The organism is Propionicimonas paludicola (assembly GCF_002563675.1).
In the GTDB taxonomy this organism is placed as follows: Bacteria; Actinomycetota; Actinomycetes; order Propionibacteriales; family Propionibacteriaceae; genus Propionicimonas; species Propionicimonas paludicola.
This window is the reverse complement of the sequence record NZ_PDJC01000001.1, coordinates 1542173-1598445: the sequence shown is the minus strand read 5'-3', so window position 1 is coordinate 1598445 and position 56273 is coordinate 1542173. Positions and strand designations below refer to the sequence as shown.

54 protein-coding genes (1 of these 54 cut by a window edge) are annotated in these 56273 nt (G+C 68.2%); 34 read left to right on the top strand and 20 right to left on the bottom strand.

Features of this window, described 5'->3' with window-relative positions; genetic code table 11:
* Positions 1–37 precede the first annotated feature (37 nt).
* From gap to ATK74_RS07320, 5 genes are all read left to right on the top strand, one after another.
* A complete protein-coding gene (gene gap / locus ATK74_RS07340) occupies positions 38–1042 on the top strand; it encodes a type I glyceraldehyde-3-phosphate dehydrogenase (protein WP_098460424.1) in 1005 nt (334 codons plus the stop codon).
* A gap of 89 nt (positions 1043–1131) precedes the next feature.
* The gene (locus ATK74_RS07335; protein ID WP_098460423.1) at positions 1132–2340 is read left to right on the top strand and encodes a phosphoglycerate kinase; all 1209 of its coding nucleotides are present in this window, start codon (positions 1132–1134) and stop codon (positions 2338–2340) included.
* 1 nt (position 2341) lies between these two features.
* Complete coding sequence (gene tpiA, locus ATK74_RS07330; protein WP_098460422.1) at positions 2342–3124, top strand: triose-phosphate isomerase; 783 nt, start codon at positions 2342–2344, stop codon at positions 3122–3124.
* Between the two features lie 274 nt (positions 3125–3398).
* The gene (secG, locus tag ATK74_RS07325) at positions 3399–3662 is read left to right on the top strand and encodes a preprotein translocase subunit SecG (RefSeq protein ID WP_098462107.1); all 264 of its coding nucleotides are present in this window, start codon (positions 3399–3401) and stop codon (positions 3660–3662) included.
* Positions 3663–3689: 27 nt separating this feature from the next.
* Positions 3690–4046 (top strand): RNA polymerase-binding protein RbpA, encoded by a 357-nt coding sequence (locus ATK74_RS07320; protein WP_098460421.1) that lies wholly within the window; start codon positions 3690–3692, stop codon positions 4044–4046.
* Between the two features lie 10 nt (positions 4047–4056).
* Here the strand turns inward: ATK74_RS07320 and pgl are convergent, their stop codons facing one another.
* Together pgl and ATK74_RS07310 are read right to left on the bottom strand one after the other, a co-directional pair.
* Positions 4057–4791 (bottom strand): 6-phosphogluconolactonase, encoded by a 735-nt coding sequence (pgl, locus tag ATK74_RS07315; protein ID WP_098460420.1) that lies wholly within the window; start codon positions 4789–4791, stop codon positions 4057–4059.
* A 203-nt stretch (positions 4792–4994) separates the two neighbouring features.
* Complete coding sequence (locus ATK74_RS07310; RefSeq protein WP_098462105.1) at positions 4995–7424, bottom strand: sodium-translocating pyrophosphatase; 2430 nt, start codon at positions 7422–7424, stop codon at positions 4995–4997.
* Positions 7425–7726: 302 nt separating this feature from the next.
* Between ATK74_RS07310 and ATK74_RS07305 the strand changes: the two genes are divergently transcribed.
* The 10 genes from ATK74_RS07305 to ATK74_RS07260 all read left to right on the top strand — a co-directional run bounded on the left by ATK74_RS07305 (position 7727) and on the right by ATK74_RS07260 (position 16058).
* Positions 7727–8446: a helix-turn-helix transcriptional regulator gene (locus ATK74_RS07305; RefSeq protein WP_098460419.1), complete on the top strand. Its 720-nt coding sequence runs from the start codon at positions 7727–7729 to the stop codon at positions 8444–8446.
* Positions 8443–9885, top strand: coding sequence for a Fe-S cluster assembly protein SufB (gene sufB, locus ATK74_RS07300; protein WP_098460418.1), 1443 nt, complete (start codon positions 8443–8445; stop codon positions 9883–9885). The genes ATK74_RS07305 and sufB overlap by 4 nt, the downstream gene beginning before the upstream one ends.
* 25 nt (positions 9886–9910) lie before the next feature.
* On the top strand, positions 9911–11092 hold the full coding sequence (gene sufD, locus ATK74_RS07295; protein WP_098460417.1) for a Fe-S cluster assembly protein SufD: 1182 nt from the start codon (positions 9911–9913) through the stop codon (positions 11090–11092).
* Positions 11089–11424, top strand: a complete 336-nt coding sequence (locus ATK74_RS07290; RefSeq protein ID WP_098460416.1) for a non-heme iron oxygenase ferredoxin subunit — start codon at positions 11089–11091, stop codon at positions 11422–11424. Before sufD ends, ATK74_RS07290 begins: the two co-directional genes overlap by 4 nt.
* Positions 11425–12192: a Fe-S cluster assembly ATPase SufC gene (gene sufC / locus ATK74_RS07285; RefSeq protein ID WP_098460415.1), complete on the top strand. Its 768-nt coding sequence runs from the start codon at positions 11425–11427 to the stop codon at positions 12190–12192.
* Positions 12185–13483, top strand: a complete 1299-nt coding sequence (locus ATK74_RS07280) for a cysteine desulfurase (protein WP_098460414.1) — start codon at positions 12185–12187, stop codon at positions 13481–13483. Before sufC ends, ATK74_RS07280 begins: the two co-directional genes overlap by 8 nt.
* Entirely contained in the window at positions 13480–13938 is a 459-nt protein-coding gene (gene sufU, locus ATK74_RS07275; protein WP_098460413.1) for a Fe-S cluster assembly sulfur transfer protein SufU, read from the top strand. Before ATK74_RS07280 ends, sufU begins: the two co-directional genes overlap by 4 nt.
* Before the next feature lie 2 nt (positions 13939–13940).
* A complete protein-coding gene (locus tag ATK74_RS07270; RefSeq protein ID WP_098460412.1) occupies positions 13941–14315 on the top strand; it encodes a metal-sulfur cluster assembly factor in 375 nt (124 codons plus the stop codon).
* Positions 14316–14797: 482 nt separating this feature from the next.
* Positions 14798–15769 carry an SPFH domain-containing protein gene (locus tag ATK74_RS07265; RefSeq protein ID WP_098460411.1) on the top strand — a complete coding sequence of 324 codons (972 nt, stop codon included), beginning with the start codon at positions 14798–14800 and terminating at the stop codon, positions 15767–15769.
* 4 nt (positions 15770–15773) lie between these two features.
* A complete protein-coding gene (locus tag ATK74_RS07260) occupies positions 15774–16058 on the top strand; it encodes a type II toxin-antitoxin system antitoxin (protein WP_098460410.1) in 285 nt (94 codons plus the stop codon).
* Here the strand turns inward: ATK74_RS07260 and ctlX are convergent.
* Positions 16014–16940, bottom strand: a complete 927-nt coding sequence (gene ctlX, locus ATK74_RS07255) for a citrulline utilization hydrolase CtlX (RefSeq protein ID WP_098460409.1) — start codon at positions 16938–16940, stop codon at positions 16014–16016. The two genes, ATK74_RS07260 and ctlX, sit on opposite strands and share 45 nt — an antisense overlap.
* A 111-nt stretch (positions 16941–17051) precedes the next feature.
* Between ctlX and ATK74_RS07250 the strand changes: the two genes are divergently transcribed.
* Positions 17052–18650: an ABC-F family ATP-binding cassette domain-containing protein gene (locus ATK74_RS07250; RefSeq protein WP_098462104.1), complete on the top strand. Its 1599-nt coding sequence runs from the start codon at positions 17052–17054 to the stop codon at positions 18648–18650.
* A 75-nt stretch (positions 18651–18725) separates the two neighbouring features.
* On the opposite strand, the gene ATK74_RS07245 is transcribed toward ATK74_RS07250, so the two are convergent.
* Together ATK74_RS07245 and ATK74_RS07240 are read right to left on the bottom strand one after the other, a co-directional pair.
* Positions 18726–19547: a putative RNA methyltransferase gene (locus ATK74_RS07245; protein ID WP_098460408.1), complete on the bottom strand. Its 822-nt coding sequence runs from the start codon at positions 19545–19547 to the stop codon at positions 18726–18728.
* Between the two features lie 7 nt (positions 19548–19554).
* Complete coding sequence (locus ATK74_RS07240) at positions 19555–20319, bottom strand: META domain-containing protein (RefSeq protein ID WP_169923773.1); 765 nt, start codon at positions 20317–20319, stop codon at positions 19555–19557.
* 231 nt (positions 20320–20550) lie between these two features.
* Between ATK74_RS07240 and fabG the strand changes: the two genes are divergently transcribed.
* The 6 genes from fabG to ATK74_RS07210 are packed head-to-tail and all read left to right on the top strand — an operon-like array spanning position 20551 to position 25645.
* Positions 20551–21273, top strand: a complete 723-nt coding sequence (gene fabG / locus ATK74_RS07235) for a 3-oxoacyl-ACP reductase FabG (RefSeq protein WP_245840811.1) — start codon at positions 20551–20553, stop codon at positions 21271–21273.
* Between the two features lie 15 nt (positions 21274–21288).
* Positions 21289–22059, top strand: a complete 771-nt coding sequence (gene fabI, locus ATK74_RS07230) for an enoyl-ACP reductase FabI (RefSeq protein WP_098460406.1) — start codon at positions 21289–21291, stop codon at positions 22057–22059.
* A gap of 19 nt (positions 22060–22078) precedes the next feature.
* Positions 22079–22864 carry an ABC transporter ATP-binding protein gene (locus ATK74_RS07225; protein ID WP_098460405.1) on the top strand — a complete coding sequence of 262 codons (786 nt, stop codon included), beginning with the start codon at positions 22079–22081 and terminating at the stop codon, positions 22862–22864.
* A 51-nt stretch (positions 22865–22915) separates the two neighbouring features.
* A complete protein-coding gene (locus tag ATK74_RS07220; protein WP_098460404.1) occupies positions 22916–23377 on the top strand; it encodes an NfeD family protein in 462 nt (153 codons plus the stop codon).
* 29 nt (positions 23378–23406) lie between these two features.
* The gene (locus tag ATK74_RS07215; RefSeq protein WP_098460403.1) at positions 23407–24576 is read left to right on the top strand and encodes an SPFH domain-containing protein; all 1170 of its coding nucleotides are present in this window, start codon (positions 23407–23409) and stop codon (positions 24574–24576) included.
* Positions 24548–25645 carry an endonuclease/exonuclease/phosphatase family protein gene (locus ATK74_RS07210; protein ID WP_169923772.1) on the top strand — a complete coding sequence of 366 codons (1098 nt, stop codon included), beginning with the start codon at positions 24548–24550 and terminating at the stop codon, positions 25643–25645. The genes ATK74_RS07215 and ATK74_RS07210 overlap by 29 nt, the downstream gene beginning before the upstream one ends.
* Before the next feature lie 45 nt (positions 25646–25690).
* Here the strand turns inward: ATK74_RS07210 and ATK74_RS07205 are convergent, their stop codons facing one another.
* Complete coding sequence (locus ATK74_RS07205) at positions 25691–27139, bottom strand: tryptophanase (protein WP_098460401.1); 1449 nt, start codon at positions 27137–27139, stop codon at positions 25691–25693.
* A 110-nt stretch (positions 27140–27249) separates the two neighbouring features.
* On the opposite strand from ATK74_RS07205, the gene ATK74_RS07200 reads away from it, so the two are divergent.
* From ATK74_RS07200 to ATK74_RS07190, 3 genes are read left to right on the top strand one after another with little or no spacing between them, the layout of a single operon-like run.
* Entirely contained in the window at positions 27250–27705 is a 456-nt protein-coding gene (locus ATK74_RS07200) for a MarR family transcriptional regulator (protein ID WP_098460400.1), read from the top strand.
* On the top strand, positions 27702–28016 hold the full coding sequence (locus tag ATK74_RS07195) for a carboxymuconolactone decarboxylase family protein (RefSeq protein ID WP_098460399.1): 315 nt from the start codon (positions 27702–27704) through the stop codon (positions 28014–28016). The genes ATK74_RS07200 and ATK74_RS07195 overlap by 4 nt, the downstream gene beginning before the upstream one ends.
* A complete protein-coding gene (locus ATK74_RS07190; protein ID WP_098460398.1) occupies positions 28013–28717 on the top strand; it encodes a PBS lyase heat domain-containing protein repeat-containing protein in 705 nt (234 codons plus the stop codon). The genes ATK74_RS07195 and ATK74_RS07190 overlap by 4 nt, the downstream gene beginning before the upstream one ends.
* On the opposite strand, the gene ATK74_RS07185 is transcribed toward ATK74_RS07190, so the two are convergent.
* The gene (locus ATK74_RS07185) at positions 28706–29215 is read right to left on the bottom strand and encodes a MarR family winged helix-turn-helix transcriptional regulator (protein ID WP_098460397.1); all 510 of its coding nucleotides are present in this window, start codon (positions 29213–29215) and stop codon (positions 28706–28708) included. The two genes, ATK74_RS07190 and ATK74_RS07185, sit on opposite strands and share 12 nt — an antisense overlap.
* Before the next feature lie 39 nt (positions 29216–29254).
* Here ATK74_RS07185 and ATK74_RS07180 point away from each other — a divergent pair, with 39 nt between their 5' ends.
* Complete coding sequence (locus ATK74_RS07180) at positions 29255–30118, top strand: EamA family transporter (protein ID WP_098460396.1); 864 nt, start codon at positions 29255–29257, stop codon at positions 30116–30118.
* On the opposite strand, the gene ATK74_RS07175 is transcribed toward ATK74_RS07180, so the two are convergent.
* Complete coding sequence (locus ATK74_RS07175) at positions 30115–30594, bottom strand: DUF2505 domain-containing protein (protein WP_098460395.1); 480 nt, start codon at positions 30592–30594, stop codon at positions 30115–30117. The genes ATK74_RS07180 and ATK74_RS07175 overlap by 4 nt on opposite strands.
* 49 nt (positions 30595–30643) lie before the next feature.
* On the opposite strand from ATK74_RS07175, the gene ATK74_RS07170 reads away from it, so the two are divergent.
* The 7 genes from ATK74_RS07170 to ATK74_RS07140 all read left to right on the top strand — a co-directional run bounded on the left by ATK74_RS07170 (position 30644) and on the right by ATK74_RS07140 (position 41220).
* Entirely contained in the window at positions 30644–35341 is a 4698-nt protein-coding gene (locus ATK74_RS07170) for an NAD-glutamate dehydrogenase (protein ID WP_143483589.1), read from the top strand.
* A gap of 29 nt (positions 35342–35370) precedes the next feature.
* On the top strand, positions 35371–36219 hold the full coding sequence (locus tag ATK74_RS07165) for a PHP domain-containing protein (protein WP_245841015.1): 849 nt from the start codon (positions 35371–35373) through the stop codon (positions 36217–36219).
* 195 nt (positions 36220–36414) lie between these two features.
* Positions 36415–37521, top strand: coding sequence for a tryptophan--tRNA ligase (trpS, locus tag ATK74_RS07160; protein WP_425440115.1), 1107 nt, complete (start codon positions 36415–36417; stop codon positions 37519–37521).
* Between the two features lie 354 nt (positions 37522–37875).
* Positions 37876–38538, top strand: coding sequence for a TetR/AcrR family transcriptional regulator C-terminal domain-containing protein (locus tag ATK74_RS07155; RefSeq protein ID WP_098460391.1), 663 nt, complete (start codon positions 37876–37878; stop codon positions 38536–38538).
* 31 nt (positions 38539–38569) lie between these two features.
* A complete protein-coding gene (locus ATK74_RS07150) occupies positions 38570–39853 on the top strand; it encodes an MFS transporter (protein ID WP_098460390.1) in 1284 nt (427 codons plus the stop codon).
* A gap of 63 nt (positions 39854–39916) precedes the next feature.
* Positions 39917–40351, top strand: coding sequence for a hypothetical protein (locus ATK74_RS07145; RefSeq protein ID WP_211283307.1), 435 nt, complete (start codon positions 39917–39919; stop codon positions 40349–40351).
* Between the two features lie 11 nt (positions 40352–40362).
* Positions 40363–41220, top strand: coding sequence for a hypothetical protein (locus ATK74_RS07140; protein WP_098460388.1), 858 nt, complete (start codon positions 40363–40365; stop codon positions 41218–41220).
* Here ATK74_RS07140 and ATK74_RS07135 read toward each other — a convergent pair.
* The 12 genes from ATK74_RS07135 to ATK74_RS07080 all read right to left on the bottom strand — a co-directional run bounded on the left by ATK74_RS07135 (position 41207) and on the right by ATK74_RS07080 (position 54929).
* Positions 41207–42754: a DEAD/DEAH box helicase gene (locus ATK74_RS07135; RefSeq protein ID WP_425440114.1), complete on the bottom strand. Its 1548-nt coding sequence runs from the start codon at positions 42752–42754 to the stop codon at positions 41207–41209. The two genes, ATK74_RS07140 and ATK74_RS07135, sit on opposite strands and share 14 nt — an antisense overlap.
* 126 nt (positions 42755–42880) lie before the next feature.
* Positions 42881–43105: a DUF3107 domain-containing protein gene (locus ATK74_RS07130; protein ID WP_098460387.1), complete on the bottom strand. Its 225-nt coding sequence runs from the start codon at positions 43103–43105 to the stop codon at positions 42881–42883.
* Between the two features lie 83 nt (positions 43106–43188).
* Positions 43189–43665 (bottom strand): glutathione peroxidase, encoded by a 477-nt coding sequence (locus ATK74_RS07125; protein ID WP_098460386.1) that lies wholly within the window; start codon positions 43663–43665, stop codon positions 43189–43191.
* Positions 43666–43735: 70 nt separating this feature from the next.
* Positions 43736–44575 carry a double zinc ribbon and FHA domain-containing protein gene (locus ATK74_RS07120; RefSeq protein ID WP_098460385.1) on the bottom strand — a complete coding sequence of 280 codons (840 nt, stop codon included), beginning with the start codon at positions 44573–44575 and terminating at the stop codon, positions 43736–43738.
* Between the two features lies 1 nt (position 44576).
* The gene (locus ATK74_RS07115; protein WP_098460384.1) at positions 44577–45857 is read right to left on the bottom strand and encodes a vWA domain-containing protein; all 1281 of its coding nucleotides are present in this window, start codon (positions 45855–45857) and stop codon (positions 44577–44579) included.
* Positions 45850–46977: a protein phosphatase 2C domain-containing protein gene (locus tag ATK74_RS07110; RefSeq protein WP_098460383.1), complete on the bottom strand. Its 1128-nt coding sequence runs from the start codon at positions 46975–46977 to the stop codon at positions 45850–45852. The genes ATK74_RS07115 and ATK74_RS07110 overlap by 8 nt, the downstream gene beginning before the upstream one ends.
* Positions 46974–49271 (bottom strand): serine/threonine-protein kinase, encoded by a 2298-nt coding sequence (locus ATK74_RS07105; protein ID WP_098460382.1) that lies wholly within the window; start codon positions 49269–49271, stop codon positions 46974–46976. Before ATK74_RS07105 ends, ATK74_RS07110 begins: the two co-directional genes overlap by 4 nt.
* Positions 49268–50395, bottom strand: coding sequence for a hypothetical protein (locus tag ATK74_RS07100; RefSeq protein WP_143483588.1), 1128 nt, complete (start codon positions 50393–50395; stop codon positions 49268–49270). The genes ATK74_RS07105 and ATK74_RS07100 overlap by 4 nt, the downstream gene beginning before the upstream one ends.
* Positions 50392–51597 carry a hypothetical protein gene (locus ATK74_RS07095; RefSeq protein ID WP_098460380.1) on the bottom strand — a complete coding sequence of 402 codons (1206 nt, stop codon included), beginning with the start codon at positions 51595–51597 and terminating at the stop codon, positions 50392–50394. Before ATK74_RS07095 ends, ATK74_RS07100 begins: the two co-directional genes overlap by 4 nt.
* 2 nt (positions 51598–51599) lie before the next feature.
* Positions 51600–53186, bottom strand: a complete 1587-nt coding sequence (locus ATK74_RS07090) for an AAA family ATPase (protein ID WP_098460379.1) — start codon at positions 53184–53186, stop codon at positions 51600–51602.
* Positions 53183–53695, bottom strand: a complete 513-nt coding sequence (locus ATK74_RS07085; RefSeq protein ID WP_098460378.1) for a GPW/gp25 family protein — start codon at positions 53693–53695, stop codon at positions 53183–53185. The genes ATK74_RS07090 and ATK74_RS07085 overlap by 4 nt, the downstream gene beginning before the upstream one ends.
* Before the next feature lies 1 nt (position 53696).
* Entirely contained in the window at positions 53697–54929 is a 1233-nt protein-coding gene (locus ATK74_RS07080; RefSeq protein WP_098460377.1) for a toxic anion resistance protein, read from the bottom strand.
* Positions 54930–55083: 154 nt separating this feature from the next.
* Here ATK74_RS07080 and ATK74_RS07075 point away from each other — a divergent pair, with 154 nt between their 5' ends.
* On the top strand, positions 55084–56273 hold the start of the coding sequence (locus ATK74_RS07075; RefSeq protein ID WP_098460376.1) for an ATP-dependent helicase. 1870 nt of this gene lie beyond the right edge of the window; 1190 of the gene's 3060 nt are visible here — the first part of the coding sequence; its start codon is at positions 55084–55086; its stop codon lies beyond the right edge, outside the window.

The following is a 56273-nucleotide window of genomic DNA, read 5'->3' as shown; positions in this document are numbered from 1 at the left end:
GGCGGCCAAGTCAGTTCCCAAAGGAGACTCTCAAGACATGACCGTCAAGGTTGGTATCAACGGCTTCGGCCGCATTGGTCGTAACTACTTCCGCGCGTTGGTCGCCGCCGGCGCCGACGTGGAAGTTGTCGCCGTCAACGATCTCACCGACAACAAGACCCTCGCCCAGCTGCTGAAGTACGACTCGATCCTGGGTCGCTTCCCCGGTGAGGTCACCGCTGACGAGACCGCGCTGTACGTCAACGGCAAGGAGATCAAGGCTTTCGCTGAGCGCGATCCGGCCAACCTGCCCTGGGGTGACCTGGGCGTTGACATCGTGATCGAGTCCACCGGCTTCTTCACCGACGCCACCAAGGCCAAGGCGCACATCACCGCCGGCGCCAAGAAGGTGCTCATCTCCGCTCCGGCGAAGAACGAGGACATCACCATCGTGATGGGTGTGAACGACGGACTCTATGATCCGGCCGCTCACCACATCATCTCCAACGCTTCCTGCACCACCAACTGCCTGGCCCCGCTGGCCAAGGCGCTGAATGACGGCATCGGCATCGTCAAGGGCCTGATGACCACCATCCACGCCTACACCCAGGACCAGAACCTGCAGGACGCCCCGCACTCCGATCTGCGTCGCGCCCGCGCTGCCGCCCTGAACATCGTCCCGACCACCACCGGTGCGGCCAAGGCCGTGGCCCTGGTGCTGCCGGAGCTGAAGGGCAAGCTGGACGGCTACGCACTGCGCGTGCCGACCCCGACCGGCTCGGTGACCGACCTCACCTTCGAGGCCTCTCGTGAGACCACCGTCGAGGAGATCAACGCGATCGTCAAGGCCGCTGCCGAGGGCCCGCTCAAGGGCATCCTGGAGTACAGCACCGACCCGATCGTCAGCAAGGACATCGAGACCTACCCGCTGTCCAGCATCTTCGACGCTCCGCTGACCAAGGTCATCGGCAACCAGGTCAAGGTCGTGTCCTGGTACGACAACGAGTGGGGCTACTCCAACCGGCTGGTCGACCTGACCGTGCTGGTCGGCTCGAAGCTCTGACCGACGACAACCCAACACGATCGGGCCGGCTCGCGTATCTGCGCGGGTCGGCCCGATGTGTGCCCACACTGAAACAGAAAGGCTGACCAGTGAAGTCAGTTGATGACCTCGGAGATCTGAGGGGCAAGCGGGTTCTGATCCGCTGCGATTTCAACGTCCCGCTCGATGGGCAGACGATTACCGATGACGGTCGGATCAAGGCCGCATTGCCCACCCTGACGAAGCTGCTCAGCGGCGGTGCCAAGGTGGTCGTGATGGCGCACCTGGGCCGTCCGAAGGGCGAAGCCAACCCCAAGTACTCGCTGGCCCCGGTGGCCAAGCGGCTGGGTGAACTGCTCGGCGCAGAGGTGAAGCTGGCCACCGACGTGGTTGGCGAGAGCGCGCAGGCGACCGTGGCGGCCCTGGCCGACGGCGAGATCGCGCTGCTGGAGAACGTCCGCTACGAGCCCGCCGAGGAGTCCAAGGTGGACGCCGAGCGCGAGGAGCTCGCGGCCAAGTACGCCGCTCTCGGCGACGTGTTCGTGTCCGACGGCTTCGGTGTCGTCCACCGCAAGCAGGCGTCGGTCTACGACGTCGCCAAGCTGCTCCCGAACGGCGCCGGCTACCTGGTGGCCAAGGAGGTCGAGGTTCTCAAGCGGCTCACCGAGCACCCGGCCAGCCCGTACGTGGTCGTGCTCGGCGGCGCCAAGGTGGCCGACAAGCTCGCCGTGATCGACAACCTGCTCAAGGTCGCCGACACCCTGATCATCGGTGGCGGCATGGCCTACACCTTCCTCAAGGCCAAGGGCTATGAGGTCGGTATCTCGCTGCTGGATCCGGAGAAGATCGACGTCTGCGCCGGATACCTGGAGCAGGCTGCCGCGGCCGGCAAGAAGATCCTGCTGCCGGTCGACACCCGCGTGGTCGCCGAGCTCGACTTCGGCAACCGCACCTCCAGCGAGGTCACCATCGTGCCGTCGGATCAGATCCCGGCCGACCAGGAGGGTGCCGACATCGGCCCGAAGACCGAGGCGCTGTTCGCCGAGGCCATCCTGGGAGCCTCCACGATCTTCTGGAACGGCCCGATGGGCGTTGCGGAGATCCCAGCCCTGGCCAGCGGCACCGAAGCTGTGGCGAAGGCCCTGGCGTCGTCGTCCGGCTTCTCCGTGGTCGGTGGCGGCGACTCTGCCGCGGCCGTGCGCAACCTCGGCTTCGCCGACGAGGCCTTCGGCCACATCTCGACCGGTGGCGGTGCGTCGCTGGAGTACTTGGAGGGCAAGGTCCTGCCCGGAATCGCTGTTCTTGAGGAAGGTAACTGATATGGCACGCCTGCCGCTGATGGCCGGTAACTGGAAGATGAACCTGAACCACGTCGAGGCCACTGGCCTGGTGGAGAAGCTCGCTTTCACCCTGAAGGATTTCCACTACGACCCGGCCAAGTCCGAGGCTGCGGTGATCGTCCCGTTCACCGATCTGCGCTCGGTGCAGACCGTGATCGAGGGCGACAACCTGCCGCTGAAGTGGGGCGCCCAGGACGTGTCCGTGCATGCCTCCGGTGCCTACACCGGCGAGGTCTCGGCCGACATGCTGGCCAAGCTCAAGTGCGCCTACGTGGTCGTCGGCCACTCCGAGCGTCGTGAGTACCACGGTGAGACCGATGCCCTGATCGGCGAGAAGGCCAAGGTGGTCTTCGCGGCCGGGATGACCCCGATCATCTGCTGTGGTGAGGTGCTGGAGATCCGCAAAGCCGGCACTCACGTCTCGCACGTGCTGTCTCAGGTGAAGGAGTGCCTGGCTCCGCTGACCGCCGAGCAGGTGGCGGCCTCGGTGATCGCCTACGAGCCGGTCTGGGCGATCGGCACCGGCGAGGTGGCGACCCCGGAGGACGCTCAGGAGGTCTGTGGCGCGATCCGCGGCTACGTGGCTGAGGCCTTCGGCGCTCCGACGGCCGAGGCCGTCCGGATCCAGTACGGCGGCTCGGTCAAGGCCAACAACGTGGTCGAGATCATGGCCCAGCCCGATGTGGACGGCGCTCTGGTCGGCGGTGCGAGCCTGAATGCCGACGAGTTCGCCAAGATCATCATGTTTTATTCGGCCAGCTGACGCTGACCTCGTCAAGATCGACTCCGCTTGATCCGCTCGCGCGGATCGCGCGGGCCGATCTACTCCCGCCGGTGTGACCCGTTGGGAACTGGACGTCGCTGCTGCTCCTTCGGTCTCGGTGAAAGCCGAGCCGGGGGAGCAGTGGCAATTCCGGGGCCGACTGGGGGTGTCGACCTGACCGAAGGCTGCGCCGTTTAGTTACCTCGGGTGCTGGTGAGTTAAGATTCCACCCGTGATTGCACTCTCCATCCCGCTCGAGCCGTCGACCGGGCAGATGACTTGGCCCATCCTGACGCTGTCGATCGTTTTGATCCTGACCAGCATCGTTTTGGCCTTGTTCATCTTGCTGCACAAGAGCCGTGGCGGCGGGATGTCCGATCTGTTCGGCGGTGGCATGTCCACCGGCATGGGAGGCACCTCGGTCGCCGAGCGGAATCTCGATCGACTCACGGTGATTATCGGCGTGATCTGGGTTGCCAGCGTCATCGGGCTGCTCGTCCTGTACCGGTTCTTCGGCAGTTTTGGGGCTCTTTCCTGAGACCTTGTTCTAGCAAGGAGCATGTGAGTGGTTGGTGGTAGCGCGATCCGGGGTAGCCGGGTTGGGGCCGGCCCAATGGGCGAGGCCGAACGCGGGGACGCAGCGCCGAGGCTTTACGTCTCCTATTTCTGCGCGAACGCGCATGAGACCAGGCCGGCCTTCGCGGCCGACGCCGTCGTTCCCGACACCTGGGACTGCCCGCGGTGTGGGCTTCCGGCCAATCTCGATTCGGAGAACCCGCCGCCCCCGCCCAAGATTCAGCCGTACAAGACCCACTTGGCCTATGTGAAGGAGCGTCGTAGCGACGCCGAGGCCGTGGCCATCCTTGCGGAAGCCCTGGATTCGCTGCGCGCCCGTCGGGCAGCCGGCGAAGTCATCTACTGATCGGCAGCAGCTAGGCCGAGCACTCGTAGTAGGGGAGCTTGGCCGCTGCAGCCTCGTCGACCAGCCACAGCGTGCGGCGACGTCCGCTGACCCGTCCGGCAGGAAGCGCTGAGTCCCCTGCGACGGCCCTGGAGACCACTTCTGCCTTCTCCTGGCCACTGGCCAGGAGCCAGACCTCTCGAGACCGGTTGATCGTCTCTATGGTCAAGCTGATCCGTTCTGGCGGCCCCTTGGGGGCGTCGGTGACCCCGATCACCGACTGGGTGCTGGGCTCTGCAGAGGGATGCCCGGGGAAGATGGCGGCCACCTCTCCGTCCACACCGACGCCGAGGATGCACAGGTCGAACCGGGTCTCACCCAGTTCCTTGGCGTAGGTGGCTGCGGACGCGGCCGCGTCGACCTGACCGTCCGCGCTGGGCATCGGATGGGTGCGGGCCGGATCCACCAGGAAGTGCCGGGCCAGCAGGGCCAGCGTGGGGCCGGCATTGCGATCGGTGCCGTCGGTCGGGACGAACCGCTCATCGCCCCACCACAGCTCCAGCCGGGACGGATCCAGGGCGGAGCCGGGGACGAGCTCGCCGAGCTCGGCGTAGGTGGCCAGGGCGGCTCTGCCGCCGGTGAGGCACAACTGGGCCACCCGCCCATCGGCCTGGAGTTCGATCAGAGAGGCCAACAGCCGGGCGGCGGCGCGTCGGGCCAGCTCCGGCTGATTGCAGTAGCGGATCAGCTGGCAGGGTTCGCTCATCGGGTTCTTCCCAGCCGGATCGATTCCAGCGGATCGTAGGACCTCAGAAATGCCATAGCGACCAGCCTAGACGCAAATCCAGTGGTCGCGCCGAGTGTCACATCGGGTTGTTGCCCGTGCCACTCGGATGGCCCAGAAACGGCTGGTGGCCCGACCCCGAAGGGACCGGGCCACCAGCTGCATTTCGTGAGCAGCTAGGCCACTCAGGCCTCGACCTCTGCGAAGTCGGCGGCGGTCAGCATCGGCTGATCGATCCGCATGCTGTAGAACGAACGCCACACCATGACCATGCTGGCCAGTCCGAAGACCACGGCCAGGATCGCGTTGATCACCGGGTTGGCGATGATCAACGAGAGCTCGATCGCCAGCATGCCGAACAGCGTGGTGAACTTGATGACCGGGTTCAGGGCCACCGAGGAGGTGTCCTTGAACGGGTCGCCGACGGTGTCGCCCACGATGGACGCATCGTGCAGTTCGGTGCCCTTGGCCTTCAGATCGACCTCGACGATCTTCTTCGCGTTGTCCCAAGCGCCACCAGCGTTGGCCATGAAGATGGCCTGGTAGAGCCCGAAGATGGCGATCGAGATCAGGTAGCCGATGAAGAAGTACGGCTCCACGAAGGCGAACGCCAAGGTGGCGAAGAAGATGCCCAGGAAGATGTTGAACATGCCCTTCTGGGCGTACTGCGTGCAGATCTCGACGACCTTACGGGAGTCGGCCACAGAGGCCTTCTCGGAGTCCTCAAGGTTGATGTTGGCCTTGATGAACTCCACGGCCCGGAAGGCGCCGGTGGTGACGGCCTGCATCGAAGCACCGGTGAACCAGTAGATGATCGCACCGCCGGTGATCAGACCGAGCAGGAACGGCACGTGCAGCAGCGACAGGTTCGACAGCAACTCGGGCTGCAGGCCATTGGTCAGGCCCATGATGATCGAGAAGACCATCGTGGTGGCACCCACGGCCGCGGTACCGATCAGCACCGGCTTAGCGGTCGCCTTGAAGGTGTTGCCCGCGCCGTCGTTCATCTCCAGCAGGTACTTGGCCCGCTCGAAGTTGGGCGTGATGGCGTAGTCGCGCTTGAGCTCGTCCTCGATGCCGGGGACGGCCTCGATCCGCGACAGCTCGTAGACCGACTGTGCGTTGTCGGTGACCGGGCCGTAGGAGTCGACCGCGATGGTCACCGGGCCCATGCCCAGGAAGCCGAAGGCAACCAGACCCAGGGCGAAGACGCCCGGAGCCAGCATGATGTCGCCGGAGATCTGGGTGGACACCGCGTAGGCGCCGCCCATCAGGCCGACGATGGCGATACCCAGCCAGTAGGCCGAGAAGTTGCCCGCGACCAGACCGGACAGGATGTCCAGGGACGGCCCGCCCTCCTTGGCCGACTTCACAACCTCTTCCACGTGCTTGGCCTTGACGCCGGTGAAGACCTTCACCAGTTCGGGGATGATCGCGCCGGCCAGGGTGCCGAAGCTGATGATCAGGGACAGCTGCCACCACAGGTTGGGCTGGCCGGGAACATCGGAGAGCATCAGCGAGGAGATGAGGAAGGTGAGCACGATCGAGACGATCGAGGTGATCCAGACCAGCGAGGTCAGCGGGGTCTCGAACTCCATCTCGTCGGCGTCGGCGTACTTCGCCTTGGCCCACAGGCTGTTGCCGAAGTAGGACAGCGCCGAAGCGATCAGCATGATGGCGCGGATGAAGAAGATCCAGACCAGGAAGTGCGCCTGAAGGTCAGCCTGAACACCCAGCAGGATGAAGGTGATCAGAGCCACACCGGTGACGCCGTAGGTCTCGAAGCCGTCAGCCGACGGGCCAACCGAGTCGCCGGCGTTGTCGCCGGTGCAGTCGGCGATGGTGCCGGGGTTGCGGGGGTCGTCCTCACCGATCTTGAAGACGATCTTCATCAGGTCGGAGCCGATGTCGGCGATCTTGGTGAAGATGCCGCCGGCGATCCGCAGTGCGGAGGCGCCCAGCGACTCACCGATCGCGAAGCCCAGGAAGCAGGCGGTGGCGATGTCGGCCGGCAGGAACATCATGATCGAGAGCATCAGGATGAGCTCGGTGGAGATCAGCACCATGCCCACGCTCATGCCCGAGCGCATCGGGATGTTGTAGACGTTGTACGGCTTGCCCTCGAGCGCGGCGAACGAGGTCCGCGAGTTGGCGAAGGTGTTCAGCCGGATGCCGTACCAGGCGATGCCGTAGGAGCCGGCCATGCCGATGATCGCAAACAGCAGCACGATCACCACGCGACCCCAGCCACCCGTGGTGTTCAGGAAGCCGAAGTAGACGAAGATCACCGAGCCGATGAAGGCGAACAGCAGCAGCAGGAACTTGCCCTGCTGGAGCAGGTAGGCCTTGCAGGTCTCGTAGATCAGCTCCGAGACGTCCTTCATGGACTGGTGAACCGGCAGGTTCTTCAGCTTCATGTAGCTGACCAGACCGAAGGTGAAGCCGCCGATGCAGATCAGCATGCCGATCAGGAGCAGCCACCAACCGCTGATCCCGCCCAGGCCGGCGAAGGTGACGGCGTGCAGGTCAGGGAGCGGAAGATCGAACTCGCTCTTATGGGAGCCGGTGTGGCCGGCTTCGCCGGAACCGGAGCATGCGGTAAGGGTTGGGGCCAGAAGCCCGAGCCCAACAAGTAGCGCGGCGCGCGACTTGCGACGCGAGCCCGCCACCGTTGGCTGGGTTCCGAGCGTTGAGGTTCTCACTGGTGGATTCCTTTTAGCTATGTACCTATGTTGCGCGATGCCCGGTCACCGTTGACCCGACCGGAAGCACCGAGCGAACTCTACGGCCCACCTCACTTCTTCCCATACCTGGCCATTTGGTGGATGTGGTACAGACCGCCAGAGCAAATGTGCTGTGGCCAGGTGTTGGTCACCCGGCTTGGAGTCCGGCCAGTGAATAAGGTAAGAATGGTGTTGTGAAAACTGAGCCGACGCTGGACGCCGAAGAGGCGATCACTGAGGCGCAACACGCAGACGACGCCTCGACTCGCTCCCGCGTGGCCCGTTCCATCTTGCAGCACGGGCCTTCCACTGCCAATGATCTTGCCCACCGGTTGGGCTTGACCGCCCCCGCCGTGCGCCGGCATCTCACGGTGCTGCTGAGCACCGGCCAGGTGATCAGTCGCCAGCAGCGGGTCTACGGTCACCGCGGACGGGGCCGTCCGGCCAAGGTCTTCGCGCTCACCGACGCCGGCCGTGGCGAGTTCTACCAGGCCTACGACCATCTGGCGATCAGCGCGCTGACCTACTTGACCGAAGTGGTCGGTCCCAGTGCCGTGGACGAGTTCGCCAACCGCCAGACCGACGCCGTCGAAGCCCGGTTCGCCGAACTGCGTGCGGAATACGGCGACTCTGCTGAGGCGTTGGTGGAAGCGTTGACCGCCGAAGGTTTCGTCGCTTCGCTGCAACCGGTTCCGTCCGGCGTTCAGCTGTGTCAGTACCACTGCCCGGTCGCTCACGTGGCGGCCGAGTTCCCGCAACTGTGTGAGGCGGAGACCCGGACCTTTGCCCGGTTGCTCGATTCACACGTCCAGCGGCTGGCCACCATCGCTCACGGCGACGGGGTGTGTACCACCCACGTGCCGCATCCGGTGGTGTCAGCGGATTCCGCTCGCAAGAAAGGCTCGCAGTCATGACCTCTGCAACTCCCACGGCCCCGGGACTCGGCCAAACCCAGGACGAGCATCTGTCGGCGCTGGGCAGCTACCAGTACGGCTGGCGTGACTCCGACTCGGCCGGCAGCCATGCCAAGCGCGGCCTGAACGAGGACGTGGTCCGCAACATCTCGGCGCTGAAGAACGAGCCGGAGTGGATGCTGAACACCCGGCTGAAGTCGCTGAAGCTCTACGAGCGCAAGCCGATGCCGACCTGGGGTGCCGACCTGTCCGGGATCGACTTCGACAACATCAAGTACTTCGTCCGCTCCACCGAGAAGCAGGCCCAGTCCTGGGACGACCTGCCCGACGACATCAAGCGCACCTACGACCGGCTCGGCATTCCCGAGGCCGAGAAGATGCGGCTGGTGGCCGGGGTGGCCGCCCAGTACGAGTCCGAGGTGGTCTACCACAAGATCAACGAGGAGCTGGAGCGTCAGGGCGTCATCTTCCTGGACACCGACACTGGCCTGAAGGAGTACCCCGAGCTGTTCGAGGAGTACTTCGCTTCGGTGATTCCGGTGGGCGACAACAAGTTCGCCGCGCTGAACTCTGCGGTCTGGTCGGGCGGCTCGTTCATCTACGTGCCCAAGGGCGTCCACGTCAGCATCCCGCTGCAGGCATACTTCCGGATCAACACCGAGAACATGGGCCAGTTCGAGCGGACCCTGATCATCGCCGACGAGGGCAGCTACGTCCATTACGTCGAAGGCTGCACGGCGCCGATCTACTCCTCGGACTCGCTGCACTCCGCGGTGGTCGAGATCATCGTGAAGAAGAACGCCCGGGTTCGGTACACGACCATCCAGAACTGGTCGACCAATGTGTACAACCTGGTCACCAAGCGGGCCACCTGTGAGGCCGGAGCCACCATGGAGTGGATCGACGGCAACATCGGCTCCAAGGTGACCATGAAGTACCCGGCCGTCTACCTGCTGGGCGAACACTCCCGCGGTGAGACGCTGTCGATCGCCTTCGCCGGCGAGGGCCAGCACCAGGACGCCGGCTCGAAGATGGTGCACGCGGCGCCGTACACGTCGAGCTCGATCATCTCCAAGTCGGTGGCCCGCTCGGGTGGACGCTCCTCCTACCGCGGCCTGGTTCAGGTCCAGGAGGGTGCGCACCACTCGGCGTCCTCGGTGAAGTGCGACGCGCTGCTGGTGGACACCATCTCCCGCTCCGACACCTATCCCTATGTGGACGTCCGCGAGGACGATGTCTCGATGGCCCACGAGGCCACCGTCTCCAAGGTGAGCGACGATCAGCTGTTCTACCTGATGAGCCGCGGAATGGGCGAGGACGAGGCGATGGCCATGATCGTGCGCGGCTTCGTCGAGCCGATCGCCCGCGAGCTGCCCATGGAGTACGCACTCGAGCTCAACCGGTTGATCGAACTCCAGATGGAAGGGGCCGTGGGCTGAGCCCGCGGACGGTGGATCAAGAAAGATGACTGTGACGACTGCTGTTCCCAACGTGGCCGAAGCCGTAGAGACGGTGGCCTCCCACCTGCATCCGGTGGCGTCCTTCGACCTGGCCGATCATCCGGTGCCGAACGGACGCGAGGAGGTGTGGCGGTTCACCCCGCTGCGCCGACTGCACGGCCTGCTGGACGGGCTGCCGAGCCAGGCGCACCTGAACTGGAGTGCCAACTCTCCGGCCGGAGTGACCCGCAGCGAGCTGGACACCGCGGCCGCCATCGCGCTCGGCGTCCCGGCGCCGGTGGACCGTCCGTCCGCTCTGGCCGTGGCCCAGGCCGGGGGGGCGGTGCTGTTCGACGTGGCGCCCGGCGTCGAGCTGGACGAGCCGCTGGTGATCGAGCTGAGCGGTGACGATCCGACAGCCACCGTCTATGGGCAGGTGATCTTCCGGATCGGCGCCAATGCCGGTGCCACCATCGTGCTGCGGCACACCGGCTCGGTGCGCTACGTGTCCAGCGTCTCGCTGCTGGTCGGCGACGGCGCCAACCTGAACTTCGTGGGCCTGCAGGACTGGGCCGCCGACACCGTCCACCTGGGTCACATCGGGATGCGGATCGGCCGGGACGCCCGAGTGCGCACCGTGGCCGCCAGCCTCGGTGGCGATCTGGTTCGCCTGGTCGAGACCGCCGAGTACGACGGCCCCGGCGGCGAGTTGGAGCAGTTCGGCCTGTACTTCGTCGACGCCGGCCAGCACATCGAGCACCGGATGTTCGTCGACCACAACCAGCCCAGCACCCGTAGCAAGGTGGATTACCGCGGCGCCCTGCAAGGCCAGGACGCCCACTCGGTCTGGGTCGGCGATGTGCTGATCCGCAAGGTGGCTGAGGGGATCAACACCTACGAGAGCAACAAGAACCTGGTGCTGACCGACGGCTGCCGTGCCGATTCGGTGCCGAACCTGGAGATCGAGACGGGCCAGATCGAAGGCGCCGGGCACTCCTCGACCACCGGACGCTTCGACGACGAGCAGCTGTTCTACCTGCGCTCCCGGGGCATCCCCGAGGACGAGGCGCGCCGCCTGGTCGTCCACGGCTTCTTCGTCGACATCATCCGCCGGGTCGGCGTTCCTGAGGTCGAGCAGCGGCTCCTGGCCGCCGTCGAGAAGGAACTAGAGCTGGTGGTCGGCACCCCGGAGGCGGTGACCTCGTGAGCTTCGTCCGCGCGTGTGCGCTGGCCGACGTGCCGGTTGGCAAGGCCATCTCGGTCGAGCTCGACCGGGCCTGGCCCTATGCGGTGGTGAACACCAGCGAAGGCGTGTTCGCCATCCAGGACGTGTGCTCGCACGCCGAGGTACCGCTCAGCGACGGTGACGTCGAGGGCTGCACCCTGGAGTGCTACATGCACGGCTCGCGTTTCGACCTTCGTACCGGCTGGCCGCTGGAGCTTCCGGCCACCCAGCCCGTCGCGGTCTACCCGGTGCGGGTGGACGGCGACCAGATCCTCATCGACCCCGATAATCCCATTCAGACTCAGGAGCAGTGAATGTCAGAACTGGTCATCAGCAACCTCCACGTGGAGGTCGAGACCGAGAGCGGCCCCAAGGAGATCCTCAAGGGGGTCAACCTCACTGTCGCCACCGGTGAAGTGCACGCGATCATGGGTCCGAACGGCTCCGGCAAGTCCACCCTGGCCTACTCGATCGCCGGCCACCCGAAGTACACCATCACGTCCGGCTCGGTGACCCTGGACGGCGTGGAGCTCACCGAGCTCAGCGTCGATCAGCGGGCCAAGGCCGGGCTGTTCCTGGCCATGCAGTACCCGATCGAGGTGCCCGGCGTCTCGGTGGCCAACTTCCTGCGCACCGCCAAGACCGCGCTGTCGGGTGAGGCTCCGAAGGTGCGCACCTGGGTCAAGGACGTCAACGCCGCCCTGGAGAAGGTCGGCCTGGACGGCACCTTCGCCGCTCGTTCGCTGAACGAGGGCTTCTCCGGTGGCGAGAAGAAGCGCAACGAGATCGCCCAGCTCGAGCTGCTGGCGCCGAAGTTCGCGATCCTGGACGAGACCGACTCCGGCCTGGACATCGACGCGCTGCGGATCGTCAGCGAGGGCGTCAACCGGTTCACCGAGGCCGGCGATCGCGGCGTGCTGCTGATCACCCACTACACGCGGATCCTGAACTACATCAAGCCGGACTTCGTTCACGTCTTCGTGGACGGGCGGATCGTCGAAGAGGGCGGCGCCGAGCTGGCCGACCAGCTCGAGATCTCCGGATACGACAAGTTCGTTCAGGCCGCCAAGGTCGATGCCTGAGTCGCAGCTGACCACAGCCGTTGCCGAGCCTCTCGGCAACGGCTACGACGTCGCTGCCCTGCGCGCCGACTTCCCGATCCTGTCCCGGGAGGTCGGCGGGCAGCCGCTGGTCTACCTGGACTCGGCGAACACGTCCCAGAAGCCGCGCTCGGTGATCGAGGCGGTCAGCGAGCATTTGGCCGAGCACAACGCCAACGTGTCCCGGGCCATGCACACCCTGGGTGCCGAGGCCACCGAGGCCTTCGAGGCGTCCCGGACGAAGCTGGCCGGCTTCATCGGCGCGGCTCGGCCCGAGGAGGTGGCCTTCACCAAGAACGCGTCCGAGGCGCTGAACCTGGCCGCGCACACGCTGGGCGCTTCGCTGAAGCCCGGCGACGAGATCGTCATCTCGGTGCTGGAGCACCACTCCAACATCGTCCCCTGGCAAATGCTCGCGCAGCGCACCGGGGCCGTGCTGCGCTGGTTCGATATCACCGACGACGGCCGGCTCGATCTGGCCAAGGCCGAGGCCGAGAACCTGATCAACGAGCGCACCAAGATCGTTTCGATCGCCTGGGTCTCCAACGTGCTGGGCACGGTGAACCCGATCCGGCAGATCGCCGATCAGGCCCATCGGGTCGGTGCGGTGATGGTGGTGGACGGCGCTCAGGGCGTCCCGCAGCGGCCGACCTCGGTCGCCGAGCTGGGAGCCGACCTGATGGCGTTCACCGGCCACAAGATGCTCGGCCCCACCGGGATCGGGGCGATCTGGGGACGCTACGAGCTGCTCGAGACCCTGCCGCCGTTCCTCGGCGGTGGCGAGATGATCGAGGTGGTCCGGATGACCGGGTCCACCTACGCCCGTCCGCCGCACCGCTTCGAGGCCGGCACGCAGCCGATCGCCGAGGCTGTCGGACTGTCGGCTGCTGTCGATTACCTCACTTCCGTCGGGATGGACGCCATCGCCGCCCACGAGGAGCATCTGACCGCCTATGCGCTGGCTCGGCTGGGTGCCGAGCCCGGCGTCCGGCTGCTCGGGCCCAGCGATGCCCATGAGCGGGGCGGAGCGATCTCGTTCACCCTGGCCACCGATGACGGTGAGCAGATCCATCCGCATGACGTGATGCAGTTCCTGGATGCGCGGGGGATCGCCGTGCGTGGCGGCCACCACTGTGCGCGTCCGCTGCACGAACGGCTGGGGATCACCGCGTCCACCCGGGCGTCGCTGTATCTGTACACGACCACCACCGAGATCGACGCCCTCGCCGAGGGGCTGGCCTACGTCCGCGACTTCTTCGGAGGAAAGCGATGAGCAACGAGGTCGAGGCCATGTACGCCGAGATCATCCTCGATCACTACAAGGCCAAGCATCACAGTGGACTGCGCGACCCCTATCAGGCGCAGGTGACCCACGTGAACCCGACCTGCGGCGACGAGATTCTGCTCCGGCTGGCTCTGGACGGCGACCGGATCACCGACGTCTCCTACGAGGCGGTCGGCTGTTCAATCTCGCAGGCGTCCACTTCGGTGATGTCCGACCTGGTGATCGGCAAGTCGGTGGCCGAGGCCATGAGCCTCCAGCAGGAGTTCACCGAGATGATGCACTCCCGAGGTGAGATCGAACCCGATGAGGATCGGCTGGAAGACGGAATCGCCTTCGTCGGAGTGGCCAAGTTCCCGGCTCGGGTGAAGTGTGCGTTGTTGGGCTGGTCCGCATTCAAGGACGCGGCGATCCAGGCGGCCGGCGGCCGCCAAGGGCAGGAGTGAAGATGACTGAGTCCGTCCGTCCGTCCGATCTGGTGCAGGACAGTTTTCCCGACTCCGTGCTGAGCGCGCGGCCCAGTGAGGACGACATCCTCGAGGCCATGAAGGACGTCGTCGACCCGGAGCTGATGGTGAACGTCGTTGACCTTGGCCTGGTCTACGGGGTGACCATCGACGATGAGGCAAACACCACCATCGACATGACCCTGACCTCACCGACCTGCCCGCTGACCGACCAGCTGGAGTACAACACTCAGCTGGCTCTGGACGGCCTGGTGAACTCGGTCACGATCAACTGGGTCTGGCTGCCGCCGTGGAGCCTGGAGATGATCACCGAGGATGGCCGCGAGCAGCTGCGTTCGATCGGCTACAACCTGTAAGGACTCGCCTCCGGCGCAGGCGGTGTTCGAGACCATGACGGCGCCCGCGGACGTGGCTCCAACTGTGTTCTCGGCGCACGCCGCAGCGGCGTGATCGGTGCAGTTCGCGGCACGTCAGTGCGCTTGCGTTGCGGTATGCCGCTACGTGACGTTGAACGGCTCGGGCCGCGGGCCGGCGAGCGAGTCGGCGGTGCCGCGCCATGATCGGATCTGCAGGGTCGACGTTCTGAGCGAGGCCACTGAACCCAGATCCGGGCATCGAGAGCGCAAATCCCGTCGCCTGCTCATGGTCAGGCGATCTCTTGTGGTGCACACACCTCGGACGTCGCCGCAGACCCTCACAGGCTGTGAGTTGAGCGGCGACATCGCCGGGTAACTCACAGCTTGCGGTCTGTTGGGGGAGGTCGGGGCTGATCGCGTTGATAGCTCCACTAAAAAGTGATATCACTTAGATATCAGTTTTCTCATGAAGGAGTGGTCCGATGTCTGAAGAGACTCGGTTTGACGATCAGGCCTCTGCGGGCGGCGAGCCGGCCGGGGTTCCGGTAGGGCATGACGGTGCGCGGGTGGACGTGGCCGAACGCGCGGCGTGGAGCGCCAATGGCGCTGTGGCCCTGCTGGTGGTCATTGGTCTGCTGGTGCTGGGAGTGCTGGCCATCATTCAGGCGGCCATCCTCGACGACGCCGGCAAGGGTGGTGCCGGCTTCGGCTTCCTCGGTGCCGCGCTGATCGTGTTGGGCAGCCTGGCGGCGTCCGCGCTGACCGTAGTCAGCCCCGGCGACACTCGGGTGCTGCAGTTCTTCGGCCGCTACATCGGCACGCTGCGCAAGCCCGGCCTGCAGCTGACCCGTCCGCTGGTGATCGGACGCAAGGTCTCGGTCAAGGTCCGCAACTTCGAGACCAATGAGCTCAAGGTCAACGACGCCGACGGCAACCCGGTGAACATCGCCGCCATCATCGTCTGGCAGGTGGCCGACACCGCCAAGGCCACCTTCGCCGTCGAGAAGTACGACGACTTCGTCCGGGTGCAGTCCGAGTCAGCGCTGCGGCACGTGGCCAGCAGCCACCCCTACGACAACGCCGGACCCGGCGAGGAGTCGCTGCGCGGCTCGACCGACCTGGTCGCCAAGGAACTGGCCCAGGAGGTCGCCGAGCGGATCTCGATCGCCGGCCTGGAGGTTGTCGAGGCCCGGATCTCCAGCCTCGCCTACGCTCCGGAGATCGCCCACGCCATGCTGCAGCGCCAGCAGGCGGCTGCGGTGATCGCGGCGCGGGAGAAGATCGTCGAGGGTGCGGTGAGCATGGTCCAGGGCGCTCTGCGGCAGCTGGAGACCGACGACATCGTCACCATGGACGAGGAGCGCAAGGCTGCCATGGTCTCGAACCTGCTGGTCGTGTTGTGCAGTTCCAGCCAAGCCACACCTGTGGTGAACACCGGGTCGCTCTACACCTGATCCGATGAGCGAGCAATCGTCAGCGGAGCAGGGCCGGGCCCGCAAGCCCATCCTGCTCCGCCTCGATCCCGCGGTTCACGAGGCCTTGGCCCAGTGGGCGGCCGCGGATCTGCGGTCGCTGAACGCCCATATCGAGTTGCTGCTGCGGCAATCCTTGGCCAAAGCCGGACGCAGCCCGCGCGAGGCGGGCCCGCTACCCAGGCGCGGACGTCCGCCGGGTCGTCCGACGGTGACCGAGGACGGCTCAGCGGGGGGAGAGGTGGACTCCGGCGATCATGCAGCGGGCTGAGCCGCCGGCCAGCTCGATTGTCGGAATCGACAGCGGCAGCAGCCGCGAGGACGCCGTGATCACCTCACGCTGAGCCGGTGTAAGGGCGGCCTCGGCTCGCGCCGAGAGCACCAGCAGTCGTCCGTCGGTCCCGGTGAGCTCGATGGCATTGCCCACGAACTGATTCACTTGGTCGAAGCTGATCTGCAGTACTGTCCGTCCGCTCTCGGCCAGGCGCTGCGCAACCTCGTCGCGGCGCCTGACATCGGCGATGGCGTCCAGGCAGATCAGGGCGTAGTCGGTGGCCACCGACATCAGCACGTTGGTGTGGTAGATCGGCCGACCGGCCGCGTCCGCGGTGGGGAAGACCATGGGCTCATAGCCGAAGGCCGTACAGAACCGCTCCAGGATCACCGGATCGGCCCGATGCGAGGCGGCCACGTAGGCGACCCGCTCGGCGTTGTCGAACACCATGGCGCCGGTGCCCTCCAGGAACAGGTTGTCGTACTCGAGCCCGGAGTAGTCGATCACCTCCTGCACCCGATACTCGGCCTTGAGTAGCTCGATCACGTCGGTGCGGCGCTCCCGGCGCCGGTTCACGGCGAACATCGGGTAGATGGCCACCCGGCCGCCGTGGTGGGTGGAGAACCAGTTGTTCGGGAACACCGAGTCCGGGGTATCCCGCTCGCCGAAGTCCTCGAAGACATGGACGGTCACGCCGGCGCTGGTGAGTGCGGTCACCGCCGCGTCGAACTCGGCCAGGGCCGAGGCGGCCAGCGCCTCGTCCTGCTCGACCGACGTTGCCTGAAAGGCGTTGTCGGCTCCGGTTTCCGGGTTCACGGCGAAACGGTGTGGACGCACCATCACCACCGAACTGGGCGCCTGAAGACTGCGGTAGTTCACCTCGGACTGCCTCCTTCGGCGCCAGCATAGGGCCGTGAGTGGAGTGGCGGCATTCTCCGCCGGAGTGGCCCGGTTTGGTCGCCCCTACCGGGTTCAGGGACAATGGCGGATGTGTTGGTGGTGAAAGAGGTCGAGGTGCGGGCGGGAGCTCAGCTACTTCTCTCGGCAACCTCCTTCCAGATCGCCCCGGGCGACAAGGTCGGCCTGGTCGGACGAAACGGCGCCGGCAAGACCACTTTGACCCGGATCCTCTCCGGAGAGTCGCTCCCGGCAGCGGGCTCGGTGAACCGGACCGGTCAGATCGGCTACCTGCCGCAGGACCCCCGCACCGGCGACCTGGATCAGCTCGCCAAGGACCGCATCCTCAGCGCGCGCGGCCTCGACCACATTCTGCGTCGGCTGTCGTCCTACTCGATGGCCATGGCCACCACCGAAGGCGACGAGCAGGACAAGGCGATGGCCTCCTACGCCCGCGCCGAGAGTGAGCTGGCTGCGGCCGGCGGCTACCCGGCCGAGGCTGAGGCGGCCCGGATCGCGGCGAACCTCGGGTTGCCGGACCGGGTGCTCGGCCAGCCGCTGCGCACGCTGTCCGGTGGTCAGCGCCGTCGAGTCGAACTGGCCCGGATCCTGTTCTCCGGCGCCGACACGCTGCTTCTGGACGAGCCGACCAACCACTTGGACGCCGACTCGATCGTCTGGCTGCGCAGCTTCCTGCAGGGCTACCACGGTGGGCTGCTGGTGATCTCCCACGACGTGGGCCTGCTCGAGGCCACCGTGAACAAGGTCTTCCACCTGGACGCCAACCGCGGCGAGCTGGACCAGTACGCCATGGACTGGAAGCGCTACCTGCTGCAGCGGGAGACCGACGAGAAGCGGCGCAAGCGCGAGCGGGCCAACGCCGAGCGCAAGGCGGAGGCGCTGCTGGCCCAGGCCGACAAGATGCGCGCCAAGGCCACTAAGGCGGTCGCTGCCCAGAACATGGCCAAGCGCGCCGAGCGGCTGCTCTCCGGGCTGGACGAGCAGCGCGCCAGCGACCGAGTGGCCCGGATCCGGCTGCCGAAGCCGGCCCCGTGCGGCAAGACCCCGCTCACTGCCAGTGAACTCAGCAAGACCTACGGCTCGCTGGAGGTCTTCACCGCCGTCGACCTGGCCATCGATCGTGGCTCCAAGGTCGTGGTGCTGGGGCTGAACGGTGCCGGCAAGACCACGCTGTTGCGGATTCTGGGCGGCATCGAGACGCCCGATACCGGTGAAGTGGTTCCCGGTCATGGCCTGCGGCTGGGCTACTACGCCCAGGAGCACGAGACCTTGGACGTCTCGCGCAGCGTGCTGGAGAACATGATGACCGCCTCGCCGGAGCTCAACGAGACCGAGATGCGTAAGGTGCTCGGTTCGTTCCTGTTCACCGGCGACGATGTCGAGAAGCCGGCCCGGGTGCTGTCCGGTGGCGAGAAGACCCGGCTGGCGTTGGCCATGCTGGTGGTGTCGGCGGCCAACGTCCTGCTTCTGGACGAGCCGACCAACAACCTGGACCCGGCGTCCCGAGCCGAGGTGCTCAACGCCCTGCGGGACTACGACGGTGCTGTGGTGCTGGTCACCCACGACGAGGGTGCGGTGCACGCCCTCGAGCCAGACCGGGTGCTGGTGCTGCCCGAGGGCGTCGAAGACCTCTGGAACCCTGACTACGCCGAACTCGTCTCCCTGGCCTGAGATCATCTCGACATTGGCCTGCCGGCCGATGTCGGGGACGCGTCTGCGCAGGTGCGTGCCCAGGCGATACCGGAATCAGTCGGCGAGGCTGCGTCCGAAGACCTGGACGGTCACCGAGACGGTCAGGCTGCTCGGTTCGACGGCTTCGGGAAGCTCATGGAAGGCATTGGGCCCCATGGCGATCAGGTCGGCCACCAGGGCAGCGTCCCCGTTCCAGGTCGAGCGATGCCGCAGCCGATCCACCAGCTCGAAGTTCTCCTTGGCGTGCGCGGCCACCGAGGCGGCCTTCTGCGGATGCAGGCCCAGCAGTTGGTGGGTGGAGCGCAGTTCGATCAGGTGCTCCGGCTCCGGGGTGACCACCACCAACTGCCCGGACGGCTTGAGCACCCGGGCGAACTCGGCGAAGTTGCGCGGCGCGAAGACGGCCAGCACCGTGTCCAGACTGGCGTCGGCGATCGGGAACTGCTGCCAGACGTCCGCCACCACGGCTGCGATCCGGGAGTCGAGCTTGGCCGCCGATCGGGCGGCCGCCGTCGAGATGTCCATGGCGATCCCGACCGCGCTCGGCGACTCACCGAGCGCGGACTGCAGGTAGGCGCCGGTTCCCGAACCGACCTCGAGGATCGTCCGACGCCCCGCGCAGATTCGGGCCAGCAGTTCGCGCAGCGGCGCGAACACCCCAGTGCTGTGGACGCGGTCGCGGGCCGCCAGCATGGCCGGGGTGTCGGCATTGGCCGGCTGCGGTCCGCCGAGCAGGTTCAGGTAGCCCTGCCGCGCCACATCGAAGAGGTGTCCCTGCGGGCAGCGGACGCTGTTGTCGTCGAGCTCCAAGCTGCCCGCGCAGTTCGGGCAGGACAGGAGCGCCAGGGCGCGGCGCAGGCCGGGGGTGGGTGGCATCCGAGGGCTACTTGGCCACGAACTCGAGCGCGGAGCCGTCCGCCGCGGTCAGGGTGAGCCGATCACTCTTCACCGCGAAACCGGTCATCGTGGGCAGCAGCTGGAACAGCCGACTTTCCTGCTCGGACACGCCGGGCTCGCGGCAGGCCATCTTGGTGCTCATCACCGGTCCGATCTTCAGGCTGGAGCCGCTGATCTCAGCGGAGGCCCGGAAGCTGTTGCACGCCTTCCCGGTCAGGTGGCCATCGGCGAAGGTCAGGGTCACCGTGCTGCCGGCCACAACGGAACTGGCAGTCTGGCCGACCGTGATCGAGTCGAGCTGCCAGGTGGTCTTCTCCAGCGGACGATCCGGCGCAGCCGGCGATGGGCTCTGCAGCTTGGCCAGCACCGCGCCGGAGGAGTCAACCAGCTCCAGGCCGGAGCCCGCCGAGCGCACCGAGGCCACCTTGGCCAGGGCGGCGCTGAAGGCCGACTCCTGCTCCATCACTCCGGCATCCATGCAAGCCATAGCGGTCATGGCCAGCTGGCTGAAGCTGAGCGTGCTGCCGGACTGTCGATAGCTTCCGCTGAACCGGTTGCAGGAACTGAATCCCGAGACTTGGTCTGCGCTGAACTGGATCGTCGGAACCGCTGCGGGCAATGTCGGCTTCCCGGACAACTCAGTGACCACCCAGGAGGTGTCGGCCAACTTCGGCGACGGCTGGGCGGCGATCGGTGGGGCGCAGGCGCTCAGCAGGGCGGCCAGCACCAACAGTGACCAGGCTCTACTCACTTTTTCCTCCCGTGACGGGTGCCTCACGACATCGCTGTTGACGTCGATCGAGTCACACCTGCTCCGCTCCGGCGAGGCGGGGTGCCGGTTGGATGCTTCCATTCAAGCGCATCGGACAAGTCGGCGGGCTGGGAGGTCTGCGCCGCCCGTCCGGCTGGCCGGGTGCTCACGGGGCGCGCCCGGAGTGTGCGTCCGCTGCCGTCGGGGAGGCGATCCGATAGCCTTCGGCGAGTGAGCGAGTCCAGTTTCATCCAGCGCAGCGTGGTGGTGACCGGCGGCAGCCGGGGAATCGGCAAGGCGGTCGTCGAGCGGTTCCTGGCCGAGGGTCACAAGGTCGCCGCACTCGGCCCCAGCGGGAAAGCCCCCGAGGGTGCGCTCGGGATCGCGTGTGACGTGTCCGATGCCGACCAGATCGACGCCGCCTTCGCCCAGGTGGAGCAGGCCCACGGCCCGGCGGAGATCCTGGTGGCCAACGCCGGGATCACCAAGGACACCTTGATCCTGCGGATGAGCGACGCCGACTTCGACAACGTCCTGCAGGTGAACCTGGGTGGCGCGTTCCGCTGCGCGCGGCGCGCGGTGAAGTCGATGCTCCGGGCTCGCTGGGGCCGGATCATCTTCACCGGCTCGGTGGTCGGACTGTACGGTTCGGCCGGCCAGGTGAACTACGCCGCCACCAAGTCGGCACTGATCGGGGTGGCCCGGTCGCTGACCCGGGAGGTCGGCGGACGCGGCATCACCGCCAATGTGGTTGCCCCCGGGTTCATCGAGACCGACATGACCGCCGACCTGCCGGCCGAAGTGATCGCCAAGTACCAGGCCTCGATCCCGGCCGGACGCCTGGGCGGCGCGGACGAGGTGGCGGCGGCGATCGCCTTCTTGGCCGGCCAGCAGGCCGGCTACATCAGCGGAGCAGTGATCCCGGTCGATGGCGGCCTGGGTATGGGGCATTGAGAGGAGCCTGAGGCAATGGGGATTTTGGAAGGCAAGAACCTGCTGGTCGCTGGGGTGACCATGAACACCTCGATCGGCTACCGGGTGGTCGAACTGGCCCAGGCCGAGGGCGCCAATGTGGTGGTCTCCAACTTCGGACGGGCGCTCAGCCTGACCGGACGGGTGCTGAAGCGGCTCGATCCGGTGCCGCCGCTGCTCGAACTGGACGTCACCGACGACAGCCACCTGGCCAGCCTGGCCGAGCGGCTGGGTGAGCATTTCGATCACCTGGACGGCGTCGTCCACTCGATCGCCTATGCCAACCCCGAGCGCGCGCTCGGCGGAGCCTTCCTCGGTACCGAGTTCCCGGACGTGAGCATCTCGGTGCACACCTCGGCCTACTCCCTGGTCAGCCTGGCCATGGCCTGCAAGCCGCTGATGCGTCCGGGTTCGTCGGTGGTGGGACTCACCTTCGACGCCCGGGTCTCCTGGCCAACCTACGACTGGATGGGCGTGTCCAAGGCTGCGCTGGAGAGCGCGTCCCGCTACCTGGCCCGCTACTTGGGCCCGGAGGGCATCCGCAGCAATCTGGTGGCGGCCGGACCGCTGGAGACCATCGCCAAGAAGGCGATCCCGGGTGCCGAGGAGTTCAACGAGATCTGGGCCAAGCGAGCCCCGCTGGGCTGGGATCCCAAGGACCTGACCCCGACTGCCAAGGCAGTGATTGCGCTGCTCAGCGACTGGTTCCCCGCGACCACCGGCGAAATGGTGCATGTCGACGGTGGCCTGCACTCGACCGGCGCCTGAGCCTGGGTAGGTTGAACATATGACTGTTGCCCAGCTGGAGGCCGTCTCCATCGTCCGTTCCGGTGCCACCCTGCTCGACAGCGTGGACTGGACGATCGAGGAGGGGCAGCGCTGGGTGGTGATCGGCCCGAACGGCGCCGGCAAGACCACGATGTTGCAGGTTCTCGGCGCCCAATCGCACCCGACCAAGGGCACCGCACGGATCCTCGGCGAGCGGCTCGGCGCGGTGGACGTGTTCGAGTTGCGTCCGCGGATCGGAGTGGCCTCGGCGGCCCTGGCTGATCGGATTCCGCGCTCGGAGCGGGTGGCCGACGTAGTGGTCTCGGCAGCGTACGCGGTGATGGGCCGCTGGCGGGAGAACTACGACGACCTCGATCACGCCCGGGCCCAGGAGTTGATGCAGCAGCTGCGCGTCGATCACCTGGCCGATCGCACCTTCGGCACCCTCAGCGAGGGGGAGCGCAAGCGGGTCCAGATCGCCCGGGCATTGATGACCGATCCGGAGCTCCTGCTGCTCGACGAGCCGGCCGCCGGTCTGGACCTGACCGGTCGGGAGTCCCTGGTGGCCACGCTGAGCGATCTCTGCCTGGACGAGTTCGCGCCCACCACCGTGCTGGTCACCCATCACGTCGAGGAGATCCCTGAGGGGGTCAGCCATGCACTCCTGCTCAAGGGCGGACGAGTGGTGGCTGCCGGACCCATCGAGGCGGTCCTCACCGCCGACCTGCTCAGCCAGACTTTCGAACTTCCGCTCGCGGTGAGTCAACAAAATGGCCGCTGGGCGGCCAGGGTAATCCGCGGCTAGCCCTTCCGTCCCAGCCGTGGCCTGGCAGGATGGCAGCAGGAGGTCTTGCCAATGGCGGAATGGCTGGCAGCGAATGCGTGGCTCGGGTGGCTGGTGCTCGCCGTGGCGCTCGGCGTCACCGAGTTGCTGACTCTCGACTTCACCCTGCTGATGCTGGCCAGTGGTGCGTTGGCCGGCGGACTGACCGCCGTCGTCTTTCCCGGAGCCTTCTGGCTGCAGATCCTGGTGGCCGTGGTCGTCGCGGTAGCGATGCTCGGCCTGCTGCGTCCGACGTTGTTGCGGCGGATCCGGGAGTTGCCCGGGTACCGCTCGAGCTTGGACAAGATGATTGGTTCCACCGGTGTGGCCGTAACCGAGATTTCCCCCGCCGCCGGCGGCGAAGTGAAAGTGGCGGGCGAGAGCTGGACTGCCCGCAGCGTTGAGGGCACCATCGCGGCGGGCACCGAGGTCGAGGTCTATCAGATCGATGGCGCGGTCGCCGTTGTCTACCCCCGCAATCTGGCCTTGCCCTGACCCCGTTTCGGACGACTGAGGAGAAGAAGATGCTGTACACGGTAATCGCGGTAGTGATTGCAGTCATGGTGGTGGCGATCCTGGTGCGTGCTGTCCGGGTGGTCCGCCAGCAGCAGGTCGGCGTGGTGGAGCGGCTCGGCAAGTTCCGCCGCACACTGGAGCCCGGCCCGCATCTGCTGGTTCCGGTGATCGACACCGTCCGCTACACGCTGGACATGCGCGAGGCCGTCGTCCCGTTCCCACCGCAGGGCGTGATCACCGAGGACAACCTGATGGTGAGCATCGACTCGGTGATCTACTTCCAGGTGATCGACCCGGTGCGGGCGGCGTACGAGGCGCAGAACTACATTCAGGCCATCGAACAGCTGACCATGACCACGCTGCGCAACATCATCGGCGGACTCGACCTCGAGCAGACCTTGACCAGTCGCGAGGAGATCAACCAGAAGCTGCGGGCGGTGTTGGACGAGGCCACCGGCAAGTGGGGGATCAAGGTCAACCGGGTCGAGCTGCGCTCGATCGAGCCGCCGGCCACGATTCGCGACGCCATGGAGAAGGGCGCCCGCGCCGAGCGCGACAAGCGGGCCGCCATCCTCACCGCGGAAGGCCAGCGGCAGTCGCAGATCCTGTCGGCCTCCGGCGACCGGGAGGCGTCCATCCTGCGGGCGCAGGGCGACCGAGAGGCCGCGGTCCTGCGGGCTCAGGCCGATCGTCAGGCGGCAATGCTGCGCGCCGAAGGTGAGGCGCAGGCCATCACCACCACCTTCTCCGCGATCCACGCGGGCAAGCCGAGTCAGTCGCTGCTGGCCTACCAGTACCTGCGGATGCTGCCGAACCTGGCCCAAGGCGAGTCGAACAAGGTCTGGATCATCCCCAGCGAGCTCAACGACGCACTGAAGGGCTTGGGCACCATGGCCGGAGCCGCGTTGGGCAAGGGCGGCGAGGACGAGGACGAGTCCGGCGAGTTCACCGCTCCGCATCCGGTCGACGTGTTCGCCGAGATCGAAGCGCAGAAGAAGCTGGACGAGGCCAGTTCGGCCGCCTCGGTGCAGCAGGCGATCGCCGAGGCTGAGGCACTGGAGGGCCGCCGGGCGGCCCGCCTGGCCACCGAGAGGGCGAATGAACTGACCGTGGGGCAAGTTCCTGAGGCGCCGGATGCCGAGGTGGCGGATGCGCCTGCTGAGACCGAACCGCGCTGAGACCAGACCGGCTGGCCGGGTCGTCGGCCGTCGTCGGCGCTGGGCTGCCCTAGCGGTGCTGTGGGCGGCGTTGGCAGTCGGCTGCGCTCAGGTGCCACCCGGTCCGCCAGCCGTCCCCGCACCGACGTCGGAGGCGTCGCACCTGGCGGTGCCGCCGACGCCGGGGGTGCCGCTGACCGTCACGGTGATGTCGTACAACATCCTGGGCGGGCTGGCCCCGTCGAACTGGTATCCCAAGATCGATCCGGTCGAACTGGATCCCGTGGTCCGGGCCCCGCTGATCGTGGAGAAGATCACTCACGCCGCTCCCGATGTGGTCGGCTTTCAGGAGTATCCGGCCGACGCCCCGGTGACCGGACGGATCGAGACGGCATTGCCGGGTTACCGCTGGCTGCACGGACCGGGGGAGCACGCCATCGCGGTCAACACCGACCGCTTCGAGGTGCTGGAGAACGGCGCCCAGCAGATCTCCAGCCGCGGGGCTCTCGGTCCGGTCTTCGACCGATACGCCGACTGGGTACACCTGCGCGACAAGGCGGACGGCCGCACCCTCTGGTTCCTGAACGTCCACGCGCACCCCAAGCAGACGCCGACCTTCGCCAAGGTGCGGTCGGCCGCCATCACCGAGTTGGTCGATCTGATCGCCCGACTCGATCCGGGCTACCGGGAGCCGCTGGTCATGGTCGGCGACTTCAACGCCCGCAGCGGTGAGAAGCGTCCGGTGTACCGGGATCACCTGACCAAGCTCGCCGCGGCCGGCCTGGTCGATGCGGCCACGGTGGCGCGGGCGGACACGTCCGACGTGCCCGGTGCCCGTTCCCTCAACCAGATGGGCGACACGGTGGACGGGGTCAGCGTGCCCAAAGTCGTGGCCCGGGGTGGGCATATCGACTATGTCTGGGTGCCGACCGGGGCCACTGTGGACAGCTGGGGCGTGCTGTCGGGGCCCGGAGTCGAGTGGCGGAAGATCCGGGGCCAGCGGGTGCCGGTGTGGACCGGCATCGTCGCCTCCGATCACTCACCGGTGGTGGCCAAGGTCTTGTTCGAGGCTGATGCCAAGAACCGCTGAGTGGGTCTGATCGGCGATCCAGACCCACTCAGCGGGGAGTGACAGCTACAGGCTTTCGCCCAGCTCGTCCCGGAACCGGGCCACCAGCTGGTCCACCCAGTCGCCGATCGGCTCCAGGCGTCCGTAGAAGAAGCGCAGGATCTCCGGCTCCTCGACGAACTGCAGCCCGCCGATCAGATCGCGATGGCTGAACAGCCAAGCGATCCGGTCGATCGCGTAGTTCACCTGACTGAGCGTGAACACCCGGCGGGGCAGGGCGAGCCGGACCAGTTCCATGTTGGCCAGCGGCTCCACCCCGTCCGCGTCCCGCTGCTCGCTCAGGGTGCCGCGCTCCATGCCGCGCACGCCGGAGGCGATGTAGAGAGCCGAGGCCAGGGCGCCGGCCGGGTAGTGCGGCTGCGGGATGTGCGGGAGGAACCGCTTGGCGTCCAGGTGAGCGCCCAGCCCACCGGCCGGGGTGATCACCGGGATCCCGCGGGCGTCCAGCTCGGAGACCATGTGCTCGATGAACTGCGGACCCTGGTTGATCATGTCCTCGTCCATGGTCTCGTCCAGGCCGACGGTGATCGCCTCCATCTCCCGCACCGACATGCCGCCGTAGGTGAGGAAGCCCTCGAACATCGGCACCAGGCCACGCATCTGCCGGTAGAGCGACTCGTCGCGGATGCAGATGCCGCCGCCGCGGCCGAAGCCGAGCTTGCGGGCTGAGAAGTAGATGATGTCGAAGCAGTCGGCGATGGCCTTGGTGATCTCGGGGATCGACAGGTCCTCGCAACCGGGTTCGGCGGTCTTGATGAAATGCAGGTTGTCGGCCAGCAGGGAGGCGTCCAGCACGGCCAGGATGCCGTGCTTGTGGCAGACCTCGGTGGTCTGGCGGAAGTTGGCCAGGCTCAGCGGTTGGCCACCGATCAGGTTCGTGCCCGCCTCGACCCGGACGTAGGCGATGGCGTCGGCGCCCTTGTCGGCGATCAGCCGCTCGAGTGCGGCGACGTCGAAGTTGCCCTTGAACCGGTTGGTGCTGGTCACTTCGAGGCCGGCCGGAGTGATCAGCTCCAGCACCTCACCGCCCATCGCGGTGACGTGCGCCTTGGAGGTGGTGAAGTGGTAGTTCATCGGGACGTAGGTTCCCGGCTTGACCAGGCTGCGGGACAGGATGTGCTCTGCTGCGCGGCCCTGATGGGCCGGCAGGAAGTAGGTCATCCCGAAGATCTCGACCAGCTTGTTGTACAGCCGCGTGTAGGTCGCCGAACCGGCATAGGCGTCGTCGGCAATCAGCATGGCTGCCTGCTGCTGATCGCTCATGGCGTTCACACCCGAGTCGGTGAGCATGTCCAAGAAGACGTCGGAGTTGTTCAGCAGGAAGGTGTTGTAGCCGGCCTCGCTGATGGCGCGGCGGCGCTCCTCGATCGGGAGCAGGTTGAGCTTCTGGATGATCCGGACCTTGTGCATTTCGAGCGGCAGCTGCTGACCGCTGAAGAAGGTAACTTTCGCCATTGAATGTTCCTTTAGTGTTGAAATCTTGCCGGGAAACAGGCTATTGGCAAGGCGATCGTTGCTGCCGCGGAGCACGTGCAGCGAGATGCTATGGGTGCCATAATAAAGCCGTGGATACCCCTGTCGAGGCAGCGATCCGGGCCTGGCTTCGCCTGGACGCGGCGTTCGCGGCGTTCAACGCCGACCTGATGGCCGTCCATGGGCTGACCGGAGCTCAGCTGGGGATGCTGCGGCTGGTCGCCGAGTTCGGCGGGACGACCACCCTGGCCGATCTGCGGACCCGACTGTCGCTGCATCCGGCCAGCCTGGGCCAGCTGATCGCCCGATTGGCCGACAAGGGCCTGGTTGCGGTGTCTCCGGACCCCGACGACCAGCGTCGTCGGGTGGTCCAGCTGACGACGGCCGGCGAGCGGATGATCGCCGAGGCGCCGCTGGCCGGTCCGGTCCGACTTCGGCAGGAGCTACTCGACCCGGAGGTCCTCGCCAGCCTCACTGAGGGCTTCGAGTTGGCCGTCGAGGCCTTCGGGCTCACTGATTACGCACCCAACGGAAGGATTCGACGATGACCGTTTCGGCGGCTTTCAATGCCTTTGCTCACGAGGCACCGCAGTTCCAGCAGCCCTGGATGGCCATGGTTGGCCAGCTGGCTGCGGCAACGTCTCTGGATGCCAAGACCGAAGAGTTGGCCTATCTGGCCGTGCTTGCCGCCGCGGGCATGGAGTCGGGCATCCCGTTCCATGTCGGATCGGCGCGCCGAGCCGGCGCGAGCCGTGACGAGGTGATCTCGGCCATCCTGGTCGGGCTGCCGGCCGTGGGGCAGCGGGTGATCTCGTCGCTGCCGGCCGCACTGGCCGCCTATGACGCAGCTTCCCAGTGAACCTCTCCCGAGCCGAGTACCGCCAGGCGCTGGCCGCGCTCGCGGACGACGGGCTGGCCGGCTACCTGAGTGCCAACAGCAACCTGCCTGGACCGCGCGGCAACCTGACCCTGCTGGACGCGGCCGGCGACGTCCTGCCCGAGCCGGTGGCCCGGCGGCTGGCCGATGATCCCGACGAGTTCCTGGCCTGTGCCGGTGTGGTCACCGTGGGTCGGTTGCTGCAGGAGCGTCCCGGGGACCAGGAGCTGGTCGACCTGCTCACCGTCCGAGCGGCCGACCCGCGTTGGCGAGTGCGGGAGGCGGTGGCGATCGCCGCGCAGCGGGTCGGCGATGCCGATCAACCACAGTTCCGGGCCCTGGTGGCCGGGTGGGCGGCCTCGTCCGACCCCTTGGTGGCGCGGGCCGGGATCGCGGCGGTCTGTGAGCCGCGGTTGCTGGCCGATCCGTTGACTGCGGCCGCAGCGCTGGACGCCTGTGCTCGGGCCACGGCCACGCTCCAAGCATTCTCGGCGGCCGATCGTCGCAGCGAGGAGGTTCGGACGCTGCGGCAGGGACTCGGCTACTGCTGGTCGGTCGCGGTGGCCGGCACGCCGGAGGCGGGGCTGCCGCTCTTCCTCGGACTCGATGCCACCGATCCGGATCTGGCCTGGGTGATCAAGAGCAACCGTGGCAAGCAGCGGCTGGCTCGACTACTGGGCTGAGCCGGGCTGCTCGAGCCGGTTCAGCCAAGCGGTGAGCAGCCGCTCCAGTTCGGCCCGCTCGTCGCTGGTGAGCGGTGCGATCAGCCGGCGCTCGTTCTGCATGTGCTCGGTGAAGGCCTGGTCGAAGACTCGCTGCCCGGCTTCGGTCATCCGGACGATCCGGCCCCGACCGTCCGCGGCGTTCCCGCGGCGCACCACCAGTCCGGCCTCTTCGAGGCGGTCCAGGCGCTTGCTGATGGCTCCGGTGGTGACCATCGTGTGTTGAGCCAGTTCGCCGGGGGCCAACTCGTAGGGGGAGCCCTGGCGGCGCAGGGCGGCCAGTACGTCGAACTCACCCTCGGTCAGGCCGTGGCGTCGGTAGACCTCGATGATGTCCACCCGCAGCCGATCGCCGAGTCGGTGCAGTCGTCCGATCACGGCGGCCGGGCTGACATCGAGGTCGGGGCGCTCGCGTTGCCACTGGCCGAGGATCCGAGCAACATGGTCTGGCGTGGTCATGTGGGAATAATACCTTCCCGGTAAGACATTATTACTTCCATGGAAGCTAAATGGCGCTGGTTGGCGCTGACCGCGATCGCGCCGATCGCCTGGGGTTCGACCTACTTCGTGACTCGGCACTTCTTGCCGGCCGAGGATCCGCTGTGGGGAGGCGCGATCCGCGCGCTGCCTGCCGGGCTCGTGCTCATGGCCTTGGCCCGCCAGCTGCCCAAGGGCTCGTGGTGGTGGCGCTCGCTGGTGCTCGGCGTGCTCAACTTCGGGGGCTTCTTCGCTCTGCTGTACCTGACGGCGCTGTGGCTGCCCGGCTCGATCGCCTCCTCGCTGATGGCCTTGGCCCCGGTGGTGATGGGCGGCTTCGGCTGGGCGCTGCTCGGTGAACGCCCGAGCACCGGGATGGCCGCCGGTGCGGGGCTGGGCATCGCCGGAGTGCTGCTGGTGGTCGGCACCGGTGGGGCCGGGATCACCCTGCCCGGAGTGCTGACCTCACTGACGGCGCTGGTGTTGTCGTCGGTGGGCGCAGTGCTGAACAAGAAGTGGGGCGCCGGGATGCCGGTGCTGGCCACCACGGCCTGGCAGGCCATGGCCGGCGGCCTGATGCTGGTGGTGGCGGCGATCATCTTCGAGGGAGCACCGCCGGCCCTCAGCGGAACCGCGGTGGCCGGCTTCGCCTACATCTCGCTGGTGGCCACGGCATTGGCCTCGGTCTGCTGGTTCTACGGGCTCACCAAGCTGGCTGCCGGCACCGTGGGCATCGTCGGCCTGCTCAACCCGGTCACCGGAGTCCTGCTCGGGACGATGTTCGCCGGCGAGCAGCTGGGCTGGGTGCAGCTGTCCGGGATCGTGCTGGTCCTGATCGGAATCTTGGTCGGCCGCCGGACGTCCGCGCCCCGCGCCGAGGCCTAGCCCCGGGCCAGGAACTGGTCGCCGACCTGCTGCTGGAGCTCGAGTGCCTGCAACAGCACCGGGGCGGCCTGCTTGGCCAGGCTCGGGCCGAGCACCGGGATCTTAATCTCGAAGTTGCCGTCGTAGGTGAGCACGCTGCCGCGTCCGCCGGGGACCAGGGTCACGGTGCCCAGCAGTTCGGCCGGAAGCCCGTCCACCCGTACCCGGGCGGTCCCGGTCCGGGTCGGGCCGTCCTCCTCGGCCCAGACGATCTCGTCGGTGACGCTGATTGTCGGGCCGGTGAACCGGGCCGCCACCGACGGCGTGGGCAACACTCGGGTGCTGGAGGTGTGCAGCCCGTCCACACTCACCGCGTGATCCAACGGCTCGGCGGCCAGGCAGGTCGCCCGCAGGAACACCGGGTCGAGGAGCATGGCGAAGACCGTGGGTACTTCAGCTGCGAAGTTATTGGTGGCGTGGATCAGCATGAGGTTCATTGTTGCCTGGATAGGCTGAAACAAGCCAAGTCGCTGCGAAGGAGCAGGTGTGCCCACTGTGGATCCTGGTTCGACTGCCGGGTTGCGAGACCAGTTGTTGTCGGCCGCGGGCGCCGAGGCGTCCCCTCAGCTGCGGGGGTTGCTGGCGGCCTACCTGGCCCCGGTACCCGAGCCGGACCTCCCCGAGATCGACCCGGTCGAACTGGCCGCGCTCGCCCAGGCCCAACTGGCCGCCGGCCGGCACCGCCGACCCGGCCAGCACCTGGTGGAGGTGTTCACCCCGGACACCTGGGATGCGCACGGCTCCAGCGTGGTGCTGATCGTCACCGACGACCGCCCGTTCCTGGTGGACACCGCGGTCCTCGAGCTGACCAGCCAGGACTGGAGCCTGCGCCAGCTGTATCACCCGCAACCCCAAGTTCGGCGCACCGCCGAGGGTGAGCTGATCGAGGTGGGCACCGGCCAGGTCGAGTCCTGGATCGCCTTGGAGGTGTACCCGCCGCTGGGCAGCAGTGCCGCTGAACTCGGGCCGCAGCTGACCGCCGGGCTGGAGCGGGCGCTGGCCACGGTCGCCGTGGTGGTGGACGACTGGCAGCCGATGCTGACTCGCTGCCGGGATGCCATCACCGAGCTGAAGGCCGGCCAGCAGCGTCCGGACGCCGGCGAGGCCGTGGAGTTGCTGGACTGGCTGGCCGGAGAGCACTTCGTCTTCCTGGGCTATGCCGCGTTCGCCTCGTCCGGATCGACGCTGAGCCCGGTGGCCGGCAGCGGGCTGGGGCTGTTGCGCGGCGAGGTGGGGTTGGACCCGGTGGCCGCTCCGGAGGCGGGGGAGCAGGACGTCCTGGTGCTGTTCCGGGATCAGCGTCGCTCGCCGGTCTATCGCCCGGCCTACCTGACCCAACTGGTGGTGCGCCAGTTCGCCGCCGACGGAACGCTGCACGGGGAGCATCGCTTCCTGGGCCTGCTCGGGGCCGCGGCCTACACCGAGTCGGTGGCCAGCATCCCGGTGCTGGCCGCGAAGAGCCGCCGACTGCTGGCCGGCTGCGGCTTCGAGCCGAACTCGTACGGCTGGAACGCCACTCGCCAGGTGATCGCCGACTACCCGCGCGACGAGCTCTTCGAAGCCGGAGTGGACGAACTGTCCCAGACCATCGCCGCGGTGGCCGCCCTGCGCGGGCGGCGCCGGACTCGGGTCTTCCTGCGCCGCAGCCGTCACGGCGGCTTCGTCACCGCTCTGGTCTTCCTGCCCCGCGACCGGTTCAACACCGAGACCCGGCTGCGGATCCAGGAGATCCTGCTGGCCGAGCTGGGCGGGGTGGAGCTGGAGTACGCCACTTTGGTCAGCGAGTCGGTGCTGACCAGGCTCTTCTTCGTGGTGCGGCTCGGCGCCCAGGCGTCCGCCACCCTGGACGCGGCCCGGATCGAGGGGTTGGTCTCCCGGGTCACCACCAGCTGGGACGACGAGTTCAGCCGGCTGGCGGCGTCCCTGCCGAGCGAGCAGCGCGGCGTCGAGTTCGGTGAGGTCTACGAGGCCGATCACCCGCCGGCGGTGGCGCTGGCCCATCTGGAGTTGGCCAACCAGCTCACCGAGACCGACAGCCTGCGGGTCACCATCGCCGACCCGGCCGACGCCGACGATCCGGCCGACCTACGGCTGACCGTGCTCAGCCTGGAGGAGCTGCCGCTGATCAAGGTGATGCCGCATCTGACCGCGCTTGGGTCGGACGTCGTGGACGAGCGGCCCTACGAGTGGGATCTGCGGGGCACCCCGGTCCGGGTCTACGCCTTCGGCCTGCGGCTGGCCGGGGAGTGGACCGCCGACACCCGGGCCCGGTTCGCCGAGGCCTTCGTGGCGTCCTGGACCGATCTGTGTGAGGCCGATCAGCTGAACCAGCTGGTGATCCTGGCTGGGCTGAGTTGGCGGCAGGTGTCCTGGCTGCGCGCGGTCTCCCGCTACCTGCAGCAGGCCGGACTCTCGTTCAGCCAGCCCTACCTGGCCGCAGCCTTGGTCGCGAACCCGTCCCTGGCCGCCGGCCTGGCCGAGATCTTCGCCACCAAGTTCGACCCGAACTGGAGCGGAGCGGACGGCTCCCGGGCCGAGACCCTGGCCGGCCTGGAGGCCCAGCTGACCGGTCAGCTGGACGCAGTGGCCAGCCTCGACCACGACCGGATTCTGCGCGCCTTCGCTGCAGTGATCCATGCCAGCGTCCGGACCAATGCGTTCACCGACTCACCGACCATCGCCCTGAAGCTGCTGCCGGCCGAACTGGAGCTGCTGCCGGCCCCGCGTCCGGAGTATGAGGTCTTCGTCTACTCACCGCGGGTACACGGCGTCCATCTGCGGTTCGGGCCGGTGGCCCGGGGTGGGTTGCGCTGGTCCGATCGTCCCGAGGACTTCCGAACCGAGGTGCTCGGCCTGGTCAAGGCCCAGTTGGTGAAGAACACTGTGATCGTCCCGGTCGGCGCCAAGGGCGGCTTCGTCCCGCAGCGGCTGCCGGATCCACGGGATCGGGCGGCCTGGCTGGCCGAGGGGGTGGCTTGCTACCGACTGTTCGTGGCGGCGCTGCTCAGCGTGACCGACAACATCGTCGACCAGCAGGTGATCGCTCCGCCCGGGGTGCTCTGCTACGACGGCGAGGATCCCTACCTGGTGGTGGCCGCCGACAAGGGCACGGCCACCTTCTCCGACTACGCCAACGAGATCTCGGCCGAGCGCGGCTTCTGGCTGGGGGACGCCTTCGCCTCCGGCGGCTCGGCCGGCTACGACCACAAGGTGATGGGGATCACCGCCCGCGGCGCCTGGGAGTCGGTGAAGCGACACTTCGCCGAGATGGGTCTGGATCCGGCCCGCGACGAGTTCACCTGCGTGGGGATCGGTGACATGGCCGGGGACGTCTTCGGCAACGGGATGCTGGCCTCGGATCGGCTGAGGCTGGTCGCCGCGTTCAACCACGTCCACATCTTCATCGACCCGGACCCCGATCCGGCGGCCTCCTTCGCCGAGCGCCGGCGGCTGTTCGCGCTGCCCGGCTCGACCTGGGCCGACCACCAGGGCATCTCGGCCGGTGGTGGGGTCTTCCGCCGTGACGCCAAGTCGGTGCCGATCGGCCCGGAGATCCGCCGGGTGCTCGGCCTGGACGAGCAGGTCGTCCAGCTCACTCCCAACGAGTTGGTCGCCTCAATCTTGCGAGCGCCGGTCGACCTGCTCTTCAACGGTGGGGTGGGCACCTTCGTGAAGGCGTCCACCGAGACCTCCGCGCAGGTCGGTGACAAGGCCAACGACGCGCTCCGGGTGGACGGACGTGAGCTGCGCGCCCGGTGCGTGGCCGAAGGCGGAAACCTCGGCTTCACCCAGGCTGGACGGATCGAGTACGCCCAGGCCGGCGGTCGGATCAACACCGACTTCATCGACAACTCGGCCGGGGTCGACACCTCCGATCACGAGGTCAACATCAAGATCCTGCTGTCCAGCGCGCCGTCCCCGCTGAGTGGGCCGGAGCGGCAGGAACTGCTCGCCTCGATGACCGACGAAGTGGCTGCCCTGGTGCTGTCGCACAACTTCGACCAGAACCTGGCCCTGGCCAATGCCATGTATCGCCGGTTCCGGCTGGCCGGCCAGCACGAGGAGTGGATGCGGGTCCTGGAGGCCGACGGGCTGCTGGATCGGCACCTCGAGGGGCTGCCCGGCTCGGCCGAGATGGCCGCCCGGATCGCCGCCGGCAGTGGGCTGACCCGTCCGGAGCTGGCCGTGCTGCTGTCCTACACCAAGATCGCGCTCAAACGCTGGGTGCTGGCCTCCGATCTGCCCGATGATCCCTACTTGGCCGACCGGCTGGTCCAGTACTTCCCGGAGCCGTTGCGGCAGCGCTACGCCGCGGTGATGCCCTCGCATCGGCTGGCTCGGCAGATCATCACCACGGTGGCGGTGAACCGCTTCGTGAACTCCCAAGGCATCACGGCCTATCACCGGCTGTCCACCGAGACCGGGGCCGAGGTGGCCGACATCATCCGGGCTCAGCTGGCCTCGCGGGCGATCTTCAACGTGGGGCTGGACGAGGTCCGGCTCCGTCGGCTGAACGGGCTGACCGCCGAGCTGGGCACCGAGCTGCGGGTGGTGCTGCTGCGGATGGTCGAGCGGGCCACCCGGTGGCTGCTGCACCGCAGCCGTGGCTCACTCGACATCGTCTCGGCCATCGAGGAGTACGGCCCGGCGGTGGCCGCGCTGCGACCCAGGCTGCCCGAGTTGCTGACCGGTGCCGACCAGGAGGCGGCCGCCCGCAAGGCGTCGGCCTGGCTGGCCGCCGGCGTCCCCGAGGAGCTGGCTCGGCCACTGGGTGCGGCCGGACAAGCGCATACGCTGCTCAGCATCGTCCAGGTCGGGCATCGGCTGGGCCGTGATCCGCTGGAGATCGCCGAGCTGCACTACGCGATTTCCGGTGCGCTCGGTCTGGATCTGCTGTTCGGTGGAGTGGACGAACTGCCCCGGCAGGTCCGTTGGGACGCCATGGCCCGGGCTGCGCTCCGCGACGAGCTGCTGGCCGCGCACGCCGACCTCACCGAGCAACTGGCCTCCCGGGTCACGCCGGGAACAGCGGCTGAGCAGGCGCTGTCGGCCTGGCTGAGCGAGACGCCGCAGGCGTCCGCCCGGATCGCCATGATCCGCCAGGTTGCCGAGGGCACTCCCGATGTGGCCAAGATGAACGTCGGCCTCGGCCAGGTGCGCTCACTGCTGGCTGAATGCCGCTGAGCGGGCCTGGCTGTCAGGATGGTCCGGTGATGATCGATCTGCACACGCACAGTTCGGTGTCCGACGGCACCGATTCGCCCACCGAGTTGCTGGTGAACGCCGCCGCGGCCGGACTGTCGGCGATCGCGCTGTGCGACCACGACACCTTCGACGGGCTGGACGAGGCCGCTCAGGCAGCGACCACGACCGGGGTGGAGCTGCTCCGCGGAGTCGAGATCTCCGCCGAGTTGGACGGCCAGAGCGTCCACCTGCTCGGCTACGGGCCGCGTCCGGATCATCCGGGGCTGCTGGCCGAACTGGAGCTGGTCCGGGCCGGGCGCACCGGCCGGATCCCGCAGATGCTGGAACGGCTGGCCGCGGTCGGCATGCCGGTGCCGGCCGAGGTGCTGGCCCGGCATGTAGGGGAGAGCCCGTCGGTCGGGCGTCCGCATCTGGCCGACGCCATGGTCGAACTGGGCTACGTGGCTGATCGTCGGGAGGCCTTCGACGGCTGGCTGGCCGACGATCGTCCGATCTTCGTGCCGCGCTACGGGGTGCCGCTGCGGCGCGCACTGCAGCTCATCCGGGAAGCCGGGGGAGCGGCGGTGATCGCCCATCCCTGGGGACGGCAGAGCCGCGAACTGCTCGATGCCGCGGTGCTGGCCGAGCTGGCCGGCTCCGGGCTGTTGGACGGGCTGGAGGTCGACCATCAGGACCATGACGATGACACCCGAACCGAGTTGCGGGCATTGGCCGGATCGCTGGGGCTGCTGGCCACCGGCTCGTCGGACTATCACGGCCTGGGCAAGATGGATCACGAGCTCGGCTGCAACCTGACCGCCCCGGGGGTGCTGGCCGAAATCCAGCGCCGGATCGACGAGCGCGGCGGGGTGGCCTAGCGGCGCTGCACGGCGGGCGCGGAGCGTGCGGTGATAGATTGACGCCATGCAAACGAGGATCTGCTGGTGGCGGCCGTAACGACGGCCCGAACCGCTTGATCCATGCCCACGGCCGTCGGAAACAGGCGGCCGTTTCGCATGCCTGAACCGGGCTGCGTCAACCTAGGAGAGTCAATGTCCGATCACCCGGCCACGATGGCGAGCGACGATTCCGGCGAGGATCTCGCCCAGTCGACCTCGGACGCGTCGTTGCGACGCACCGAGGCGCGCAGCATCGAGATCGAGGAGCAGATCGCCAAGGATCCGTCCGGCTTCCGGGTGATGACCGGCGACCGTCCCACCGGGAACCTGCACATCGGCCACTACTTCGGGTCGCTGGCCAACCGGGTGCGCATCCAGAACGCCGGGGTTGAGACTTTCATCCTGATCGCCGACTACCAGGTGATCACCGACCGCGATGGCACCGGCCCGATCCACGACCGGGTGCTGAGCATGATGGCCGACTACCTGGCCATCGGCCTGGACCCGGCGCGCACGACCATCTACGCCCACTCGGCCGTGCCGGCGCTCAACCAGCTGCTGCTGCCGTTCCTCTCGGTGGTCACCGACGCCGAACTGCGCCGTAACCCCACGGTGAAGGCCGAGTTGGAGGCCACCGGCGATCGTCCGATGTCCGGCCTGCTGCTCACCTACCCGGTGCACCAGGCCGCCGACATCCTGTTCTGCAAGGCCAACCTGGTGCCGGTCGGCAAGGACCAGCTGCCGCACCTCGAGCAGACCCGGGTGGTGGCCCGCCGCTTTGACGAGCGTTATGGACGCGTGGATCTGACCCGTCCGGTGTTCCCGCAGGCCGAGGCGCTGCTCTCCAAGGCGTCCACGGTGCTCGGCCTGGACGGCACCAAGATGAGCAAGTCCAAGGGCAATGTGATCGAGATCGGGATGGACGCCGACACCACGGCCAAGCTGATCAAGAAGGCAGTCACCGACTCCGATCGACACATCACCTACGATCCGACCAACCGTCCCGAGGTCTCCAACCTGCTGATGCTGGCCTCGCTGTGCACCGGAGGTGATCCGGTGGCCATCGCTGAGGAGATCGGCGACGGCGGTGGCGGCACCCTGAAGAAGGTCGTCACCGATGCGGTGAACGAGTTCTTCGCTCCGATCCGGGCGCGCCGGGTCGAGCTGGCCGCCGATCCCGGCTACCTGATGGACGTGCTCCGGACCGGCAATGCGCACGCCAACGAGGTCGGAAACGCCACCCTCGACGAGGTGCGCCAGGCCATGAACATGGTCTACTGACGCGCTGGTTCGTCCGTCCCATTCGGGTGGCTCGGCCGGTCTCGAGCGCGGTGCTACCGGTTCGGCTGGCCGTGCTACCGCTTCGTCGCGAAGCTACCGTTGCACGGGTAGCGCCATCGAGGGACCGGTAGCGCGGCGTAGGGACGGGTAGTGCGGCGTCCGCCGATCCTCTGGCCGCTGGGACCGGGCTCCCCGGTACCTCGCTACCGCTCGACGCGCTTCGCTACCGGTTCGTGTACTTCGCTACCCGCAGAGCGGTAGCGAAGTGGGCCGACGGGTAGTGAAGCGGCGGTTGAGGTTGCATTACCCAACAGTGTTGGATTAGTATCCAACACTGTTGGAAGGAGTGCTCTGATGAGCCCACGCAAGGCCGGACGGCAGACGCTGACCAGCGAGCAGATCGTCACCGCCGCCCTCGAGCTGATCGACGAGACCGGCCTGGACGGTCACAGCATGCGCACCCTGGGCACCCGGCTCGGGGTCGACGCCAGCACGCTGTACTACCACCTGCCCAGCAAGGACGCCCTGCACAGCCTGATCGTCGACAAGATCATGTCGGACCTGGATCTCAGCGCCGACGACCCGTCCGCCAGCATCGAGGATCGGCTGATGGCGGCCGCGACCGAGCTACGGCGCATCCTCTTGGTCCACCCGCGTGCCTTGCCGCTGGTGGCTGGACGCTCCATGCGTACCCCAGCTCAGCTGGCCGGGGTCGAGATCATGGTCGGCATCTTGTTCGAGGCCGGCTTTTCGGCCATCGAAGCGCTGTTGGCCCTGGATGCCATTGGGCAGAGCGTGATCGGCCTGACCACCATTCACGCCCTCCACGACGAGCGCGCCGCTGAAGGCGCTGATGATGGAGGGCTCCCCGACCTGTCGGCCGAGACCTTCCCGCACCTGCACCGCCTATTCGCCGAAGGAGACTACCTCGGCTCGGAGGCCGAGTTCGCGGCCACCCTGCGTGCGCTGATCACCGGACTGCTGGCTTCTCAGCGGGCCGGGACGCTCACCGCCTGACTTTCACATTTCGCCATTTCGGGGGAGAACCATGCTCACAACACTGAAGAATCGGGAATTTCGACTGCTCTGGATGGGCCAAGCGGTCAGTCACCTCGGCGACCAGTTCCATCTGATTGCCCTGCCGTGGCTGGTCCTGGCCTTGACCGGAGACCCGCTCCAGCTCGGCCTGGTGATGGCTCTGGCCGGCATTCCACGGGCACTAGTGATGCTGTTCGGCGGCGCCATCGCCGACCGGGTCTCACCACGGCTGTTGATGATCGGCTCGGACGTCCTCCGGTTCGGCATCGCCGCCGGGATCGCGATCGCGGTGGCCACCGGCACGGTCCAGCTGTGGATGATCTACGCCCTGGCCCTCGGCTTCGGGCTGATCTCGGGCTTCTTCCTGCCGGCCGCAGAGGCCACCTTGCCGCGCGTCGTGGGGGAGCGGCAGCTGGCCGGCGGTAACTCGCTGATGATGATCGCCGACCAGGCCGCGCAGTTCGTCGGCCCGGCGCTGGCCGGCTCGATCATCGCGCTGCTTGCCCACGATGTGGCCGGGACGCCGGCCGGGATGACCGGGATCGCCTTCGCTTTCGCAGTGGACGCGGCCAGCTTCGCGTTCGGAGTGATCACCCTGGGCCTGATGCGTCCGGTCGCCGGTTTCGGCTCGGACCGGCATCCACTGCGTGACATCGCCGACGGCCTCAGCTTCGTCTGGCGGGACACCACGATCCGCACCCTGGTGATCGTGATCGCGCTGGCCAACCTGATGCTCACCGGGCCGGTGTTCGTCGGCCTGCCGGTGCTGGCCGCCGAGCGGCTGACTGAAGGTGCTGCGGCCTTCGGGGCGGTGCTGTCCGGCTATGCGGCCGGCAACCTGATCGGGATGGCCGGGGCCGGCTCCTGGCGTCCGAGCTCCCGGCAACTGGGCTGGATCGGCTTCGCCATCTTTCCGTTCCTCGGGGTCATCTATGCCGCCATCGGCTTCGTGGACAACACCTGGGTGGCCGTGGCGCTGATGGTGATCGGCGGGATCGGGAACGGCTTCTTGTCGATCAACGTGATCACCTTGCTGCAGCAGATGACGCCCAAGCCCTTCCTGGGCCGGGTGATGTCGGTGCTGATGCTGTCGATGTACGGGCTGGGCCCGATCTCCCAGATGCTGGCCGGTTGGGTGCTGCACTTCTCGGTGACCTGGTTGTTCTGCGGAGCGGCCATCTGCCTGGCGGTTCCGGCGGTGATCGCGCTGCGGCACCGGGCCATGTGGGACTTCACGCCCATCGACGAGCCCGATGCGCCCTCGACTCAGCCAGAAGTTGCTCATTCGGCGTGAGCGATGCCCGCAATCATTAGGCTCAGGCCTGGCGACGATGCCGATCGAGAGAGGTTGACCCCAGTGTCGGTACCAGTTGCGGCCTCCGGGCGTCGATGGCAGACCTGGGCCTTGGCCGTGATCGAAGTCTTCGTGGCCTACCAAGCGATCAGCGGGGGAGTCGGGCTGATCACCGACACCTGGAAGCTGCCCACCGCCTGGTTGGCTCGGACGCCGTTCGATACCTGGGTCGGCCCGGGCTGGATCCTGATCGGTCTGGTCGCGGTGCCGCAGCTGCTGGCCGCGGTGCCTCAACTCTTCCTGCCGCGGCGACCCGGACTGGGCGTGTTGGCCGGCCTACTGGCCGGTGCCAACCTGCTGATCTGGATCATCCTGCAACTCGCCGTGCTGCAGATCTACTTCTTCCTGCAGCCCGTGATCGCCGGCTTCGGTGTGGTGGAGATCGGACTGGCCTTGTGGTGGCGGGCCAGGCTGCGCCGCTCGCAGTTCGCGGCCTGACGGCGGACGATATGTCGGCCACCAGACGCAGGTTCCTGGCTCTCGGCGTCCTCCTGCCTCTGCTGGTGGCGACAGCGGCCGGGTACGGGCTTGTTGCCCCGGACGCCTACCCCGGGGTCACCGAGCTGCAACGCCAGACCTGGCGGGCGCAGGATGCCGTAAACCTGGTCGCAGCGGTCATCCTGATCCTCAGCTCCCGACGATCGGCCGCCGGCTCCTGGCGGGGGCACTTGGTGCAGCTGGGAATGCTGGGTTGGCTGGCCTACTGCGCGTTGCACCTGGCCATCGGAGCCGTCTTCACCCCGGTCTTCCTGGTGTACCTCGCGGTCGTCGGCCTCGCCGGCTTCGGGCTGCTGGACGGCCTGATCCGGGTCGAACTGACCGACGAGTCAGTCTTGCCTCGGTTCCCGAGCCGGCCCACGGCGGTCTTCCTTGCGGTGGGCGGGGTCGGCATCGCCGGGCTGTGGCTCAGCGAGATCGTCCCCGGCGTGCTCGGTCTGGCCCGGCCGGCCAACCTTCACCTGTCCGGGCTTCCGAACCCCACCTGGGTGCTAGATCTGGTCTGGCTGATCCCGTGGGCTCTGGCCGCAGCATGGCAGTGCTGGCGAGGCCGATCCAGCGCACAGCTGATCTCGGTGCCGCTGCTGGTGCTCTTGGGCATGCTGTCGGTCGCGATGCTGGCGGTGATCCCGTTCGCGCTGCACGCAGGGCTTGGCGCCGATCCGGTGGCCGGACCCCAGATTGGCGCATTCAGCATCGTCTTCAGCGTGCTCGGGCTGGCCGAGGCCACACTGATTGCGGGATGCCTGCGCGGAGGTGCCGGCCGAACCGTCGAACTCCGTGACTCCTGGTGGGTCAGCTCTCGCTGACCGGAGCAGCAGCGCCGCCGCCGGAACGGCCGCGCCGACGCCGACGACGCGGACGATCGGAGCCTTCGGCCGGGCTTCCTTCGGACGCGGTCGCGGTGGCCTCGACGGTAGTGGTCGCGGTGCCGTCCACGGGCTCACCGTTGCGCAGCCGCCGCCGGGAGCGATCCCGGGGCGGACGCTCGGCGCGGGCCACCTCGGTGCCCTTGTCCCGGTCCTTGTCCTTGTGGTGCTTGTGGGCGTCCTTGCTCGGACGAAGCTCGCGGTGCTCGCGCTCGATCGGCTCAGCCAGCCGGCCGCGAGTGCCGGCTGGGATATCCAAGTCGGCGAACAGGTGCGCAGAGGTCGAGTAGGTCTCCGGCGGCTCGGTGAAGTCCAGCTCGAGAATGCGATTGATCATCTTCCAGCGAGTCACGTCAGCCCAGTCGACCAGGGTGACCGCGATGCCCTTGGCGCCGGCCCGGCCGGTGCGTCCGATCCGGTGGACGTAGGTCATCTCCGAGTCGGGGCATTCGTAGTTGATCACGTGGCTGACGTCGGTGATGTCGATGCCGCGGGCGGCCACGTCGGTGGCGACCAGCACCGAGACCTTGCCCTCACGGAACTTCTTCAGCGCCTTCTCGCGGGCCACCTGGTTGAGGTCGCCGTGGATCGAAGTGGCGTGGAAGCCGCGATCCATCAGTTCATCGGACAGGCGCTGCGCGGCCCGCTTGGTGCGGGTGAAGATCATGGTGCGGGTGCAGTGCGGGGACTGAAGGATCCGGCCGACGATCTCCGGCTTGTCCAGGTCATGGGCCTGGTAGATGAACTGGGTGGTGTCCGGGACGGTCAGCTGCGCATCGTGGGTCTCGGCGCGGACGTTCACCGGCTGGTTCAGGTGCATCCGAGCCAGGGCCACGATGGCGGCCGGCATGGTCGCGGAGAACAGCAGGGTCTGCCGGGTCTTCGGGGTCTTGCTGATCAGCCGCTCAACATCGGGCAGGAAGCCAAGGTCGAGCATCTCGTCAGCCTCGTCCAGCACCAGCACCTTCACCTGGGACAGGTTCAGGCTGCGCTTGTTGGCCAGGTCGAGCAGGCGTCCGGGGGTGCCGACCACCACGTCCACACCTTCGGCGAGCGCGTCCAGCTGCGTGTCGTAGCCGACACCGCCGTAGACGGTGAGCACTCGGGCCTTGCGGACGGTCGCGGCCACCTCGAGGTCGCGGGTCACCTGAAGGGCCAGCTCGCGGGTCGGGCACATCACCAGCGCCTGCGGGGCGCCGGGGACGGCCAGCTCGTCATAGCCGGGGTCGGTGGGGACGGTGATCCGCTGCAGCAGGCTGATCCCGAAGGCGAAGGTCTTGCCGGTGCCCGTGCGGGCCTGGCCGATCATGTCGGTGCCGGTGATGGCAATCGGGATCGCCAGCGCCTGGATCGGGAACGGGGTTTCGATGCCCAGCGTGCCCAGCGCCTCGACGATCTCGGGGATCACGCCCAGCTCAGCGAAGCTGGGCAGGGCTGCCGGGGCAGGCAGGTCGGTTTCGGTGATGTCGGTCAGGGTCGTGCCTTATCTGTCACTGCGGCCATGGTGGGCGCAGGTTTGCGGACCGCCGGCGGCGCGCTCGGGCCGCTCTAGGCAGGCACGCACTTTAGGGTGCGGCACGCACAGTCTAGCGGTTCCGGCTTATAGCGAGCCGAAGCCGACCGGACGGGCCTTCTCCTGGCCGAGATCGAGGTAGGCGATCTGGGCGGCAGGCACCAGGATGCGGCGTCCCTTCTCATCGGAGAGGGCGAGCACCGTCCCCTCGGTGAGGGCTGCCTTGAGGTCGGCCTCGACGTCAGCCGCCGACGCGTCGGTCTCCACGGTCAGCTCGCGGGCCACCTGTCGAATGCCGATCTTGATCTCCACCGTTCCTCCTTGCTGGATGCCGTCGCCAAGCTACCACCGGGGTTGGCGCCTTCCGAGCCGCTTACGCCCTCAGCGCAACCGGATCAGAGCAGCGCCCTGAGATCGCCTTCGATGGCGGCCGGCTCGACGGTCGGGGCGTAGCGGTGGACGACTTCGCCGTCCCGGTTGATCAGGAACTTGGTGAAGTTCCACTTGATCGCATCGCCCAGGAAGCCACCGGTTTCGCTGCGCAGCCAGGCGAACAGCGGGTGAGCCTGGGCGCCGTTGACGTCGACCTTGGAGAACATCGGGAAGGTGACCCCGAAGTTCAGCTTGCAGAACTCGGCGGTCTCGGCGTCGTCCTCGAACTCCTGCTTGGCGAACTGATCGCTCGGGAAGCCCAGGACGACCAGGCCCTGATCCTGGTACTCCTCATAGAGCTTCTCCAGGCCGTCGAACTGGGGTGCGAAGCCGCACTTGGAGGCGGTGTTCACCACAAGCACCACCTGACCCTGGTAATCGGCCAGATCCTTGTCCACCCCGGTGATCAGGGTGGCCTGGAAATCCTTCAACGTCGTCATCTACAGCTCCTTGGTAGTCACCAAGGAGAACCGCTGCCGACGATCGGCTATTCCGGGTTGCCGGGACGACTCAGCCGGCGAAGGCTTCCTGCTCGTCCGGGGTGGCCTTGCGAATCACGATCCGGGTCCAGGCGCCCAGGTAGATCCGCTGGCCAGCGGCCAGTTCCACCCGCCCCTGGGGGATCGGCATGGCCGGCAGCGGACCGGCCGCCGCACCCACGAAAGTGCCGTTGGCCGAGTTCAGATCCTCCACCCACCAGCGGGTGCCGTCGGTGGTCAGCATGGCGTGCCGACGGCTGCAGCCGGTGTCGAGTTCGCAGTCGACGTCCGGGAAGATGCCCCGGCTGTGCGAGACCCGTCCGATCAGCGAACTGGGCTTGATCAGCGGGACGATGTCCGGCAGGCCGGGCGACGGCAGCGGGTCAGTGGAGCCCTGGGCGGCATACCAGTCCGGGTCGATCCATAGCTCGGCGATCCACTCCACCGGCGGACGCTTCAGGACCGTCGGGGCCGTGGTCGGCGACGGCGTGGCGCTCACCGGGGTGGACGCCTCCGCGACCGGCGCCGCGGGCGTGGGCTCCGCCTCGCTCGGGGACGGGGCGGCGGCGTCGGCCTCGCTCGGGGACGGGGCAGCAGCTTGATCGGTCTCGGCCTCGGCCGGTGCCGGCGGGGTCACCACCTCGGCGTCCGGGCTGGCCGGCAGCGTGCCGGTGGTGAAGTCGTAGCCGCAGTTCTCGCAGAACAGTGCATCGGCCACATTCGCAGTGGAGCAGTTCGGGCAGCTCAGCGTCTCGGCCGGCTGGTCGGCGGCATCGGTCGCGACCGCGACCGGCTCACCGCCGATCGGAAGTCCGCAGACATCGCAGAAGTCGGCCTGGTTGCTCGGATGCCCTGCAGGACAAGTTGCCATCTCAGCCTCTGATTCGCGTCGTCTTCGTGGAGGCGGTGTCCAGGGCCATCTCGTCGGCCTTGTCGACTGCCTTCCTCAACCGAACGGTACCCGTCCTGGCGTCGGAGATGTCTACCACCTTGCGCAGTTTCGCCGTTGCCTCGGCATTTCCGGTCTCGGTGGCCAGCTGGACGGCCCGGCCCAGCTTGGTGGTGGCCGTGGCCTCGTCCCCGGCGGCCTTGGCGGCCAGGCCCTCCTGGATCACCTGGGCCAGCTCGGCCTGCCCGGTGTAGTGGGCGACCTCCGGGTTGATCTGGGCGGTGAGGTTGGTGTCGGCCGACCACTTGGCCTTGACCAGGCCCTGAGTGAGCAACTCGGCACCGACCGCCAGCTGAACCCGGGCAGCCAGCTGCTCCTGGCCGACCGTCTTGGCGGCCAGCCGGACGGCGATGTGGTAGTCGCGCTCCTCGTCGGCCCAGGCGCCGGTCGGGTAGCTCATGGTGAGCTGGTTGACCGGGACGCCGCGGTGGGTCAGATCCTCCACCGACGGCGAGACCTGACGGATGAACATGACCTGGGCACCCTGCGGGATCCAGACCCGCAGATCGGCGTTGGCCACACCCCGGGCCATCGAGTTGCGCATCAGCGAGGCGAACTCGGCGCTCAGCCGGCTCGGGTCGCCGATGATGTCGACGCTGCCCAGCAGGGCCTGGGCGATCTTGCGGATCTCGGCGACCTTCCAGTCGACGCCGATGCCGCGGGCATCTACTTGGAACTGGCCGACCGAGGCGCGAATTGCCTGATCCAGCTGAGTCGGGGTCTCGTTGTGGTTCTCACCGTCGGTGAGCAGGATCACGTGCTTGTTGCCCAGGTTGCCGATCGAGTCGAACAGCGCTCGGCACAGGTTCAGCCAGGTGCCCATGGCAGTGCCACCCTCAGCCCGGAAGAAGCTGATGGCCCGCTTGGCCTCGGCCCGGGTGTTGGCATCCATTCGCACCATCCCGGCGCCGGTCTGGACGATCGGGTAGGCCAGGTACGCCTTGTGGTTGCCGGCCACCACGGCGAAGTAGGTGCCGTCGAGGATGTTGTCCAGCGCGACCATGGCGGCCTGCTTGGCGGCCTGCATGTTGGTGACGCCCATCGAACCGGAGGTGTCCACCACGACGATCTCGCCGGCGTCGCCGCGTCCGGTGCGTCCGGCTTCGCCGGCGCCGGTGCAGCGGATGGTGACGATCGCGTTGACGTCCGTGCCCCCGTCGGGCAGGAACTCGTTCTGGAAGACGGCAGAGGTGAACTCAGCCATGCTCGGCATGCTCCTGTTCTGTGGTGCTGGCTGCGGCATCAGCCGAGTCCAGACTATGCGACGGCGGGGGTTGGTCGCCCGGCGCGTGAAGCCGGGCCAGTGCGACGGTGATGTTGTCTCGTCCGCCCTGCCCGTTGGCCCATTCGACGAGCTTCGCCGCGACCGTGGCCGGGTCGTCCGCGCCGGTGGCGGTGAGCTGTTCGGTGAGCTTGTCGGGGTTGGAGGCGTAGTTCCACAGGCCGTCGGAGCAGACCACCAGCCAGCCGGGCTGATCGATGGCCAGCGAGCCGACCCGCGGCACGATGTCGGTGGCGTCGCGGCCCAACCACTTGGTGATCGCGTGGGCTCGGGGCATGGCCTCGGCCTCCTCGCGCGGCATGCCACCCTCGATGAAGGCCTGGGCCAGCGAATCGTCCACGCTGAGCAGGCGACGCTCGCTCTCGCTGAGCAGGTACACCCGGGAGTCGCCCAGGTTGGCGTAGTGGACGCTCCCGCCGGCCACGACGGCGGCCGCGAATGTGGCCGAGGCGGCATTGGTGGAGTCCTCGGCGGTGTTGGCCACCACGGCGGCATTGGCGGCCGCGGCAGCCTCGGTCAGGGCCGCCTGTACGGCGTCGGCGGAGCCGGTCTCGATGGAGCCGAGCCGCTCGACCAGCAGATCGCGGGCCGCCTCGGCGCCGGCCTGGGCAGCGACATCGGAGTCAGTGCTGGTGGACACCCCGTCGCAGACCACCAGCACCGCATGGTCGGCCTGCGCCCATAGCGCCATGGCGTCTTCGTTGCGCGGATGGGTCTGGCCGCGGTCGCAGACGCCGGCCACCCAGTCGGCAGGGGATTGGCGGTAGTGATCGCGGGCGCTGGGCGCCTTGGTGCCACACAGCTGGCAGTAGCCGTCGGCGCCGACCGGGCCGCCGCAGGAGATGCATTCGGTGGCCTGGCTGGCTCGGCTGCCCAGCCGCTGGGTCTGGCCCGAGAACGGCTCGGCGGGCAGGCTCGCGGCCGGCGCCGGCTCGGTCGGAGTCAGCTCTCCGCCGCAGGCTTCACAGAACGAGGCGGACGCACTGACCGGCGCCCCACACGTCGGGCAGGTCGGCAACAGCGGCCAATCGGCGGTGGTCACAGCAGGCTCCAGGGTCGTAGCGAGTTGGCCAGGTCCACCCAGCCGGCCCGGATCCCCGGGTCGTCGGTGAGCCGGGCCAGTTCCCGGTAGGTGTCGGCGAGCTTGGCGCGTAGTTCGGCCGCCTCGACCTTCTTGCCGGAAATGGTCAGCGGACCGCGCTGATCGGCCAGCCGGGCGGCTCGCTCGAGCAGGGTGGCGCGGTAGCCACGGTTCTCGACGAGTTCCAGTGGTGCCCGCTCGACGGCCACCAGCGCTTGGTTGATCCCGTCCGGATCGGCGGCCAGGCTGACCATGCGTCCGGCGCGCAGCCGCAGCGACTCCGGGTAGCCGCGCGAGGTGCTCGGGACCAGGGACAACGCCTGCAAGGAACCGGCCAGATCGCCACGGTTGGAACGCAGCCGGGACAATCCGAATGCGGCCGGAGTCAGGTAGGCCTGATCGGTGGCCGCGCAGGTCTGGTAGAGGCTCTCGGCCAGATCGAACTCACCGCCCAGCTCGCAGGCAAGGGCCAGGGCCAGCTTCGGTGCCAGTTCTCCGGGCAGCTGTCCGTAGACGGCATTGAAGGCGCTTTGCGCGTTGCGGTAGTCCTTGGCCGCCAGCGCGCCGAGACCGGCCAGCCAGACCGCCCGCCACTCCCAGGGGTCCTCATCGAGCAGCCGCTGCACGCAGCGGTCCAGCAGGCGCAGGTCTCCGGTCTCCAGGGCGGCTTGGCCGCGGGCCACGACCACGGCCGGGGACTGCGACGGCGGGCTGCTCAGCGCCTTCAGCCGCTGGGCGGGCGCCTCGTCGGCGATCCGGTGCAGCCAGTCGGCGTTCAGATCGGCAGGGTCCAGGCGCAGCCGGGGGAGTTGTCCGGACCGCTCGCTGGAGACCGTCGGCGGATCGAACAGCGCCGATGGGGCCGACGTGGTGGCCACCGCGGAGGTCCGGCTGGCGACCACCTCGCGGAGCACCCCCAGCATCTGCTGGCGCAGTTCCTCTGCCGAGGTGAATCGGTCGTTGGGGTCGGGCGCACAGCACTTGAGCAGCAGCCGGTACAGCGAGTCGTGCTCGGCGAAGGCGGGCAGCTCCTCGGCCGGCGGCAGGGTGGTTTCGTACTGGCTGCGGTAGCCGGGGACGTCGGCCGACAGCACCATCAAGGTGCGTCCGACCGTGTAGATGTCGGAGGCGATGGACGGGCCGAGGGTGGCCACCTCCGGCGCCTGGAAGCCGACCGTCCCGTAGATGGCCGAGTCCTCGTCGCCGGCATGTCGGACGCCGCCCAGGTCGATCAGCTTCAGCGAGTCGCCGACCTGAATCACGTTGTCAGGCTTGAAGTCGCAGTAGAGAAGGTTCAGTGAGTGCAGGTAGCCGAAGGCGGGCAGGATTTCGATCAGGAAGGCCAACGACCACTCCACGGGGAGCGGATCGACCTGGTCGCCGTTGGCCACCATCCGCTGCTTGAGCAGCTGCTTCAGCGACCGGCCGCCGACGTACTCCATGACGATGTAGCCGGCGCCCTGGTGGGTGACGAAGTTGAAGATCTCGACGATCAGCGGGTGCTCCACCCGGGCCAGGAAGCGCTGCTCGCCGATGGTGGCGGCCAGGGCGTCCGGGTCGCCGGTGTTGAGCATGCCCTTCAGCACCACCCAGCGTCCGGAGACGTTGCGGTCGCGGGCCAGGTAGATCCAGCCCATCCCGCCGTGGGCCAGCGCACCGATCACCTCGTACTGCCCGGCCACCACATCGCCGGGGAAGAGCTTGACGGCGTACGAGTAGGGCGCTCCACAGCTCGGGCAGAAGCCCTCGGAGCGGCTGGCCACGTCCTTGGCGCCTTGGCCCACCTTGGCCGAGCAGCGTGCGCAGACCCGGGCGTCCAGCGGAACCTCAGGATGCGGCAGGACGGCCTTGGCCGGATCGATGGCCGGAGCCGGCGGCACGCGGGTCAGCCCGGCGCCGATCTGGCCGGAGCTGGTCGGCTGGCCGGCGGCCCGTCGGGTGGGGCGCCTACCGAAGGAGGTGACCCGGGCCGAGCCCAGGGCAGTGGAGCCCAGATGCGCCGAGGTCCGGGTGGTGGGCACCGCAGCGGGCGCGCTGGCCGGATCGCTGGCCTGGCTGGGTGAGCCGCAGACGTCGCAGTAGCCGTCGACGATCGAGCCGGTGCAGCCGGGTTGGGTGCAGCGGCCGGTGGCCCGCCCGGACGGCCGCGCGCCGGCCTGACCTTGGCCGACCGGCATGGCCTGGCCGGGCATGCCACAGACGTCGCAGTAGCCATCGACGATGGTGCCGGTGCAGCCCGGCTGACGGCACTTCATCGCGCGGCCTGACTGCGGAAGTCGAGTTCGGCCCCGTAGGCGCCGAGCAGTTGCTGGACCACCGCGACCGGGATCGGCCGGGCGCTCAGTCGGGCGTCGATGGTGGCTCGCAGCTCCATCAGCCCCGGATCGGCAGCCAGGCCGGCCGCCTCGGTGCGGGAGTTCAGTGAGGCGAACTGGGCGTGGACGGCACCGATCCCGGTGTCCACCCGGCCGAGTTGCTGGCGAGCGGCGGCCAGCTGGTTGGCCAGCCCGTCCAGAGCGGCCAGGTAGCCGCGCAAGGCCCGTCCGGTGTTGGGGACCGGGCCGAGGGCGGCCACGCTCGGCAACTCGACGTGGGGAGCCGGCCACACCTGGCCGCCCAGCTGGGCGGCCTGAGCTCGGAGTTCCTGTTCGCTCTGGCTGAGCCCGGCCAGTTTCTGACGGGCCTGGTCGAGCAGCTCGCGGGCTTCGCGACGCTGGGCGGCCCCGACGATCAGGTCCCGCTCGAACTTGGCGGCGTCGATCTCCAGTGCGCTGAGCGAGCCGGAGATGTCGCCACCGCGCTCGCGCTTGGCGATCAGGTCATCGGCCCGGGCCACCAGGCCGGCCAGCTTGGCCAGCGCGGGCTGGGCCAGGGCCGGGGGCTCCAGGCCGATCTGTTCCCGGATCCGCTCGGCCTGGGCGCGCAGCTCGCGCAGCCGGAGTTGCTGCTGCTCGGCATTCGGATCGGTGTTCAGCCGGGTTCGCAGCTGGGCGACCAGAGCGTCGCAGAGCCGTCCGGCCTCGGGCAGCGAGACGGCCATCGAGGCCAGCGCGGTCACCGGGGAGGTGGCGGTGTCCAGCCGTCCCCAGATCAGGCCGGAGAGCTGGTCGAGTTCCTTGGGGCCGACGCGTCCGGAGTCCCACGTGTTCAGAATCAGGCTCTGCCGGGTCTTGGCGGCCTGCCACAGAGCCATGGCCAGTGACATGTCACCGGTCAGTTCCTGCTGGCGTCCGGTGGACAGGATCTGGGCGTCCAGTGAGTCCAGCTCGGCGCGCCGTTCGCTCAGCCAGGCGTCCAGCAGACCCAGGTACTCCAGCATTTCGGTGGGCCGGGCGGCCACTCCGAGCTGTCCGGGGGCGGTGGGGGAGGTAGGACTCACCGGTACTCCTCGATTCGGTTCTGCAGGCCGCGGACGCCGAGGAAAGCCCCGGCCATGGCCAAGACGGCGGCGCCGACCTCGAACAGGAACAGCAGCGAGTCATTCGCCGAATCCGAGGCGGCCGAGGCGTTGAGCGACGCGCGCTGATCGGCGATGCTGTTGGCCAGATCGTCCTTCGCGTTGGCGATGGCATCAGCCTTGGTCAGCTGGCTGCCGGCCTTGGCCCAGTTGCCCGCCGCGAGGGCGGTCACCACCGGTGCCTGCGCCGAGCGAAGGTCCTTGTACCGGTCGGCGGGTTCGCCGGTGAACTCGGTTGCGGCCAGCTTGTCGGCGGTTCCGAAGGCTTCTTGAGTGGACTTGTCCCAATGCTTGAGTCGCACCGCGTCGAGCAGCGCCCGGGAGGCCGAGTCGGCCGCCAGCTGTGCCTTGGTGAGCTGGCTGGACGCCTGGATCACCGAGTTGTCGGCCAGCCCGGCGGTGCCGCTGATCGGGGTTCCGGCTGCGGCGAGGCCGGCGATGGCCACAGTGGCCACGATGGCCGCCACCAACCCGGTGTTGAGGATCCGATGGCTGCGCTGCGCCACCTGATAGCTCAGCCAACCCAGGCCGATCAGCACGACCAGTCCCAGGCCGAGCGAGAGGTAGGGCGAGGTCCACCACACTGCCTGGCCGCCGTCTGCGGATTGGGCGCCCAACCCGTCCAACGCGGGCTGGAGCGACGAACTGCGCAGCTCCTCAGCTCGGTCAAAGGCCCCGGCTGACAGCAGCTGGCCGTACTGCAGAAGATCGGAGTTGATCGACCCGAGCACTTCGGCACGGGCCGGTGCAGCGGCGGCAGCCGCGACCACGAGGCCGGCGACCTGGGCCAACGGCGCGCTCTGATCGGACGGAGAGCCGGCCAGGGCGGCGGCAGCGGCCTGGTTACCGGCCGCGGAGATGGCACCGCTGACCTCGCCCAGTCGGACGTGCTGGACGCTCACCTGAGGGGCCGTGCTCAGGTCGGTGCGCAACTGGGTCAACTGTCCCACCCCGACCATGCCGAACAGCAGGACCGCCACCCCGGTGATCAGCTGGTAGCGGCGCAGCCGACGCGGGGTGTCGCTGACCGGCGGCGGGGTCGGCAGCGCGGCCAGATCGGTCGCCGGAGGTGCAGCTGCAGGCGTCGGCGAACTGACCTTGGCGGTGGCTGCTGAGGTGGTCATGGTCACTCTTCCGGGCTCGCGGACGGGAACTCGACCGGGCTGGACGGCTGGGCGCCGGCCGGGGCCTTCAGCGGCTGCCCGGGTTCGGGCTCCGGCTCGGTGAGGTCGGCCGGCAGCAGCGAACGCAGCTGCTCCAGGGTCGGCTCGGTGATGTCGCGCAGGCGCCAGGCGTGGCGTCCGATGGCCGCCTCCAGGATGTTGCGGACGTAGCGTCCGTTGCCGAAGGTCTGATCGCGGAGCTGGAGGGCCAGCAGTCGGTCGAACTCGTCCAGGCAGCCCTCGCCCAGGTCGTAGTCGGACTTGGCGGCCATCGACGTGAAGATGGTGCGCAGCTCGTCGTCGGTGTAGTCCTCGAACTCGATCGTGGTCCGGAACCGGCTGGCCAGCCCCGGGTTGTTGTCGATGAACTCGGTCATCGGCTCCGGATAGCCGGCCACGATCACCACCAGATCGTCGCGATGGTCCTCCATCTCCTTGACCAGGGTGTTCACCGCCTCTTCGCCGTACTGGTCGCCGTTGAGCGAGTAGGCCTCGTCGATGAACAGCACTCCGCCGTAGGCCTTCGCGGCGACCTCGGAGGTCTTGATCGCGGTCTGGCCCAGATAGCCGGCCACCAGCTCGGAGCGATCGACCTCGACCAGCTGTCCCTTGCTGAGCAGGCCGATGGCCTTGTAGATGCCGCCGACCAGGCGAGCCACGGTGGTCTTGCCGGTTCCCGGGTTGCCGGTGAACACCAGATGCCGGGTGATGGTCGGGCTCTTCAGCCCGGCCTTGGTGCGCAGCGCGTCGACTCGCAGGATCGCGGTCTGGCGATGGATCTCGGCCTTCACTCCGGCCAGCCCGGTCAGGTCGTCCAGTTCGGCCAGCCACTCCTCGACCGTCTTCTCCGGCTCGGCCGGCTCTGCGGCAGCTTCGGGGACGGGCTGAGCCTCGGGCACTGCCGGGGCCGCGGGAGTCGCAGGCATCGCCGGGACGGCCGGAGCGGGAGCCGAGCCGGGCTGGCTCAGGCCGGGGAAAGCGCCGCCCACGTGGGGGTTCAGCCCGCTCAGGTCGAGCAACCCGGCCCGGGAGGCCTGCTGGACTCGCTGTTGGCTGTCGGCCAGCCGGCCGAGCACGTCGGCCAGAATGCCGGGAGCCTGGGCCAGGAACTCCTCCTCGTTCGGCTGGGATCCGGCGGCGGTAGGCGCGGGGGTGAACACCGGCCGCGGACGCTGGGCGGCAGCGGCCAGACTGGCCGCACCCAGGGCGTCGGGTCCGGGCTGGCCGAGAGTGGCCGCGGCCAGACAGACCTGCTCGAGCGCGTCCAGATAGGCCGTGGTCACCGCACTCGGGCTGGCCGCAGCCTGGCTGGCCAACGGTGTGGCCGAGGCCCGGTAGCGGCGGCCGCGCACGGCGGCGTCCATGAACTCCTGGGCCGAGACCGGGATCTCCAGCTGGGCGCACCACTCCAGGTAGGCGCCCGGGTTGGCCTCGGCGACGGCGGCAGACAGCAGCCGCCCCTCGGCGGCGGCGTCATCGGCCGCGAAGCCGGCCGTGACCGCGGCGCGGGCCAGGGCGTCCAGCGCCTCGCGAAGGGTGGGCGCGCTCATTCGGGACTCACGTTCAACTCGGGGGCATGGGCGTGCCCGAACTTCTCCTGCAGGAACCGGCCGTGGGTGATCAGCGCGGCCGCGTCGGTGGTGTTGGCCGCGTTGTAGATCTGATCCATGGTCGAGGCCAGCAGGTCCAGCTGGTCGATCAGCAGCAGGAGAGCGGTCTTCCCGCCCTCCAGCGGACGGGAGTCGGCCCAGTCCCGGGGCAGCCGCAAGTAGCCGCCGATCGCCTCGGGCAGATAGTCGGTGGCGGTGGCCACCACCGAGTAGGCGTCGTAGCTGCCCAGCCCGAGCAGGTCGATCCGCGGCAGGGTGTTGCGCACCGTGGCGGTGATCTGCCGAGCCCGGGCCCGGACCACGGCCGGCACGGCCGGATCGGCGACCAGGTTCTCGACCGAGGTCAGCGAGGCGGAGATGTCGGCCGCAGTGGGTGCCTTGGCCAACTCGTCCTCCGCGCTCGCTTCGGCTGCCTCCGGTCTACCCCCGAGCCAATCCCAGAAGCCCATCTCAGCGATCGATGGTGATAGCAGGCAGGCTCTGCGCGCGGGAGTCGGCCTGAGCGACCCGCTCCAAGTACGCCTTGCTCTTGGTCACCTCGGACTCGAGCGTGCCGATCGTGGCGGCCATGTTGTCCAGCGCCTTCAGCTTGAACTGATCGATGGAGTCCATGGTCGCGTAGATGTTGGCGAACGCCGCCTGCAGCTGCTCGATACCGATGGTGGACGAGGCCGCCTGCTCCTGGATCTGCGCCGAGTTCTCCTTCAGCAGCTCCGAGGTGCGCTGGATCATCTCCGAGGTGGTGGTGTTCAGTGCGGTGATCTGATCGAGCACCAGCTTCTGGTTGCCCAGTGCCTGGGCCACGATCACCGCGGTGCGCAGCGCCGACACGGTGGTGGTGGATGCCCGATCGACGCCCTTGATCAGCTCGAGGTTGTTCTTGATGATCACGTCGATGGCCAGGTAGCTCTGAATCGAGACGGCCAGCTGAGTGAGCAGATCCTGGTGCTTCTGCCGGACGTAGAACAGCACGTCCTGACGCATGGTCTTGGCCTTCTCCGGGTCGGTCAGCTCCAGCTCGGCGATCTGGGCGGCCAGCTTGGCGTCCAGCCGCTCGGCGATGTAGACGTACTGGTTCAGCCGGCCCATCACCGTCCACAGGTTCTGCTTCTCCATGTTCAGAGCGGCGTTGTCCTTGGTCAGTTCGTCCTGGCCGGAGCGCAGCGCGTGCAGGATCGCGTTGAGGTGGTCCTGTGAGCTCTGGTACTTGCGGAAGTAGTCGCCGACGCCACGGGAGAGGTTCAGCTTGCCCAGCAGGCCCTTCTGCTTGCGGGCCTGGCTCGGGTCGAGGTCCTCCACGGTGCGGCGCAGTTCCAGCAGGGTCTTGCCGACCTTGGAAGTGTCGGCCAGGCCGCCGGCCTCGATGGCCCGGACCGGGGTCTGCAGCAGCCGGTTGGACGTCTCGGCGGCCTTGCGGATGTCGGCATCGCCCATGTTGCGGACTGCATCGGTCTGAGCGCTGAAGCTCGGCGAGTTGGTCTCGGCGCTGGACAGCGACTTCAGGAAGTCCTCGACCTTGGCATCCAGGACGGGCACCTGGGCGGCCTCGACCTGCGGTGCCATCGCCGGCGCCTGCGTGGTGGCGACCGCCGGGGTCGCGGCGGCCGGGGTCAGGTTCAGCATGTCCGGGGGAGCCAGCTGGACGGCCTGCCCCTGGCTGGACGGCTGTGCGGGTGTGCTCATCGAATGCCTCTCGGTTGCGCGTTGCTCACAAATCTAGCGGGCCGTTGGCGCCGATAGGCCCCGTTCAGGGGCCTGAATCCAGTTGCCGGGGGCAGTCTGGGGGCATCCCTGACCGGGAATGGGCACTGTCCGGAGCAGGTGATTGCATTGAGCCATGGCAACGCTCGCTCCCACGCCCCGGCTGACCCCGGCGCAGGCCGCCCTGTTGCAGGGCTGGTCAGGGGCGATGCTGGTGATCGGCGGTCCGGGGACGGGCAAGTCCACCCTGCTGGCGGCCGCGGCGGTGAGCGAGTTGGAGGCCGGGCGCCGGCCGTTGGTGCTGGTCGGTAATCGGACGGCAGCGAGTCGGCTGCGCAACCGGATCGTGGCGGCGCTGGGCACCGGCACCTGGCAGCCGGCGGTGACCACTGTGCACGCGCTGGCCCGCAGCCTGTGGCTGCGCTTCGGGCCGCGCCCGGAGCTGCGATTGCTGGCCGCCCCGGAGCAGGAGTTTCGGGTCCGGGAGCTGTTGGCCGGCACCGATCCGTCGGGTTGGCCTGCGGAGCTGCGTCCGGCGCTGGGGACGCGGGGCTTCGCCACTCAGGTCCGGGCGGTGCTGGCCCGCGCCCGCCAGCTGGGTCTGGATCCGGAGGAGGTGGCCGAACTGGCTGCGGCCGGAGCCGGGCCGGTCTGGGCCGGGGTGGCCGGCTTCTTCGCCGAGTACCTGGACGTGCTGGACGCCGAAGGCGTGCTGGACTACGCCGAACTCGTCCATCGGGTGCGGCTGCTGGTGGCTGACTCGGAACTGCGCGAGCTGGCCGCTGCCGACTTCGACGCCGTGTTGGTGGACGACTACGCCGACCTGGACGAGGCGCAGTTGGGCCTGGTCGAGTCACTGGCCACCGGGCGGCTGTTGGCCGTGGCCGACCCGGACTCCACGGCGTCCAGCTTCCGCGGGGCCAGTCCCCGGGCGGTTGCCGACTTCGTCGAGCGGCTGGATCGGCCGGACCGTCCGGCGCAGGTGGTGCGGCTCGGCGAGGGGCTGCGCTGCCCGCAGGTGATCGATCAGGCGCTGGTCGGCGTCCGCACCCGGTTGCCCCGACTGCCCGGCACCGGTGAGGCGGGTGAGCGCCCGGTCAACGAGGGCGGCGAGGTGGCGGTGCTGACGTGCGCAGATCCGGCCGAACAGGTGACGGCCATCGTGGCCGAACTGCGTCGCGGACGCCTCGAACACGGCTGGCGCTACGACCAGATGGCGGTCCTGGTGAGGTCCGGCGCCCAACTGGGCCCGATCGTCCAGGGCCTGGCCACGGCCGGCATCCCGGTGGAGGCCGCCGGCCAGGAGATCCCGCTGGCGCAGGCACC

What these genes read in the sequence shown, in the direction of transcription:
- gap (WP_098460424.1), top strand. Translation starts at nt 38, where the DNA reads ATGACCGTCAAGGTTGGTATCAACGGCTTCGGCCGCATTGGTCGTAAC.
- tpiA (WP_098460422.1), top strand. Translation starts at nt 2,342, where the DNA reads ATGGCACGCCTGCCGCTGATGGCCGGTAACTGGAAGATGAACCTGAAC.
- secG (WP_098462107.1), top strand. Translation starts at nt 3,399, where the DNA reads ATGACTTGGCCCATCCTGACGCTGTCGATCGTTTTGATCCTGACCAGC.
- pgl (WP_098460420.1), bottom strand. Translation starts at nt 4,791, where the DNA reads ATGAGCGAACCCTGCCAGCTGATCCGCTACTGCAATCAGCCGGAGCTG.
- sufB (WP_098460418.1), top strand. Translation starts at nt 8,443, where the DNA reads ATGACCTCTGCAACTCCCACGGCCCCGGGACTCGGCCAAACCCAGGAC.
- sufD (WP_098460417.1), top strand. Translation starts at nt 9,911, where the DNA reads ATGACTGTGACGACTGCTGTTCCCAACGTGGCCGAAGCCGTAGAGACG.
- sufC (WP_098460415.1), top strand. Translation starts at nt 11,425, where the DNA reads ATGTCAGAACTGGTCATCAGCAACCTCCACGTGGAGGTCGAGACCGAG.
- ATK74_RS07280 (WP_098460414.1), top strand. Translation starts at nt 12,185, where the DNA reads ATGCCTGAGTCGCAGCTGACCACAGCCGTTGCCGAGCCTCTCGGCAAC.
- sufU (WP_098460413.1), top strand. Translation starts at nt 13,480, where the DNA reads ATGAGCAACGAGGTCGAGGCCATGTACGCCGAGATCATCCTCGATCAC.
- ATK74_RS07270 (WP_098460412.1), top strand. Translation starts at nt 13,941, where the DNA reads ATGACTGAGTCCGTCCGTCCGTCCGATCTGGTGCAGGACAGTTTTCCC.
- ATK74_RS07265 (WP_098460411.1), top strand. Translation starts at nt 14,798, where the DNA reads ATGTCTGAAGAGACTCGGTTTGACGATCAGGCCTCTGCGGGCGGCGAG.
- ATK74_RS07260 (WP_098460410.1), top strand. Translation starts at nt 15,774, where the DNA reads ATGAGCGAGCAATCGTCAGCGGAGCAGGGCCGGGCCCGCAAGCCCATC.
- ATK74_RS07245 (WP_098460408.1), bottom strand. Translation starts at nt 19,547, where the DNA reads ATGCCACCCACCCCCGGCCTGCGCCGCGCCCTGGCGCTCCTGTCCTGC.
- fabI (WP_098460406.1), top strand. Translation starts at nt 21,289, where the DNA reads ATGGGGATTTTGGAAGGCAAGAACCTGCTGGTCGCTGGGGTGACCATG.
- ATK74_RS07225 (WP_098460405.1), top strand. Translation starts at nt 22,079, where the DNA reads ATGACTGTTGCCCAGCTGGAGGCCGTCTCCATCGTCCGTTCCGGTGCC.
- ATK74_RS07220 (WP_098460404.1), top strand. Translation starts at nt 22,916, where the DNA reads ATGGCGGAATGGCTGGCAGCGAATGCGTGGCTCGGGTGGCTGGTGCTC.
- ATK74_RS07215 (WP_098460403.1), top strand. Translation starts at nt 23,407, where the DNA reads ATGCTGTACACGGTAATCGCGGTAGTGATTGCAGTCATGGTGGTGGCG.
- ATK74_RS07210 (WP_169923772.1), top strand. Translation starts at nt 24,548, where the DNA reads ATGCGCCTGCTGAGACCGAACCGCGCTGAGACCAGACCGGCTGGCCGG.
- ATK74_RS07205 (WP_098460401.1), bottom strand. Translation starts at nt 27,139, where the DNA reads ATGGCGAAAGTTACCTTCTTCAGCGGTCAGCAGCTGCCGCTCGAAATG.
- ATK74_RS07195 (WP_098460399.1), top strand. Translation starts at nt 27,702, where the DNA reads ATGACCGTTTCGGCGGCTTTCAATGCCTTTGCTCACGAGGCACCGCAG.
- ATK74_RS07185 (WP_098460397.1), bottom strand. Translation starts at nt 29,215, where the DNA reads ATGACCACGCCAGACCATGTTGCTCGGATCCTCGGCCAGTGGCAACGC.
- ATK74_RS07180 (WP_098460396.1), top strand. Translation starts at nt 29,255, where the DNA reads ATGGAAGCTAAATGGCGCTGGTTGGCGCTGACCGCGATCGCGCCGATC.
- ATK74_RS07175 (WP_098460395.1), bottom strand. Translation starts at nt 30,594, where the DNA reads ATGAACCTCATGCTGATCCACGCCACCAATAACTTCGCAGCTGAAGTA.
- ATK74_RS07165 (WP_245841015.1), top strand. Translation starts at nt 35,371, where the DNA reads ATGATCGATCTGCACACGCACAGTTCGGTGTCCGACGGCACCGATTCG.
- trpS (WP_425440115.1), top strand. Translation starts at nt 36,415, where the DNA reads ATGGCGAGCGACGATTCCGGCGAGGATCTCGCCCAGTCGACCTCGGAC.
- ATK74_RS07155 (WP_098460391.1), top strand. Translation starts at nt 37,876, where the DNA reads ATGAGCCCACGCAAGGCCGGACGGCAGACGCTGACCAGCGAGCAGATC.
- ATK74_RS07150 (WP_098460390.1), top strand. Translation starts at nt 38,570, where the DNA reads ATGCTCACAACACTGAAGAATCGGGAATTTCGACTGCTCTGGATGGGC.
- ATK74_RS07140 (WP_098460388.1), top strand. Translation starts at nt 40,363, where the DNA reads ATGTCGGCCACCAGACGCAGGTTCCTGGCTCTCGGCGTCCTCCTGCCT.
- ATK74_RS07125 (WP_098460386.1), bottom strand. Translation starts at nt 43,665, where the DNA reads ATGACGACGTTGAAGGATTTCCAGGCCACCCTGATCACCGGGGTGGAC.
- ATK74_RS07120 (WP_098460385.1), bottom strand. Translation starts at nt 44,575, where the DNA reads ATGGCAACTTGTCCTGCAGGGCATCCGAGCAACCAGGCCGACTTCTGC.
- ATK74_RS07115 (WP_098460384.1), bottom strand. Translation starts at nt 45,857, where the DNA reads ATGGCTGAGTTCACCTCTGCCGTCTTCCAGAACGAGTTCCTGCCCGAC.
- ATK74_RS07105 (WP_098460382.1), bottom strand. Translation starts at nt 49,271, where the DNA reads ATGAAGTGCCGTCAGCCGGGCTGCACCGGCACCATCGTCGATGGCTAC.
- ATK74_RS07095 (WP_098460380.1), bottom strand. Translation starts at nt 51,597, where the DNA reads ATGACCACCTCAGCAGCCACCGCCAAGGTCAGTTCGCCGACGCCTGCA.
- ATK74_RS07090 (WP_098460379.1), bottom strand. Translation starts at nt 53,186, where the DNA reads ATGAGCGCGCCCACCCTTCGCGAGGCGCTGGACGCCCTGGCCCGCGCC.
- ATK74_RS07085 (WP_098460378.1), bottom strand. Translation starts at nt 53,695, where the DNA reads ATGGGCTTCTGGGATTGGCTCGGGGGTAGACCGGAGGCAGCCGAAGCG.
- ATK74_RS07080 (WP_098460377.1), bottom strand. Translation starts at nt 54,929, where the DNA reads ATGAGCACACCCGCACAGCCGTCCAGCCAGGGGCAGGCCGTCCAGCTG.